At 71.3% G+C, this 57,671-nt stretch carries 45 protein-coding genes (1 of these 45 only partly in view); 21 read left to right on the plus strand and 24 right to left on the minus strand.

All coding sequences use genetic code 11. The features are described from left to right. From ACPT94_RS10305 to betA, 3 genes are all read right to left on the minus strand, one after another. On the minus strand, positions 1–716 hold the 5' end (the start) of the coding sequence (locus tag ACPT94_RS10305) for an aldehyde dehydrogenase family protein (RefSeq protein WP_360331782.1). It extends 754 nt beyond the left edge of the window; 716 of the gene's 1,470 nt are visible here — the first part of the coding sequence; its start codon is at positions 714–716; its stop codon lies off the left edge, out of view. Positions 717–913: 197 nt separating this feature from the next. Beyond that, on the minus strand, positions 914–1,747 hold the full coding sequence (locus ACPT94_RS10310; protein ID WP_360331785.1) for a methylenetetrahydrofolate reductase: 834 nt from the start codon (positions 1,745–1,747) through the stop codon (positions 914–916). A 3-nt stretch (positions 1,748–1,750) separates the two neighbouring features. Then, the gene (gene betA, locus ACPT94_RS10315) at positions 1,751–3,421 is read right to left on the minus strand and encodes a choline dehydrogenase (RefSeq protein ID WP_360331789.1); all 1,671 of its coding nucleotides are present in this window, start codon (positions 3,419–3,421) and stop codon (positions 1,751–1,753) included. A gap of 153 nt (positions 3,422–3,574) precedes the next feature. Here betA and ACPT94_RS10320 point away from each other — a divergent pair, with 153 nt between their 5' ends. Further along, positions 3,575–4,372, plus strand: coding sequence for an IclR family transcriptional regulator (locus ACPT94_RS10320; protein ID WP_360331792.1), 798 nt, complete (start codon positions 3,575–3,577; stop codon positions 4,370–4,372). Between the two features lie 62 nt (positions 4,373–4,434). On the opposite strand, the gene ACPT94_RS10325 is transcribed toward ACPT94_RS10320, so the two are convergent. The 4 genes from ACPT94_RS10325 to ACPT94_RS10340 all read right to left on the minus strand — a co-directional run bounded on the left by ACPT94_RS10325 (position 4,435) and on the right by ACPT94_RS10340 (position 8,543). After that, positions 4,435–5,565, minus strand: coding sequence for an aromatic ring-hydroxylating oxygenase subunit alpha (locus ACPT94_RS10325; protein ID WP_360331795.1), 1,131 nt, complete (start codon positions 5,563–5,565; stop codon positions 4,435–4,437). Positions 5,566–5,693: 128 nt separating this feature from the next. After that, positions 5,694–6,896 (minus strand): NAD(P)/FAD-dependent oxidoreductase, encoded by a 1,203-nt coding sequence (locus tag ACPT94_RS10330; RefSeq protein ID WP_425245687.1) that lies wholly within the window; start codon positions 6,894–6,896, stop codon positions 5,694–5,696. Next, on the minus strand, positions 6,893–7,255 hold the full coding sequence (locus ACPT94_RS10335; protein WP_360331801.1) for a bifunctional 3-phenylpropionate/cinnamic acid dioxygenase ferredoxin subunit: 363 nt from the start codon (positions 7,253–7,255) through the stop codon (positions 6,893–6,895). The genes ACPT94_RS10330 and ACPT94_RS10335 overlap by 4 nt, the downstream gene beginning before the upstream one ends. Before the next feature lie 202 nt (positions 7,256–7,457). Beyond that, complete coding sequence (locus tag ACPT94_RS10340; RefSeq protein WP_360331804.1) at positions 7,458–8,543, minus strand: S-(hydroxymethyl)mycothiol dehydrogenase; 1,086 nt, start codon at positions 8,541–8,543, stop codon at positions 7,458–7,460. 225 nt (positions 8,544–8,768) lie between these two features. Between ACPT94_RS10340 and ACPT94_RS10345 the strand changes: the two genes are divergently transcribed. Beyond that, a complete protein-coding gene (locus ACPT94_RS10345; RefSeq protein WP_425245688.1) occupies positions 8,769–9,056 on the plus strand; it encodes a hypothetical protein in 288 nt (95 codons plus the stop codon). Positions 9,057–9,102: 46 nt separating this feature from the next. Here the strand turns inward: ACPT94_RS10345 and ACPT94_RS10350 are convergent, their stop codons facing one another. Further along, entirely contained in the window at positions 9,103–10,092 is a 990-nt protein-coding gene (locus tag ACPT94_RS10350; RefSeq protein WP_425245689.1) for an SDR family oxidoreductase, read from the minus strand. 217 nt (positions 10,093–10,309) lie between these two features. Between ACPT94_RS10350 and ACPT94_RS10355 the strand changes: the two genes are divergently transcribed. The 4 genes from ACPT94_RS10355 to ACPT94_RS10370 all read left to right on the plus strand — a co-directional run bounded on the left by ACPT94_RS10355 (position 10,310) and on the right by ACPT94_RS10370 (position 13,971). Beyond that, positions 10,310–11,035, plus strand: coding sequence for a YqjF family protein (locus ACPT94_RS10355; RefSeq protein WP_425245690.1), 726 nt, complete (start codon positions 10,310–10,312; stop codon positions 11,033–11,035). Between the two features lie 130 nt (positions 11,036–11,165). Then, positions 11,166–11,744: a hypothetical protein gene (locus ACPT94_RS10360; RefSeq protein ID WP_360331955.1), complete on the plus strand. Its 579-nt coding sequence runs from the start codon at positions 11,166–11,168 to the stop codon at positions 11,742–11,744. A 143-nt stretch (positions 11,745–11,887) separates the two neighbouring features. Beyond that, complete coding sequence (gene ctaD / locus ACPT94_RS10365; protein WP_360331815.1) at positions 11,888–13,600, plus strand: aa3-type cytochrome oxidase subunit I; 1,713 nt, start codon at positions 11,888–11,890, stop codon at positions 13,598–13,600. Then, a complete protein-coding gene (locus tag ACPT94_RS10370) occupies positions 13,597–13,971 on the plus strand; it encodes a hypothetical protein (RefSeq protein ID WP_360331818.1) in 375 nt (124 codons plus the stop codon). Before ctaD ends, ACPT94_RS10370 begins: the two co-directional genes overlap by 4 nt. A gap of 174 nt (positions 13,972–14,145) precedes the next feature. On the opposite strand, the gene ACPT94_RS10375 is transcribed toward ACPT94_RS10370, so the two are convergent. Beyond that, the gene (locus tag ACPT94_RS10375; protein ID WP_425245691.1) at positions 14,146–15,096 is read right to left on the minus strand and encodes a Rieske (2Fe-2S) protein; all 951 of its coding nucleotides are present in this window, start codon (positions 15,094–15,096) and stop codon (positions 14,146–14,148) included. Between the two features lie 193 nt (positions 15,097–15,289). Here ACPT94_RS10375 and ACPT94_RS10380 point away from each other — a divergent pair, with 193 nt between their 5' ends. Continuing rightward, the gene (locus tag ACPT94_RS10380; RefSeq protein WP_425245692.1) at positions 15,290–15,958 is read left to right on the plus strand and encodes a four-helix bundle copper-binding protein; all 669 of its coding nucleotides are present in this window, start codon (positions 15,290–15,292) and stop codon (positions 15,956–15,958) included. Between the two features lie 138 nt (positions 15,959–16,096). Here the strand turns inward: ACPT94_RS10380 and ACPT94_RS10385 are convergent, their stop codons facing one another. The 3 genes from ACPT94_RS10385 to ACPT94_RS10395 form a co-directional block, all read right to left on the minus strand. After that, positions 16,097–16,687: a hemerythrin domain-containing protein gene (locus ACPT94_RS10385; protein ID WP_425245693.1), complete on the minus strand. Its 591-nt coding sequence runs from the start codon at positions 16,685–16,687 to the stop codon at positions 16,097–16,099. Positions 16,688–16,702: 15 nt separating this feature from the next. Continuing rightward, entirely contained in the window at positions 16,703–17,902 is a 1,200-nt protein-coding gene (locus ACPT94_RS10390) for a hypothetical protein (protein WP_425245694.1), read from the minus strand. A 365-nt stretch (positions 17,903–18,267) separates the two neighbouring features. Next, the gene (locus ACPT94_RS10395; protein ID WP_425245695.1) at positions 18,268–18,609 is read right to left on the minus strand and encodes a winged helix-turn-helix transcriptional regulator; all 342 of its coding nucleotides are present in this window, start codon (positions 18,607–18,609) and stop codon (positions 18,268–18,270) included. Between the two features lie 178 nt (positions 18,610–18,787). Here ACPT94_RS10395 and ACPT94_RS10400 point away from each other — a divergent pair, with 178 nt between their 5' ends. From ACPT94_RS10400 to ACPT94_RS10410, 3 genes are all read left to right on the plus strand, one after another. Then, complete coding sequence (locus ACPT94_RS10400; protein WP_360331836.1) at positions 18,788–19,438, plus strand: FMN-dependent NADH-azoreductase; 651 nt, start codon at positions 18,788–18,790, stop codon at positions 19,436–19,438. Positions 19,439–19,804: 366 nt separating this feature from the next. Next, positions 19,805–24,463, plus strand: a complete 4,659-nt coding sequence (locus ACPT94_RS10405; RefSeq protein WP_425245696.1) for a DUF5663 domain-containing protein — start codon at positions 19,805–19,807, stop codon at positions 24,461–24,463. 47 nt (positions 24,464–24,510) lie between these two features. Beyond that, positions 24,511–25,404 carry a TIR domain-containing protein gene (locus tag ACPT94_RS10410; protein WP_360331841.1) on the plus strand — a complete coding sequence of 298 codons (894 nt, stop codon included), beginning with the start codon at positions 24,511–24,513 and terminating at the stop codon, positions 25,402–25,404. Between the two features lie 38 nt (positions 25,405–25,442). Here ACPT94_RS10410 and ACPT94_RS10415 read toward each other — a convergent pair whose 3' ends face one another. The 6 genes from ACPT94_RS10415 to ACPT94_RS10440 all read right to left on the minus strand — a co-directional run bounded on the left by ACPT94_RS10415 (position 25,443) and on the right by ACPT94_RS10440 (position 37,055). Further along, positions 25,443–27,623, minus strand: a complete 2,181-nt coding sequence (locus tag ACPT94_RS10415) for a glycoside hydrolase family 127 protein (RefSeq protein ID WP_425245697.1) — start codon at positions 27,621–27,623, stop codon at positions 25,443–25,445. Positions 27,624–27,682: 59 nt separating this feature from the next. Further along, positions 27,683–31,870 carry an Ig-like domain-containing protein gene (locus tag ACPT94_RS10420; RefSeq protein ID WP_425245698.1) on the minus strand — a complete coding sequence of 1,396 codons (4,188 nt, stop codon included), beginning with the start codon at positions 31,868–31,870 and terminating at the stop codon, positions 27,683–27,685. Next, positions 31,831–33,771 carry a glycoside hydrolase family 127 protein gene (locus ACPT94_RS10425; RefSeq protein ID WP_425245699.1) on the minus strand — a complete coding sequence of 647 codons (1,941 nt, stop codon included), beginning with the start codon at positions 33,769–33,771 and terminating at the stop codon, positions 31,831–31,833. Before ACPT94_RS10425 ends, ACPT94_RS10420 begins: the two co-directional genes overlap by 40 nt. A gap of 48 nt (positions 33,772–33,819) precedes the next feature. After that, entirely contained in the window at positions 33,820–34,641 is an 822-nt protein-coding gene (locus ACPT94_RS10430; RefSeq protein ID WP_360331958.1) for a carbohydrate ABC transporter permease, read from the minus strand. Between the two features lie 44 nt (positions 34,642–34,685). After that, on the minus strand, positions 34,686–35,648 hold the full coding sequence (locus ACPT94_RS10435) for a carbohydrate ABC transporter permease (RefSeq protein WP_360331851.1): 963 nt from the start codon (positions 35,646–35,648) through the stop codon (positions 34,686–34,688). 90 nt (positions 35,649–35,738) lie between these two features. Then, complete coding sequence (locus tag ACPT94_RS10440; RefSeq protein WP_425245700.1) at positions 35,739–37,055, minus strand: ABC transporter substrate-binding protein; 1,317 nt, start codon at positions 37,053–37,055, stop codon at positions 35,739–35,741. Positions 37,056–37,274: 219 nt separating this feature from the next. On the opposite strand from ACPT94_RS10440, the gene ACPT94_RS10445 reads away from it, so the two are divergent. The 3 genes from ACPT94_RS10445 (at position 37,275) to ACPT94_RS10455 (ending at position 43,285) form a co-directional block, all read left to right on the plus strand. Then, positions 37,275–38,303: a LacI family DNA-binding transcriptional regulator gene (locus ACPT94_RS10445; protein WP_360331856.1), complete on the plus strand. Its 1,029-nt coding sequence runs from the start codon at positions 37,275–37,277 to the stop codon at positions 38,301–38,303. 198 nt (positions 38,304–38,501) lie between these two features. Next, positions 38,502–41,792, plus strand: a complete 3,291-nt coding sequence (locus tag ACPT94_RS10450) for a discoidin domain-containing protein (protein WP_425245701.1) — start codon at positions 38,502–38,504, stop codon at positions 41,790–41,792. Continuing rightward, entirely contained in the window at positions 41,789–43,285 is a 1,497-nt protein-coding gene (locus tag ACPT94_RS10455) for a family 43 glycosylhydrolase (RefSeq protein WP_425245702.1), read from the plus strand. The genes ACPT94_RS10450 and ACPT94_RS10455 overlap by 4 nt, the downstream gene beginning before the upstream one ends. Here the strand turns inward: ACPT94_RS10455 and ACPT94_RS10460 are convergent. The 6 genes from ACPT94_RS10460 to ACPT94_RS10485 form a co-directional block, all read right to left on the minus strand. Next, positions 43,274–44,647 (minus strand): alpha/beta hydrolase, encoded by a 1,374-nt coding sequence (locus ACPT94_RS10460; RefSeq protein WP_425245703.1) that lies wholly within the window; start codon positions 44,645–44,647, stop codon positions 43,274–43,276. The two genes, ACPT94_RS10455 and ACPT94_RS10460, sit on opposite strands and share 12 nt — an antisense overlap. Continuing rightward, positions 44,644–45,420, minus strand: coding sequence for a hypothetical protein (locus ACPT94_RS10465; RefSeq protein ID WP_360331868.1), 777 nt, complete (start codon positions 45,418–45,420; stop codon positions 44,644–44,646). Before ACPT94_RS10465 ends, ACPT94_RS10460 begins: the two co-directional genes overlap by 4 nt. A gap of 90 nt (positions 45,421–45,510) precedes the next feature. Then, the gene (locus ACPT94_RS10470) at positions 45,511–46,659 is read right to left on the minus strand and encodes a PP2C family protein-serine/threonine phosphatase (RefSeq protein WP_425245704.1); all 1,149 of its coding nucleotides are present in this window, start codon (positions 46,657–46,659) and stop codon (positions 45,511–45,513) included. 100 nt (positions 46,660–46,759) lie between these two features. Continuing rightward, positions 46,760–47,518, minus strand: coding sequence for an IclR family transcriptional regulator (locus tag ACPT94_RS10475; protein ID WP_360331874.1), 759 nt, complete (start codon positions 47,516–47,518; stop codon positions 46,760–46,762). Between the two features lie 449 nt (positions 47,519–47,967). After that, a complete protein-coding gene (gene paaZ, locus ACPT94_RS10480; protein WP_425245705.1) occupies positions 47,968–49,521 on the minus strand; it encodes a phenylacetic acid degradation bifunctional protein PaaZ in 1,554 nt (517 codons plus the stop codon). A 64-nt stretch (positions 49,522–49,585) separates the two neighbouring features. Next, positions 49,586–50,470 carry a VOC family protein gene (locus ACPT94_RS10485; protein WP_425245706.1) on the minus strand — a complete coding sequence of 295 codons (885 nt, stop codon included), beginning with the start codon at positions 50,468–50,470 and terminating at the stop codon, positions 49,586–49,588. A gap of 81 nt (positions 50,471–50,551) precedes the next feature. Here ACPT94_RS10485 and ACPT94_RS10490 point away from each other — a divergent pair, with 81 nt between their 5' ends. From ACPT94_RS10490 to ACPT94_RS10525, 8 genes are all read left to right on the plus strand, one after another. After that, complete coding sequence (locus ACPT94_RS10490; RefSeq protein WP_360331883.1) at positions 50,552–51,148, plus strand: carboxymuconolactone decarboxylase family protein; 597 nt, start codon at positions 50,552–50,554, stop codon at positions 51,146–51,148. Then, the gene (locus tag ACPT94_RS10495) at positions 51,145–51,993 is read left to right on the plus strand and encodes a fumarylacetoacetate hydrolase family protein (protein WP_360331886.1); all 849 of its coding nucleotides are present in this window, start codon (positions 51,145–51,147) and stop codon (positions 51,991–51,993) included. The genes ACPT94_RS10490 and ACPT94_RS10495 overlap by 4 nt, the downstream gene beginning before the upstream one ends. A 35-nt stretch (positions 51,994–52,028) precedes the next feature. Beyond that, positions 52,029–52,571: a MarR family winged helix-turn-helix transcriptional regulator gene (locus ACPT94_RS10500; RefSeq protein WP_360331889.1), complete on the plus strand. Its 543-nt coding sequence runs from the start codon at positions 52,029–52,031 to the stop codon at positions 52,569–52,571. Between the two features lie 205 nt (positions 52,572–52,776). Continuing rightward, positions 52,777–53,307, plus strand: coding sequence for a cupin domain-containing protein (locus ACPT94_RS10505; protein WP_360331892.1), 531 nt, complete (start codon positions 52,777–52,779; stop codon positions 53,305–53,307). Further along, on the plus strand, positions 53,304–54,527 hold the full coding sequence (locus ACPT94_RS10510; protein ID WP_360331895.1) for a cytochrome P450: 1,224 nt from the start codon (positions 53,304–53,306) through the stop codon (positions 54,525–54,527). Before ACPT94_RS10505 ends, ACPT94_RS10510 begins: the two co-directional genes overlap by 4 nt. 23 nt (positions 54,528–54,550) lie before the next feature. Beyond that, the gene (locus tag ACPT94_RS10515) at positions 54,551–54,874 is read left to right on the plus strand and encodes a 2Fe-2S iron-sulfur cluster-binding protein (protein WP_360331898.1); all 324 of its coding nucleotides are present in this window, start codon (positions 54,551–54,553) and stop codon (positions 54,872–54,874) included. Beyond that, a complete protein-coding gene (locus tag ACPT94_RS10520) occupies positions 54,871–56,115 on the plus strand; it encodes an NAD(P)/FAD-dependent oxidoreductase (protein WP_360331901.1) in 1,245 nt (414 codons plus the stop codon). Before ACPT94_RS10515 ends, ACPT94_RS10520 begins: the two co-directional genes overlap by 4 nt. Beyond that, on the plus strand, positions 56,112–57,572 hold the full coding sequence (locus tag ACPT94_RS10525; RefSeq protein ID WP_360331904.1) for a class I adenylate-forming enzyme family protein: 1,461 nt from the start codon (positions 56,112–56,114) through the stop codon (positions 57,570–57,572). The genes ACPT94_RS10520 and ACPT94_RS10525 overlap by 4 nt, the downstream gene beginning before the upstream one ends. The last annotated feature ends 99 nt before the right edge of the window (positions 57,573–57,671 follow it).

The following is a 57,671-nucleotide window of genomic DNA, read 5'->3' on the forward strand; positions in this document are numbered from 1 at the left end:
GCGGCGGTGGCCATGATCCGCCTGCCGGTGTCCAGGCCGCCGGTGAAGGAGACCATGTCGACGCCGGGATCCTCGGCGAGCGGTGCGCCGGCCTCGGGACCGGTTCCCAGGACGAGGTTGGCGGCGCCGGCCGGGAGCCCGGCCTCCTGCAGTGCCCTCATCAGCAGGACCGAGGAGGAGGGGGTGAGCTCGCTGGGCTTGAGGACGATCGTGTTGCCCGCGAGGAGGGCGGGGGCGACCTTCCAACTCGCCTGGAGCAGCGGGTAGTTCCAGGGGGTGATCAGGCCGCACACGCCGACCGGTTCGTACACGACGCGGCTGACGGCGTCGTCGCGGCCGGTGTCGATCACACGGCCGGCGTCGGTGCCGCCGAGCCCGCCGTAGTGGCGGAAGCAGGAGACGACGTCGGCGATGTCGTACTCGCTCTCCACCAGTCGCTTGCCGGTGTCCAGCGATTCGGCGCGGGCGAACTCCTTGGCGTCGCGCTCGAGAATGTCGGCCGTGCGCAGCAGGAGCGCGCCGCGCTCGCGCTCGGGGGTGCGCGGCCAGGGCCCTTCGTCGAAGGCGCGGCGGGCCGCGGCGATGGCGGCCTCGGTGTCGGGACGTGTCCCTTCGGACACGGTCGCGCAGAGCGTGCCGTCAGCGGGACAGCGGATGTCCCGGTGGCCTCCGGCCACCGGTTCCCGCCATTCTCCGTCCACATACAGGTCTGCCACGTCGGGAGCCCTTCGAGCGAACTTCGTTGCGCATCGCGCACCGGATTGCTTGTGGTGGAACACTCTGGAGAATGCGGGAACGCACGTCAAGGGGTTGGGGGATGACGGTTCGGCCAAGCGTGCGACCACGAGGGCGCCTTGTTCACCGGCCGGATACAGCCGGTTTCCGCTCCAAGCCGGGAACGGAAAAGTCTGCGTTACGGCAGTCGGTCGAGCAGCGCGCGGCGCCACCGTTCGGTCTCGGCGATCTGGTTGAAGGTGAAGAGGTGCAGACCGGCGACGCCCGCCGCGGGCGCGGTGAGCGCCTCGGCACTGCGGGCGAGCAGCCGCTCGGGCGCGTAGCCGCCGGGGGCCGCGAAGCGCAGGAACCAGGAGGGGTGCCTGGTCAGGAAGCGGGTCGACTCCCCCACGCCGATCCTCGTCGCCATGGACAGCAGCTTCGCCCGCTGCACCGGCCCGGCGACGCCCACATGGAGGGGCAGGTCGATGTTCCGGCGGCGTATCCGGCCCACCCAGTCGCCCAGCACGCGCGGGTCGAAGCAGAGATTGCTGACGATGTAGGTGGCGTGCGCCCGCTTGTCCCACATGGCCTGGACGGTGAGGTCGTCGTGGAGGAGCGGATGGCTCTCGGGATAGCCGGTGATGCCGACCTCGGCGAAGGGGCTGCCCAGCTCGCCCAGCCTGCGCAGCACCGGCAGCGCCCCGTCGTAGACCCCGGCCGGTGGGTCGGCGTCGCCCGCCGGGACGAAGACGTCGTCGACGCCCGCGCCGCGGAGCCGGTCGACGACGTCCTTGAGGTGCGTGTCGTCCCGCAGCAGCCGTGCGGGCACGTGCGGGACGACGCGGTAGCCGTGCGCCGCGAGCCGGGTGGCGAGGTCGAGGGTCGGCTCCAGCCCTTTGACCGGCGACGCCGTCACGGTGACGACGACGTCGCGCGGGACATGGGCGAGAACCTTGTCCTCGGTCGCCTTCGCGGGCAGCACCTCGTAACGGACGCTGTCCAGCAGCGTGCGGAGGCCTTCGGCGCCCAACGCTTACCCGGCCTGCTTCTGGGCGTCGCGGTGGCGGTAGTACGCGGCCTGGGAGGGCGGCAGCGGTTCCTTGCCGAGAATGAGGTCCGCCGCCTTCTCCGCGATCATCATCACCGGCGCGTAGATGTTGCCGTTGGTGACGTAGGGCATCACCGACGCGTCCACCACGCGCAGGCCTTCGAGGCCGTGCACCCGCATGCTCGCCGGGTCGACGACGGCCATCTCGTCGGTGCCCATCTTGCAGGTGCAGGACGGGTGCAGGGCGGTCTCGCCCTCCTTGGCGACCCAGGCGAGGATCTCCTCGTCCGTCTCCACGGACGGTCCGGGTGAGATCTCCCCGTCGTTGTACGGGGCGAGGGCGGGCCGGCCGAGGATCCTGCGGGCCACGCGGATCGCCTCGACCCACTCGCGGCGGTCCTGCTCGGTGGACAGGTAGTTGAAGCGCAGTGCCGGGTGCTCGCGCGGGTCCCTGCTCCTGATCTTCACCGAGCCGATGGCGTCGGAGTACATGGGGCCCACGTGTACCTGGTAGCCGTGGCCGCCGGCCGGCGAGGAGCCGTCGTAACGGACCGCGACGGGCAGGAAGTGGAACATCAGGTTGGGGTAGTCCACGTCCTCGTTGCTGCGGGCGAAGCCGCCGGCCTCGAAGTGGTTGGTCGCCGCCGGCCCCTTCCTGAACAGCCACTGCAGCCCGATGAGGGGGGCACGCCACTTCGCCATGTACGGCTGCATGGAGACCGGCTGGCTGCAGGCGTACTGGACGTAGACCTCCAGGTGGTCCTGCATGTTCTCGCCGACGCCCGGGAGGTCGTGGACGACGTCGACGCCGAGGGCGCTCAGTTCCCCGGCGTTGCCGACGCCGGAGAGCTGCAGCAGCTGCGGGGAGTTGATCGCGCCGCCGCAGAGGATGACCTCCCCCGCGCGGACCTGCTGCGGGGCGCCGCGGCCGCGCCGGTACTCGACGCCGACGGCGCGCTTTCCCTCGAAGAGGACGCGGGTGACGAGGGCGCGGGTCCTGACCGTGAGGTTCGGCCGTTTCATCGCGGGCTTGAGGTACGCCTTCGAGGCGGACAGGCGCCGTCCGCGGTGGACGTTCCGGTCGAACTTGGCGAAGCCTTCCTGCCGGTAGCCGTTGACGTCGTCGGTGGGAGCGTAACCGGCTTCCTCGGTGGCCTTGAGGAAGGCGCCGAACAGCGGGTTGGTCGCCGGACCGCGTTCGAGGACGAGGGGGCCGTCGTGGCCGCGGAACTCGTCGTCCGGATCGGCCGCCAGGCAGTTCTCCATCCGCCGGAAGTACGGCAGACAGTGGGCGTAGTCCCAGGTCTCCATACCGGGGTCGGCCGCCCAGCGCTCGTAGTCCATGGGGTTGCCGCGCTGGAAGATCATGCCGTTGATGCTGCTGGAGCCGCCCAGCACCTTGCCGCGCGCGTGGTAGATGCGCCGGCCGCCCATGTGGGGCTCGGGCTCGGACTCGTACTTCCAGTCGTAGAAGCGGCTGCCGATCGGGTAGGTCAGCGCCGCGGGCATGTGGATGAAGACGTCCCACGGGTAGTCGGACCGGCCGGCCTCCAGGACCAGTACCCGGTTCGCCGGGTCCGCGGAGAGTCTGTTCGCCAGTGCGCTGCCGGCCGATCCGCCGCCGACGATGACGAAGTCGTACTGCAGGGGAGCCATGGTGCCTCGTCTCGCTCGCGCCGTCGATACGCGCGGCATGCTAGTACGGGTAGCGCCATACGCACCAGGTTGCGTGCCACGCAACTTGCCGTGCGGGTCGGCTCTGTGACGCGCGCCGCTGGTGTGGATTTTCGCTGCCCGTATAGTTGCGTTGTGAGCAACTACAGTCCAGATAACGAAACGACGGGTTCGCAGACCGGTGGGGTTCAGTCCGTCGACCGCGCCATCACCGTGCTGGAGATCCTGGCTCAGCGTGGCGACGCCGGCGTCAGCGAGGTGGCCGCCGAGATCGATGTGCACAAGTCCACCGCGTTCCGGCTGCTCGGCGCCCTGGAGGCGCGCGGCCTGGTGGAGCAGGCGGGCGAGCGCGGCAAGTACCGCCTCGGTTTCGGCATCGTGCGCCTCGCCGGCGCGGTCACTGGACGCATCGACATCACCCAGCAGAGCCGCCCGGTCTGCGAGCGTCTCGCCGAGGAGATCGGCGAGACGGTGAACCTCGCCGTGATGCAGGAGCACTACGCGATCAACCTGTACCAGGTGCGCGGCCCGGGTGCCGTCGCCGCGCACAACTGGGTCGGTCAGCTGACCCCGCTGCACGCCACCTCCAGCGGCAAGATCCTGCTGGCCCACATGCCCGCCAAGGAGCGTGCCGCGCTGCTGGCCGAGGCCGGCCTCAAGAAGATCACCCCCCGGACGCTGACCGCGAGGACGAAGCTCGAGAAGAATCTCGCCGACGCTCTCGAGCGTGGTTACGCCTGGACCCTGGAGGAGCTGGAGCTGGGGCTCCACGCCATGGCCGCACCGGTCCGCAACCGGGACGGAGAGGTCGTCGCGGCCATCAGCGCCTCCGGACCGGCGTACCGGTTCACCGAGGAGCGGATGCACGAACTCGCCCCGGTGCTGGTGAAGGGCGCGGACGAGATCAGCCATCGCATGGGCTACCTGGGCTGAGACCGTGCGCCGCCGTCGACGCCCCCGTCGGGCGCCGGGAGCCGGCCCGCCGCGAGCCGCCGCTACCGCGGCTGCCCCGTCCCCAGACGCTCCTGGACGAAGGCGTGGAACTCGGCGATGTGGTGTTCGCTGGGCACCAGGACGCCGCCCTTGGCGTACATGCGGGAGCTCATGCCCGGCTGCGTGCGCTCGCACGCGTCGAAGTCCTGCCGGTTGACGCGGTCGAAGAGCTCCACCGAGCGGCTGACGTCCTTGCCGCTCTCGACGACGTGCCTGAGGTAGAGCCAGTCGCACTCGACGATCGTGCGGTCCGCGGCGACCGGGTACATCCGGTGGAAGATCACATGGTCGGGCACGAGGTTGATGAACACCTGCGGCCTGACGGTGATCGCGTAGTAGCGGCGGTCCTGGTCCTCGGTGACCCCCGGAATGCGGTCCAGCCCCTCGGAGCCGTCGACGGTGAAGCCCCTGATCCCGGTGCCGAACTCCGCGCCGTGTCCCACGTAGTACTGGGCGGCGTAGCCGTCGGCGAACTCCGGGAGCACCTCGGTGAGTTCGGGGTGGATCGTCGCGCAGTGGTAGCACTCCATGAAGTTCTCGACGATGAGCTTCCAGTTCGCCCTGACGTCGTAGACGATCCGCCTGCCGACCTCGAGGTGGTCGATGTCGTAGTGCTCGATCGACTCGGTGTCGCCGAGACGGGCGACCACGTCCCGCACGACCTCGTCGAAGGGGGGCGGGTTCTCCGCGAGGCACACCCACACGTAGCCGAGCCATTCCCGCGTCGCCACGCCCGCCAGACCGTACTCCGTGCGGCTGACGTCGGGCATCTTGGTGAGGTTGGGCGCCGCGACGAGCTTGCCCGTCAGGTCGTACGTCCAGGCGTGGTAGGGGCACTGGAAGGCGCGCTTGACCTCGCCGGTCTCCTCCGTGCAGAGCTTGGCCCCGCGGTGCCGGCAGACGTTGAAGAAGGCGCGTACGGAGTTGTCCCGTGCGCGTGTGATCAGGATGCTCTCGCGGCCCACCTCGACGGTCTTGAAGGCGCCCGGCCTGGCCAGGTCGGCGGAGCGCACGGCGCAGAACCACATCCTTTCGAAGATGTGTTCCTGCTCCTGGGCGAAGACGCCCGGATCCGTGTAGGCGGAGCCGGGGAGGGTGGCGATCAGGCTTTCCGGAAGGCCGGTGGAGGTCACAGTCACTCCTCGCGAAACGTCGTGGATCGGTCATTCACGCGCCGGGAAGAGCGACACCGGCCGTCGTTGTGATGGAGCAACGCTGCCTGTCGGACGCGACAGCGGCACGAGATGCGGCGTCGGCGCCGTCAGGACGCCGCGGCGGCGAGCTGCTTGCGCCAGCGCGTGAACAGCCGCGGCTGGTTCATCCCGAGCACGGCGACCGGGTGCCCGGCGCGCCGGTAGACGGCCAGGACGTCGCGGTCGTCCGGGGCGCCTTCCTCGATCGTCACGCTGTCGGCGCCGGCCGCGTGACCGGCGAACTGGATCTTCACGCCGTACTGGTCCGACCAGAAGTACGGCGGCCGGGGCACGGCCGGTTCCACCGCGCCGCCCGCGAGCAGCGCGGCCACGGCCGCGTCGGGGCGCTCCCGCGCGCCGGTCCAGTGCTCGACGCGGCGGTGGACGCCCGAGCGGGGGTCGTACCAGTTGGCGCAGTCGCCGACCGCGACCACTCCGGCCAGGCCGGTGCGGCCGTCGGCGCCGCACTTGACGCCGTTGTCGAGGGCGACACCGGAGCCTTCCAGCCAGTCCACGCACGGGCGTGCGCCGACGCCCACGACGACGATGTCGGCGGGGACGGTCCGGCCGTCCTCGAGCTGGACGGCGTCCACCCTCCCCCGGACTCCGTCCCGGGGGACCCCCGTCTCGCTTCGCTCCTCGCCGCTCAGCCCCTTGACGCCCACGCCGCACAACAGACGTACGCCGTGGTCCGCGTGGAGGGCGGAGACGATGCCGCCCATGGTCTCGCCGAGCGGTCCGGCCAGCGGTGTGGGCGCCGCCTCGACGACCGTCACGTCGAGGCCGAGGGCGTAGGCGGTGGAGGCGACCTCGGCGCCGATGAATCCGCCGCCGATCACCACCAGCCGTCCGCCCAGGGCCAGTTCGTCCCGCAAGGCGCGGGCGTCGTCCAGGGTGCGCAGGGTGTGCACGCCGGCCAGGCCGTCCGTGCCCGGCAGCGGCCGCGCGGCCGCGCCGGTCGCGATGACGATGCCGTCGGCCCTCACCTCCCGGCCGTCGGCGAGCCGCACGGCGCGGCGCCCCGGGTCGAGGCCGGCGGCGCGGGTTCCGAGCAGCCACTCCGCCCGCAGATCCTCGTCGTCCGACTCCAACGCGAGGTCGGCTTCGCCGAGGTCGCCGGCCAGGAACTCCTTGGACAGGGGCGGCCTGTCGTACGGGCGGTGGAGTTCGTCGCCGATGACGACGAGCCGCCCGTCGTAGCCCTGCTTCCGCAGTGAGCGCGCCGCCGACAGACCGGCCAGCGAGGCACCCACCACGGCCACTGTCCTCACGCGGGACCCCCGGTGAGCCGGGCGGCCACGCAGGGCGGCAGGTTGGGGGCATCCGTGGACAGCCGGACGTAGATCATGCCGTCCTCGACGTGGACCTCGTGCGTGCGCACCGGGCGCTTGGCCGGCGGAGCGTCGACGGCTCCGGTCCGCAGGTCGAACTTCGAGGCGTGCAGCGGGCATTCCACCTCGCAGCCCTCCAGCCAGCCGTCGGCGAGCGAGGCGTCCTGATGGGTGCAGGTGTCGTCGATGGCGAAGACCTCGCCGTCATCGGTGTGGAACACCGAAACCGGCGGATCGATGTCGAGCCGGTAGGCCTCGCCTCGGGGCAGGTCCACGAGACGGCACGCGGGAATCATCATGACACCTCGGTGCGTATAGCGAAACGGATTGCGTTGAACGCAACGTCAGTTTGGGGGCGGCCGCAAACCCTTGTCAAGGAGTCCACAGGACGGGCCGACACCCGCTTGGATGTTGCTTTTTGCGCAACAGATTGCGAAACATGCAACGAACGGCACGGCGTAACCCTCTCCGGGCAGGGGCGTCCGCGCGGTGCGCCGGCCCTCACAGCACCACCACGGAGCGCAGCACGTCACCGCGGTGCATCTTCTCGAAGGCCTCCTCCACGTCTCCGAGGCCGATCGTCTCGGAGACGAAGGCGTCCAGGTCGAAACGCCCTCCCAGGTACAGGTCGATGAGCGCCGGGAAGTCGCGCGAGGGCAGGCAGTCGCCGTACCAGCTGGACTTCAGGGCGCCGCCACGCCCGAAGACGTCGAGCAACGGCAGCTCCACCTTCGTCTCCGGGGTGGGCACGCCGACGAGCACGACCGTGCCGGCGAGGTCGCGGGCGTAGAAGGCCTGCCGGTACGTCTCGGGGCGGCCGACCGCCTCGACGACCACGTCCGCGCCGAAGCCGCCGGTCAGCTCGCGCACGGCCGCCACGACATCGCCCTCGGCGCCGTCGACCGTGTGGGTGGCCCCCATGCCCATGGCCCGGTCCAGCTTTCGCCGGTCGATGTCGACGGCGATGACCTTGGTCGCGCCGGCGAGCCTCGCACCGGCGACGGCGGCCATTCCGACCCCGCCGCAGCCGATGACGGCGACGGTGTCCCCGCGTCCGACGGCGCCGGTGTTCACGGCCGCGCCGAAGCCCGCCATGACACCGCATCCGAGCAGGCCCGCGGCGGTCGCCGGGGCCGTCGGGTCCACCTTGGTGCACTGTCCCGCCGCGACCAGCGTCTTCTCCGCGAAGGCGCCGATGCCGAGTGCGGGTGAGAGCGGAGTGCCGTCGAGCAGCGTCATCGGCTGCGTCGCGTTGTGGGTGGCGAAGCAGTACCAGGGCTTGCCCTTGCTGCAGGCCCGGCACTGACCGCAGACCGCACGCCAGTTGAGGATGACGAAGTCACCCGGCTCGATGCCGGTGACCCCCTCCCCGACGGCCTCGACGCGGCCCGCCGCCTCGTGCCCCAGAAGGAAGGGGAAGTCGTCGTTGATGCCGCCCTCCCGGTAGTGGAGATCGGTATGGCAGACACCGCACGCCTCGATCCTCACCAGCGCCTCGCCCGGTCCCGGGTCGGGGACGACGATCGTTTCGACGGAGACCGGGGCGCCCTTCTTCCGGGCGACGACGGCACGCACCTCGTGGGCCATGGGTTACTCCTCGCGCGGGAACTCGCGGATACGCGTTGCCTCATTCGATACACGCACCGCTATACGCAACTGAGCATCGAGGAGGGCAGGACGAGGGTCAAGAGGTCGGCCGGGCCGTTTCCGCCGGGGCGGACCGTGACCGGCGAGTCCGGCGCAGACGAGGAGGAGCCGCATCCCTGTGGACGCGGCTCCTCACATGCGCCCGCGTGCGGGCGGGTGGGCGCGGTGGCCTCCTCGGCCCGGACGGCCGTGGCCGTCATGGCCGGCCGCTTCGCCCCGGTGTTCTCCCGCGGGCGGGGGAACTCGTACTGCTTCTCCGAGGCCGTGCCGCAGCGCATCCGCGCGCGACTCCCGGAACAGGGCGGGAACCCGGGGTCGTCGGTGCTCGTGCCGTCGAGGCGGTTCAACTTCTCCTCGGCCGCCCTCTCTCCGCCGGCCGGCCGTCGACGCCCCGCTCCCCCTCCTCAAGGCGCGTCGGACGGCGAGATGGACCACCTCCCCGGCGTGGGCTGACGCGGAGCGGATCCCGTCCGCGTCCTGGTCCTGCTCGACCCGCGCGTCACACGCGTGACAGTCCCCGGCTCACCCGGCGCCCCGCGGTCACGGCCGCTCCCGTCAGCGCGGCGGCGACGGCCGTCCTGCGCATGGCGGTGCGTCGCCGTCCGTGCCAGCCGCCGTGCACCGCGCCCTCGCCGGGGGCGGGGACGTGCAGCGCTCCGTGGGTGGCCGGAGCCTCCTCGTGGTGGTCGAGGTGGCTCCTGTCCGTCTGCCATGCCATGGTCCGCTCCGCGATCCCGGGTGCCATCCGGGACTCTCGCACCAGGGCGCGGCCCGTGGGGCCGACCACGCGTTCGCGACGCGGGTGGCCGACGAGGTCCACGACGGCCCGGGCGACCCGCTCGGGACTGTAGACGGGGGGCATGGCGACCACCTTGCGTCCGGTGAAGTTCGCCGCCTGCTCGAAGTGCGGCGTGTCGATGGTCGCGGGCATCACCGTGCACACGTGAATGCCCTTCACCCCCTCCACCCGAAGCTGCTGCCGCAGGCTCGAACCGAGCCCTTGGACAGCGTGCTTCGACATGCTGTACGGGTGGCTGTACGGCTGGGACACGGCACCCGCGACGGACGAGATGTTGATCAGCGTGCCGGAACCCTGTTGTCTCATCACCCGCAGAGCCGCTCGGGCCCCGTGGACGTACCCCATCACGTTGACGTCCAGGACCTTGCGGAAGTCCTCCAACGGCACGTCCTCGAAACGGCCATAGGCGTTGACGGCCGCGTTGTTGACCCAGACGTCGATTCTGCCGAACTCCGCCACCGCACGCCGCGCCAGGTCCTCGACCGCCCTGACGTCCGTGGTGTCGGTCGGCACGACCAGCGTCCGCGCCCCGCGATGCTTGCGGCACTCCTGGGCGGCCGCCTCCAGCGCCTCCTCGCGGCGCGAGGCCAGCACCACGGCGCAGCCCTTGCGTGCGAAGGCCTCGGCCGTGGCCCGTCCGATCCCGCTGGACGCCCCGGTCACCACCACCACGTGATTGCGCAGTCCCATTCCGTACCTCCTCGGATCGGCCCGAGCCGAACGCTCGTGTCCGGCTCACCGCCCGCCCGAGTACCCGTAATCCCTCCGGTCGCTGCGGCCCCCGTCACCCCAGCGGCCCCGCCCATGCCACCGCGCACCGGCCCAGCGGCCCACCCGTCGCGCTTCCTCGCGCGCCCGCGGCGGCGTCGATGTTTCCGTGGACCCGTGCGGGGGGACTCGCGCGTCCGTGGTGGCGTACGCGGCGGAGCAGCGGGTGGGCTTGCCCGCGCTGCGGGCGGGCTGGGTGACGCAGACGTTCGTCCACTGGCCCTTCGGGCCGGACGACGTCCAGGCGCTGCTCCCCGACGAACTGACCGTCGACGTGTACGACGGCGCCGCCTGGGTGAGTCTCACGCCTTTCGTCATGGCGGACGTGCGCCCCGCGGTCGTACCCGCCACGGCGCCCGGACTGCCGTCGTTCGCGGAGACCAACCTGCGGACCTACGTCCGCCGCCGGACCGGGCGGGACGGGCTGTGGTTCCTGTCCATCGAGGTCGCCTTCCCCCTGATGGTGGCGGCTCGCGTGATCGGCGCGCCGTACCACCCGGGCACCCTGGGCGTCTCCTCGGCCGGGGACTCCGTCGCGTACGCGGGTTCGCGATGGGTCGGCGGGGCCTCCTACCGTCTGGTCGTCCGCCCCGGCGACCCGATCACGCCGACGGAGCGGGACGTGTGGCTGACCTCGCGCTGGCGGGCGTACACACGCGGGATCGGCGTGCTCTGGGAGACGCCCGTCGAGCACGAGCCGTGGCCGCTTGCCGACGCCGCCCTCGAGGTGCTGGAGGAGACGCTGACCGCCGCCGCGGGCCTCCCCGCCCCCATCGGCGAACCCGTGGTGCACTTCTCGGAGGGAGTCAGGCATGTACGCCTGGGGGTCTCCCGGCCCTGCGCCCCGGAGCCGGCCCCTTCCTGATCCCGGGACGGTGCGGCCCGCTGCTGCCGACGCCCTCACGAGTCCTCCGGGGTGCGGGGACGGGCGCGTGACGCGGATCCTCCGCGGGGCCGCACGGCGGCGGCTTCGGTTCGACGGCTGGATCGCCGGCATGGGCACGTCCTCCGGGACGCGGATCGTGCTGGGGCACTGGCCAAAGTCGCCGTTCGGGCCGTTCAGCGACGTAATGCTCGAACGGGCCGACGGTGAGCGGCTGCTGCTGGCCCCCACCCGGGAGACCGCGGACTTCGTCGGCGACACCTATGCCTTCGACACCGTACGCGTCGTCCCGGTCCAGGTGCGTGCCGGCGACGGCGTGTGGACCGTCACCGCGGGGCCACTCGACCTGAGCTTCGTTCCCGGGCGCCGGGGGCTCCTGGGGCTCCTGCTGCGCGCGGTTCCCGGCGCGCTCGCCCGGCGTCCGGCGTGGAGCGCGCTGACGGACCGGCCCGCGCGCGTACTGCTGCCCGGCGTGCGCACCCGCGGGAGTGCCGGTGGGGGCCGACGCGAGTGGTACGGCGCCCGGGACCTGCGTCCGATCCGCGCGGTGTCCGCGGTCCTCGACGGTGACGACCTCGGGGCGTTGGCGCCCGTCGAACCGGCCGTGCGCTTCGGCTTCGGCTCGGTGCCACGCACACCCGCCGTCACACGGGTCACGACGACGGTGGAGCTGTGCCCCGGGCACTCCTGAGGCTCACCCGCGCGAATGGATCAAGCGGTCATTCGGCCCATAAACCCCCCATTCCGGTCGCCGGTGCCAAATCGCCAGGGCTACTTTCCGCAGGGCTGCTCACACGCTGCCCCACTCCGCCCTGCTGCCGACCGAGGGACCTGATGGCGACACATACCGAACCGGTTGCTCCCGTACCGGCGGCGGAGCGCCGCACCCGCGGCCAGGTGATCGTCACCTGGCTGACCACGACCGATCACAAGAAGATCGGTCACCTCTACCTGATCACGTCGTTCGGGTTCTTCCTGATCGGCGGGGTGCTGGCGATGCTGATCCGGGCGGAACTGGCCCGGCCCGGGCTGCAGATCCTGTCCCAGGAGCAGTACAACCAGTCGTTCACGCTGCACGGCACGATCATGCTGCTGCTGTTCGCGACACCGACGTTCGCCGGGTTCGCCAACGCGATCATGCCGCTGCAGATCGGCTCACCGGACGTCGCCTTCCCGCGGCTGAACATGTTCTCGTACTGGCTGTTCCTCTTCGGCGGCCTGATCGTGGTCAGCAGCCCGATGGTGCCCGAGGGCGCCGCCGACTTCGGCTGGACCGCCTACACCCCCCTCAGCGGCGGCGAGCGCACCACTCAGCTGGGCGGTGACCTGTGGATCATGGGGCTGGCGCTGGCCGGATTCGGGACGATCCTCGGCGCGGTCAACTTCATCACCACCATCATCTGCATGCGCGCCCCCGGCATGACCATGTTCCGGATGCCGATCTTCACCTGGAACGTGCTGCTCACCTCGGTCCTGGTCCTGTTCGCCTTCCCCGTCCTGGCGGCCGCCCTGTTCGCGCTGGAGGCGGACCGGAAGTTCGGCGCGCACATCTTCGACCCGGAGAACGGCGGAGCGATCCTCTGGCAGCACCTGTTCTGGTTCTTCGGACATCCCGAGGTCTACATCCTCGCCCTGCCGTTCTTCGGCGTGGTCACCGAGATCATCCCGGTCTTCGCCCGCAAACCGATCTTCGGCTACATGGGCCTGATCGGCGCCACCATCTCCATCGCGGGGCTGTCGGTCACCGTCTGGGCCCACCACATGTTCGCCACCGGGGCGGTCCTGCTGCCGTTCTTCTCCTTCATGACCTACCTCATCGCCGTACCGACCGGGGTGAAGTTCTTCAACTGGATCGGCACCATGTGGAAGGGCTCGCTGTCCTTCGAACCGCCGATGCTGTGGGCCATCGGCTTCCTCGTCACCTTCCTCTTCGGCGGGCTGACGGGCGTGATCCTCGGCTCCCCGCCGATGGACTGGCACGTGACGGACTCGTACTTCGTCGTCGCGCACTTCCACTACGTCCTGTTCGGCACGATCGTCTTCGCGATGTTCGGCGGGTTCAGTTTCTGGTGGCCGAAGATGACCGGCACGATGCTCGACCACCGCCTGGAGAAGATCCACTTCTGGACGCTGTTCGTCGGCTTCCACACCACCTTCCTCGTCCAGCACTGGCTCGGCGCCGAGGGCATGCCCCGCCGCTACGCCGACTACCTCGCCGCCGACGGCTTCACCACCCTCAACACGATCTCCTCCATCGGCTCCTTCCTCCTCGGCCTGTCCACGCTGCCCTTCCTCTACAACGTCTGGAAGACCGCCAAGCTGGGCAGGCGGGTCGAGGTCGACGACCCCTGGGGGTACGGGCGTTCCCTGGAGTGGGCGACCTCCTGCCCGCCGCCCCGCCACAACTTCGTCACCCTGCCGCGCATCCGCTCCGAATCCCCCGCGTTCGACCTGCACCACCCGGACCTGGCCGAGATCGAGTACGGCGAGCACGCCGGCAGGCGCGACGCGGTGGACACCGACAGCCACTGGGGCGAACCGCAGTGAGACGGCTCGGGCGTCAGGCATCCCACGGCGAGGGCGACGGCGAGCCGGCCAACACGGTCGAGGGCTACCTCCTCGCCCTCAGCCACCACGACCAGGCACGCCTCGAAGCCGAACAGCTCTGCGCCCGGATGCCGTGGCTGACCACCGCCCAGGCCGAGGACGTCGCCCACCACTACGTCCGTCAGCGCATCGACCTCACCCGCCAGATGCTGCAGAGCACCGTCGAACGGGCCGCACAACTGCGCGAGGAGTACGAGACCCGCTACCGGGCCCTCCGCCGCGACCTGCTCAGACGCCACGCGGCATGGGCCTGCGCGCTCGTCGTCTCTGTCGGCGGGGTGAGCACACTGGTGAGCCTGTTCACCCGCTGAGACAAGGACGGCCTTGTGCGGGAGGTCAACGGCGAGTTCCCTGCGGGGCCGGGTCGAAGGCGGGGTGCCCACACCGGTCGCGTTCTCGTACCGGCGACCAGACCGTGCCGGAGCGCGCGCCCGACCGTGCCGGCCGAGTACTCGCTGCCCACGTCCGCACCGGCGAGGCGGCTGTCAGCCGACGTGGTGACGGACCTCTTCGGTGCCCGCCTCGCCCCGTTGTCCGTCCGCCTCCGGGCCGTCGCGGCGCAGACGCACGTCGACGTGTCCGTCGAGGATCCGGGCGTCGAAGGCGGGCTGCGGTGCGGTGGCCGGGCCGCGGACGTTCCAGCCGTCGGAGAGCCGGAAGACGCTGCCGTGCCACGGGCACCGGACACACCCGTCGGCGATCGTGCCCTCGGACAGCGGACCCGCCAGGTGACTGCACCGTTCGGCGAGTGCGTGGACGGTTCCGCCGGCTTCGCGGACCACCAGGACCGGCACGTCGTCCACGAGGCGCCGTACGGGCCGCCCGACCGGGAACTCGGCCACGCTGCCGATCCGGTGCCAGCCCGTGCGGATGACGTGCGGGACCTCCTCCGCGTGGTTGGCGCCGGACGCCTGGCGGTAGGCCAGGTGACCGCCCAGCATGCCGCCGAGCCCCACCGCGGTCAGGCCGAGGAAGCCGTAGGCCCGGCCGGCTGCCGTACGTCCCTTGAGGCGGCAGGCGAGCGAGGTCGCGTACAGTCCCACGGCCGCCCAGTTCGCCATGGCGTGCACCAGCCCCACGCGCGCCTGCTCACGGTGCAGTTCCGCCCAGTCGACCGCGCCCGCCAGCGCGGAGGGCGCGGCCGCGGCCAGGCCGACGCCGACCAGCAGGCCCGCCTCGCGCGAGCGGCCCGGCCGGGTGTCCAGCACGGCGGCGGAGAGCCAGCTTCCGATCGGCACCTGCACCATCAGCGGATGGACCGGGTGCCCCAGCCACCTCCCGTGCAGCATGTCCCGTCCAGGCCCCAGCGGAAGGGACCGTATCCCTTTCTGAAGGGCGTCGATCACCGGGTCGGCCACGGGCGTCCGTTCCAGACGGTCCAGGAGCCACAGCATCCGGTTCTGCTGTATCCGACGGCGACGCGGCGTTGCACTCATGGCCGCCGAGTCCCCCTCCTGCGGACCCGACAAACGGCGGCGCGCACGCCTCCGGGGCACGGTCAGACCCCTGTCGGCGCGCAGTTCGCCTCGGGTGGCAGGTGCCCCGGCCCGGTGGGAGCGTGGAGTGGCGGGGGCAGCCTGTACGCGGCCGGACGTGTCCGGCTTTCCACCGTGCGGTACGGAGGACACCATGTCGCTGGTCGAGAAGCTGCTCGATGCCTACCCCGCCGAGACGGGGATGCCGCCCCGGCTGCTGGGTGAGGCGGTGGACAAGTTGTACGAGTGCGCCGGGGTCTGTCTCACCTGTGCCGACGCGGCCGCCGCCGAGCAGGACCCGGAGAAGATCGTGATGTCCATCAAGTGCGTGCGCCTGGACAACGACGCAGCCGACCTGTGCACGGTCGCCGCCCGGATCCTGGCCCGGCAGACGGGCTATGACGCACCCACGACGATGGCGATCATCGAGGCGACCCGCACCGTCCTGCGCGCGAGCGCGGACGCCGCCGAGGAGTTCAGGGAGACGACGTACTTCGAGCTGTCCGCGAAGGCCTGTCGTGAGACGGAGCGGCTGCTCGAACAGCTCGTCCAGCAGATGAACGAGAGCGGGGCGGCGGAGGGCTACCCCACCTCACCGCCCAGCGCGACGACTCCCGCCGGTGCCGCCATGGGCGGCGGAACGGAAGCAGCGGAGGAGGTCGGCGCGCCCGAGGAGGAGCCCGCGGAACAGTCCACGGAGGAACTCCAGCAGATGAACGTGGACGAGCTGCGTGACATGGCCCGGGAGCGGGGCATCACCGGTGTGCACGACATGCGCAAGGACGAGCTCGTCGAAGCGCTCAGCGGCAAGTCCGGCTCGTGAGACGGTGATCGGCTCCGGCCGCCCCGTAGGTGTCGCCCGCCGACCCGCCGGTCGCCCGGAGAGGCGTGCGGGGCCCGGCGGGTCGCGACCCTCCTGCCGGCGGGGCGCGGTCGGCCGGGCACCCGCCCCCGCGGCTGGTCAGCTGTCCTTCATCGCCTTGCGTACGGCGTCCTTGGTGCGGTCCATGAGGGCCGCGACGGGCCCGAGGGCGATGTTCGCCGTCGCGGACTCCACTCCCGGGTGCGGACGGGTGGGCGCCATGGCCTCGGCCGCCTTGATGCCCTTGGCCATGGTGGCCAGCGTGCCGGCGTCGGCGCTGCGCCGGATGTGGGTGAACTCGTAGCGCTCCTCGGCCCGGGCGTGCCGCTGGACGTCCTGGCGCAGGGCGAGCAGCCGGGTCATGAACTCGGGGTCGTCGGTGTCCATGTCCTCCAGCGCCGCGAGCGTCTCCTTGGCCTCCTTCTCCTCCTCCAGGCGTTCGGCCACCACCTGGTCGCCACCGGTGACGTTGCGGCGGGCGAAGGGATGGACCACCTCCTCCTCCGCGGTCTCGTGCACGGCGAGGAGCCGTACCAGCCGACGGAAGGCGTCCCGGCGCTCCTCCCCCGTGCTGTGCTCGACCTCGTCGAAGAGGTTGCGGATGTCGCCGTGCTGGCGCATCAGGAGGGAGACGGCGTCGGTGTCCGGAGCCCGGTCGTCTCCGGCGTGGGGGGTGTGCTGCTGGCTCATCCGGTCCTCCGTCGCTCAGTGGGCTCGCAACTCGCGGACGGGGTGTTCGCCCTCGGTCTCCTGGCGGAACTCCCGTCCGAACGTGGCGTCGTGCTCGGCCATGACGCGCTCGCTCGGCGGCTCCTCGCCGCCGTGGATCTGCTCCTGCATCCGCTCGAACCGCTCGTGCGCGTCCCGCACGTATCCCGCTCCCAGGGTCGTGAGGTCGATCTGGGTGTCCAGGAGTTCACGCAGGTACGCCTTGTTCGGCTCGAAGGTGAGCACGTCGGGCAGTTGCGGGGCCAGGATCTCCTCGGGTTGGCGACCGTCGATGCGCCGCATCAGGTCGCAGGCGACGTGCAGGTGCTCCAGCTCCATGTTCAGGTGGAGTTCCCAGATCGCCTTCACCTTCGGGTCGGTCTCCTGCTCCATGAAGGAGTGGTAGAGGTAGCACTCGTTGTACTCGTGGTTGACGAGCTGCTCCCACCATGTCTCGCCGGGGTCGACCAGTGACTCGTAGTGGGTGACGTGCTCCTCCTCGATGAGCCCGATCTCCTGGTAGAGCTGGCGGGCGATCGGCTCCATGTACTGGGGGCCGACGTTCATGTAGAAGTTCATGGTCTGCTGCTCGGCCGACATGATCGTCAGCGCGTGCAGCTTGGACAGCGGGTCGGTGCGGGTGCGGTCGTAGGGGTCGCGCACGTTGTCCGCCGGGTGGCGGTGGTGGAACCTGGTCGGGCGGCCGGGCATGACCTCGGTGAGCTGCTCGACGATGGCGTCCGCCTTGCGGTGCTCGATCATCTCGTAGAGGTTGGCGTACCGGTACAGGTGGTCGAAGTCCTCCAGCACGCCGAACTGGTACGCCTGCTCGAGGTAGGGATCCGGCTCCATCCGGGCGACCCAGGCGGTGAGGTCCACGGCGACCTGCTCGTAGGCGATGGTCGTCTCCAGCACGGAGGAGACGCCGGGCAGCAGCCAGTTCACCGCCTTCTGCTGCTGGGCCTCGATGTACCGGGTCTGCGCGAGCTGCCGCTTGACCTCGGGGTCGACGGTGTTCCGGGCCAGCATGTGGCTGAACATGATCGCCTCGACCTCGATGCCGTTCATGGTGATGATGCGGCAACGGGTGTACGGGTCGCAGTGGTCGGGGTCGATGGGTGCCACGTTCAGCTCGCGCCAGTTCCTGAGCTGGCGGTCCAGCGGGATACCACGTTGTTCGAGGGGATTGAACGTCACCGGGGGCCTCCTGGAGAGAGAGGTTGGGGTACCCGCCGGGGTGGGGCGAAACCGGGTGGGCCGACGGGCGTCGGCCATGCTGCGGTGTTTCGGCCACGGAATGGGGTAGGCGCTTCCGGGCTTCCCTCCGCCGGCCGGAAATCGGGACGCACAGTCGCCCGAGTGGGTTACCGAGCCGCGGACACGGCCGGCTCGGTGCGCAGGCGGCGGGCGTGGAGGCGGCCGGTGGCGCGGTACCACTTGTCGTGCTTCGTCATGGTGCGACGGGTTACCAGGCGGGTCGGCGACATGGGGTGGCTCGGCACTCTTCACGCCGTCACCGGCCACCGTCGCTCGCGTTCGCCAGGGGGAGAGAGGCCCCGGACCTACCGCTCGGACGCGGCAGGCGTCCCGCCGAGGCAGGGCAGCGAGGCGTCCCGCGCCTCGGGAAGATGCCGCTCCGCCCAGCCGTGCAGTTCCCTCAGCGCCGGTTCCAGGGCCGCGCCGGCGTCGGTCAGCCGGTACGAGACACGCAACGGCGGGCCCTCGTCCACCTCACGCAGCACGAGCCCCGCCGCACCGAGCTCGGTCAAACGGTCCGACAGCATGCGCTCACTGATCCCCGGGATGGCGCGACGCAGATCGGAGAAGTGCACCGGACGCTCCATCAGCACGGCCACGATCAGACCGGTCCAGCGCTTTCCCAGCAGCGCGAAGACCCTCGACATCGCGCCGTCCACCGTCTTACAGGGCCCAGCGACCACATCCTCCATACCTGGAGTGTACTGCAACCCCCTACGTAGGTGAGAAAAAGTAAGCAGCTGTGTTATCAATAGGTACACACGGAACGGCAGCGCTTTGCCGCGTCCTCACTCGTGCCGTTCCCGACCTTTCTGGAGATTCCTCGTGGCAACGCTGCTTCACCTCGACTCGTCCGTCTTCCCCGAGTCCGCCTCCGCCTCCCGGTCGGTCACGGCGGCCTTCCGTCAGGCATGGGAGGAACAGCACCCCGACGGCACCGTGATCTACCGGGACCTGGCCATCGACCCGGTGCCGCACCTGGACGCCCTCTCCGCGTCCGCCGGCTTCACCGCCCCGGCCGACCGCACCCCCGAGCAGGCGGCGGCCTTCGCCCCCCGGCAGGAGCTGATCGAGCAGCTGGAGAGCGCGGACGCCGTGCTCATCGGAGCGCCGATGTACAACTTCACGGTCCCGTCCACGCTGAAGGCCTGGCTCGACCAGGTGATCCTCGTGGGCCGCACCGCCATGGTCGAGGAGTCGCCGATCAAGGGCACCCCGGTCTACGTCGTGGCCAGCCGCGGCGGTTCCTACGCCCCCGGCACCCCCCGCGAGGGCTACGAGTACGTGCAGAACTTCCTGCAGGCGGTCCTGGGCGACATGCTCGGCATGACGGTCGACTTCATCGTCCCCGAGCTCACCATGGCCCACTCCAACCCCGCCATGGCCGAGCTGATCCCGCTCGCCGAGGCCTCGAAGGCCAAGGCGCACGAGGACGCCGTCAGCAAGGGCAAGGCGGCCGCGCTGAACGCCGCCTGACACGACGAACGAGGCCGGGTCGCGGGCCGGCACCGAGGACCCGGCGCTCGTCGACGCCGAACAGTGCGACCTGGCGGGCCCCCCGACGGACGCCATGTGGCTGTCCCCGGCGCGGTGTTGGGCGAGGATCCCGCGCGACGAACGCCGCCCGGCCGGTGCTCGCCCGGCCGACGACGCATTCTGCGCTCGCCCGAGACGCAGGCGAAGGTTGTGCAGTATAGGTAAATCATCACGAAGAACAGCGAGATGATGCCGGGGGGACTGCGGGTGGGCGACGACCTCGAATCGCTCTTGCGCCGAAGCGTCGTCTGTCTTGAGGACGGAACAGGGCAACAGCACGGCAGCGGTTTCTTCATCGCACCCGGCGTGGTGCTGACGTCGGCGTCCGTGATCAACCGCTTCGGCGATGCGGACATCCTCGTGCGCCGGGACGGCGAGCCGCCGTCGTCCGCCGGTGTCAGGTGGCTGGAGCCCCGCGCCCCCGTCCCGGGCCTCGACGCGCTGCCGCTGCCCGATCTGGCCGTGCTCCAGATCCCCGGGGCCACCGCCGTCGGGCATCCCTGCGTCTGGCTGGGTGAGACGCCGACCGGCGGCCCGGTGATGGCGGCCGCGTTCGTGCCGGGGCGGCTGCCCGTGGAAACCGTGGACGGCGACATCGCCCGGGTCCGCTCCGAGCCCGACGGCAAGCTGGTGGTGTACCGGAGCGAGGAGCCGGGAGCCGGCCTCGGTGGTGGTCCCTTGCTGAGTCTGGACTCCGGACGGGTGGTGGGAGTCGTCAAGGCCGACCGTTTCGACCCGGACGGCTCCCAGGTCGCCTCCGTGGTGGAGGCGCTGCGGATGTGGCGGCCCGACATCTGGGCCATGAACCAGGCGTTCCACCGGTCCGACAAGCGCTGGCAGCAGGCCCTGCGCCCGGAGTCCGCCGTCCGGGACCCCCTCGGTGCGACGCGGCGCCTGCTCAAGGACACGCTGCAGGCGGTGGCCCGTCGTACATGGAGCCTGCCGCCCCTGAAGGACCGTTCCGCACTCCACCAGACCGTGTGGGTCCGCCGGGTGCCGCAGTCCAGCACGCACCGCGTCGCGCGGGGCCCGTCGGAGTTCGCGGCGGCCGAGCGCTTCCACTGGCAACCCACACGGGCCGGCGGACGGGTCACCGTGGTCCGCGGCCTCCCCGGCTACGGCAAGTCCTGGTTGCTCGCCTTCCACGCGGAGACCCTCGCGCAGGAAGGGCTCATGTCCCTCGAGGCGGGCACGGATCCGGAACGGCTGCGGATCCCCCTGCTGGCGGACTGCGCCACGTTCGGGTACCACCTTCCCGCCAACCCGTCCATGGACCAGGTGGCCACCGCGCTCCTGCGCTCGACGCGCGCCACGGATCCGCACTCCGACCCCGCCGACGACGCGGCGCTCCTGGCGTGCGAAGTCCTGGACCAGGGGCGGGCGGTGATCTGTCTGGACGCGGTGGACGAGGTCCCCAAGCTGTTCCGGCGGCGGGTGCAGACCGCCCTGCGCCTCCTGGCCGCCGGAACCAACACCCTGGTGATCTCCACGCGGCACTCGTCCCTCGCTCTGCTGGAGGAGATCTCCGCCTCGGACCGGGTGGACGTCGAGACCCTCGGCTTCACCCACCGGGAGGCCTCCCGGTTCATCGGGGTCTGGCTGGACCACGACCCGGAGCGACGACGGCCGCTGGACCGTGCCCTGGCGAACAGCGCGTCGCTGACCGCTGTCGCCTCCGTGCCGTTGCTCCTGTCCTTCCTGTGCCGGCTCGCCGACGTACCGGGCGGGACGACGGCGTTTCCCACGTCCAAGGCGCAGTTGTGCGAGGAGGTTGTCAAGAGCCTGTTGTCGGGGCGGTGGCGCAGTCTGGAGCGCAACGCGTACGACCCCGACGATCCACCCGACCCCGTCCGCCGCCTCAAGGCCCTCTCGCACGCCTTCGGAACGATGCTGGACGGCTGGCGGTCCTCGATGGAGAGCGTTCCCCGGGCCCGGCTGAGCCGGCTGCTCGCCGACCACCCGGACGCGGAACGGTTGCGTGCCTCGGCCGTGGCGCGGTGGGAGACCTGGCAGCGGGCGAGCGAGGCCGAGCCGACGCAGCCGCCGCCCGACCCCGTGGTCTGGGAGTTCACCTTCGACGGACTGCTCGTCGACGACGGGCCGGGGGGAAGCGAACCCGCCGTCAAGGCCCTGCACTCGGCGCTGCGCGACTTCCTGCTGGCCACGTATGTCGCCGGCCTCGACCAGTCCGCCCGGCGCGACGTGCTGGAACGGCATCGCTACTTCGACGCCGACTGGCAGGAGGTCTTCGTCCTGGCCGCCTCCCTGCTGGACTCGCCGGACGCGCTGGTCCGGGACATCCTGGACCTGCCCAAGGACCCCTGGTTCTCCCAGGCCTACTTCGCCGCCCGGTGCGTCGCGGAGTGCGGTGACCGCGTCTCCGAGGACACCGCGAACCGTCTCCTCGGCGTCCTCGTGGACGAGGGGACGAGCCCACGGCTCTCCGACAGTCGGCGGAGGCTGGCCGCCTTCGGGCAACTCGTCAGAGCGGGCGTGGCGCCGGCGGTGGCACGGGCCGTCGCGGCCTCCGCGGAGGAGGAGCCCGCCCCCGCGGAAGAAAACTCTGTCTCCGCGGCGGAGGACTCTGTCTCCGCGGCGGAGGACGTCGCCACGGCGGACGCCGAGCCCGGCGACAGGACGACCGCGGCGGCCGTGGCGGAACAGGGCACCGTGCGGGAGCGGCGCCTCGAAGCGATCACCGCGCTGGCGGAACTCGGCCATCCCGAAGGCATCGGCCGGGCGGAGCGTCTGCTGTCGCCCTCCGTCCCCCAGCAGACACGGCAGCGGCTCATCACCGCGCTCGCCGCGACGGACTCCCCCCGGGCGATCGACCGGGCGGTGGACTTCCTGCTCACCGCGGGCAGGAACACCGACGTGGAGGCCTTCGTCGCGGCCCTGCGCCCGAGTTCGACGCCCCTGCTGGAAGCCGCGGAACGGCTGCTGCGCGCACGCTCACTCCAGAAGGAGGCGCGCGTGGCCCTCGCCGCCGCTCTCATGGAGTGCGGGAACACGGGCACCGGAATCGTCCGGGCCGTCGCCCATGACGTGACCTCCGACTGGGCCCTGCGGAGCAGGCTGTACACACTGCTCATCAACGCCGGCGTGCCGAACGCCGTGGAAGAGGCCATGGACGGCCTCGCGCACCCGACGCTGCGTCCGGCCGACAAGTCGTACGTGATCGAGGCGTTGATCCGCCAGGGGATCGACGAGGCCCTCACCTCGGCGGCGTCCCTGATGGTGGACACCGTCATCCCCTGGGCGCGCAGGCGGGAGCTGGCGGCCGCTGTCTGCACGTCGGGGCCGGCCGGCCTGGAACTGGTCCGCAGCCAGTGCACCCGGCACGCACCCCTCGACATGGTCTTCCCCCACCTGCTCGCCCTCGTCGCCGCCGGTGACCCGGCGGGGTGTGCCGTCGCCAGGGACTTCTGCAACGACCCCGCGGTCGTGCCCGGTGCCCGGGGCTTCCTGTGTCACGCGCTGCTGGAGGCGGCTCCGGGGCGTGCGGAGACCGACGCGGCCCTCAGCATGGCCGGGAGCGACGAGCTCACCGCCGGACACCGGTTCCGGCTCGTGACCGCGCTCGCCCGGGCCGCAGCCGCTGAGACGACGCAGGCCCTGCACGCGGCCCTGGCACGGGGTCTCGACGACGTGTCCTGGCCCCTGGTGAGCCGTCAGCTGGCGGCCGCGAGTGAGCCGGGCCGGCAGGCGTTGCTCTCCGTGGTGGGCACCGACACCCACTCCTGGCGGATCCGTGTGGAGAGCGTCCTGGCTCTGGCCACCACGCACGAGGACACGGTGCGCCGGGCCGTCGCCGAGCTGAACGTCCCCGGCATGCCCGCGCTGTGGCGGAGCCGGCTCGTGTTCGGGCTCAGCCTGGCCGGCAGCGCGATGTTCGTCCCGGAGCTGGCCGCCTCCCTGAGGACCACGCGCGGGGCGTACGAGGTCTTCTACCGCTTCATGCAGGGGCCCAATGCCTCCCTGGACGAGCACTTCCACCGCTACTACGCGGATCTGGCCGAGGCGATGGAGCAGCTGCCGCAGCGGGGTGCCGCCATCGCCTGGAACGACGATCTCCTGTCCTCCTGCGGGATCACCTGGGAATCCGACGAGGAGCGGCGGGCCCTGCTCGCCTGGAGCTACGAGCAGATCCAGGAACGGGTCGGCAAGGCCCTGCACGACGTCATGCTCCCCGACCAGCTCAACGCCTTCTCCGCGGCGATCGACGACTCCGACGAAGGGGGAGCCTTCGACTGGATGATCTCCAACTTCCCCGAGTACCAGGAGTTCGTGCAGGAGGAACTCAAGAACCTCAAGGAGGATCTCCAGTCGGGTCGTCTCGTACCGCCGGACTCGCTGCGCAACGACCACTCATCGGTGCCGACCATGCGCGCCCTGCAGCATGTGGCGAAGGCGCTCGCCGGCCTTCCCGTGATCGGACCGGGGAGGAGCTGGGCCCCGTACTTCGACCACATCCGGTCCCATCGGCATGCGCTGTTGACCGATCACCACGCCTCCTCGCTGCTGGAGCTGGCGTACCGACTCGATCCTCGCTGGCCGCTCCATCACGGGCAGTTGTTCACCATCCTCCACTGCAGGGCCGAGGGCGTCGACGCGACCGAGGCACTGTCGCGCGACAGCTCGCTCCACATCGACCTGCTCAACAATCTCTACGGGCAGGGCGACTTCTGGATGCTCTATCTGTGTGGTTCCTTCGGCGCCCAGTGCTTCCCCCGAGACGCCCCGACCCATTTCTACGCTGCCCTGGGTGCGGAAGGTCTCGCCCACCATGACCTGGCGGTGCGGCTGATGGGCATCTCGGGCGAGTACGCCGAGGACTGGCAGGTGGCGCAGGGTACGCAGACCATCCGGGAGTGCGGGGAGCGGCACCGCTGGGAGCCGAGTGCCTCGCAGGACCTCATCGACGCGCTCGCGGGGAGGGGACCGGGGTCGTCCACCTCGGCATGACCCCTTTCCCGCCCGGCCCGACACCACCACCACAGAACGGGGTACGCATGCCGTTTCACGTCCGGGTGACCAGGAAGCACTCGATCCGGGACGAGGTCCGCCTCAACCTGACCGGCGAGGAACTCGAACGCCTCTTTCTGGCGCCCTACCGTCAGGGGCGTCCGCTGGTCATCGGAGGGACATCCGTCGCTCCGCAGGATCTCGACAAGATACGGATCAACTGGACCGAGCAGAGTGCGGAGATGCTGCTGCCCGGCGTCCGTTCCCGACGCGCCAGGTCGGGGGACGACGTCACCACCTCGGACGAATGGCTCATCGCGGCTTCCGGGCAGGACGTCACGGACGAGTTCATCACCGAGCCCCCCGGAACGAGCGGAATTCCCATGACCGACACCCACCCGAACCCGGGCGCGCAGGCCGACAACTCCCGCCGGGTGTTCGTCGTGCACGGCCGCAATCTCGACGCGCGCGACGCCATGTTCAGTTTCCTGCGTTCCCTCTCGCTCGATCCCATCGAATGGAACGAGGCCCGCTCCGCCACGGGAAAGGCCACCCCCTACATCGGCGACATCCTCAACGCCGCCTTCCGCGAGGCGGCGGCCATCGTGGTGTTGATGACGCCGGACGACGAGGCCCGCCTCCAGCCGAAGTGGCACGAGGCGCACGATCCCGCGCACGAGACGGAGTTCACCGGACAGGCCAGACCCAACGTGATCTTCGAGGCGGGCATGGCCATGGGACGGGACGAGCACCGGACCGTCCTCGTGGAGATGGGACGCCTGCGCCCCTTCAGCGACATCTTCGGCCGCCACGTCCTGCGCATGAACAACTCGTCCGAGCGCCGGCAGGAGTTGGCACACCGACTGCTCGACGCCGGGTGCGCGGTCAGCATGAGGGGCGTCGACTGGCACAAGGCCGGAGACTTCGACGCCTGTCTGTGAACCGCCCGGATCCCGGACGCCGTGCAGTCGGCGGGTCCTCAGCGCCTCAGGTCCGCGCCGACCGCGGCCGCCACGACGCGGTCCCGTTCGGCACGGGTGAACAGCCCCGCGGACAGCCAGTCGTCCGCTAGGGCTCGCACCGCCCCCACGAAACGGCCGGAGTTGACGAAGGGCGCCTGCGCCCAGAGCACGTCGAGGAAGGTCAGGCCGTCGGCACGGGCGCGGTTCGGTACGCCCGAGTCGGTCGCGCCGAACACGACGACGGGTTCCGAGCGCTTGAAGTAGGCGTGGTAGCGGGTGTCGTCCGCGATGTGGAACGGGGCGAGGGTCAGGCCGTGCGTGGTGAAGTGCAGCGGGCGGCCCTCGGGCCGGATCACGTCGGCGAGATCGCCCCGGAGCGTGAAGTCCTTGTAGAAGGAGAAGGTGCGGAAGCCCTGCTGTGGGCTCTGCGCGACCAGGAGGACCGGCCCGCAGAACACCGACTGGACCGTGGGGTCGTCCAGGGCCCTTTCGACGCGCAGGCGGTACGGCGTCGAGACCCGTACCCGGTCGCCGCGCCGCCAGTTCCTGCTGAGGGTGACGTAGCTGCCGGGCGCCGCCGCCACTTGCTGCCGGACCCCGTTGACGGTGACGGTGAAGCCTCCCGTGGCCCAGGACGGAACCCGCAGTCGCAGGTCGAGCCGGCCACCGCCCTCCCGGAACGTCAGGGTGCGCACGCCCTCGGCCGGGTAGTCGCTGGTCTGGTCGATGACGAGACCTCGCTCCGGCCATCGCAGGGTCGAGGCGAGGTAGAGGTTGACGTACACGGCGTTGCCGTCGGCGGAGCGGAAGTAGACCGAGTCCTGGTACTTGGTGTGGTTCTCCATGCCGGTGCCGCCGCAGCAGGTCCCGGTGTTGTCGTACTCGCGCACGACCCCGGGGCCCATGCCGACGAAGTAGGTGACCTCCGGGCTGCTGGTGCTCGGGGCGTCGCGGCGGGAGGCGAGGATGTGGTTGGTCAGGCCCCGCTCGTAGTAGTCCATGTACGCGGGGTCCGGCGCGCGGAAGAACAGCTGACGGCTCAGCTTGAGCATGTTGTACGTCGCGCAGGTCTCGGCGTTGTTGTCGCCCAGGGTGGCCGCGATAGCCCCCCGGGCGCGGAACATCTCGCCCTGGCCCGTGCCGCCCAGGCTGTACATGCGGGGATCGACGACCATGCCCCAGAAGTTGCGGGCCGCGGCGGCGTACCGCTCCTCGCCCGTGTGGTCGAACAGCCGCACATAGCCGGTGAACTGCGGGATGTGCTGGTTGGCGTGGCGTCCGTCGAGGACGTCGCGGTCCTCGGCGCAGGCGTCCAGCAGCGCGGTGTTGTCGAAGCAGCGGGCGGCGGCGAGGTGTTCCGCACGGCCGGTGAGGGCGTACAGGTCCGCCATCACCTCGTTCATCCCGCCGTACTCACCGGCGATGTAGATCGACCACATGCGTTCCAGCTGCGCCTTCGGCAGGCGCCCGAGCCGGCTGTGCACCCAGTCGCCCATCTTCGCGGCGATCTCCAGGGCCTGCGCGTTCCCGGCCAGCGTGTGCGCGTCGAGCAGACCGCGCATGATCTTGTGGCAGGTGTAGTACGGCGCCCAGATGGTGGGGTACGTCGTGTAGCTCTCCAGCAGGATGAACTGTGTCTCCGGGTACGCCGCCAGATAGCCGGGGTGGCTGGGCCTGGGCGAGCCGTGGTCCGCCAGGGCCCGCTGGCACTCGCCGAGCGCGCCGATCATGTAGTCGAGCTTGGCCTTGAGCGCGGCCTCGCGCGTGTCGGCGTACGCCTGCGCGACGAGGGTGAGGAAGTGGCCGGCGTAGTGGCCGCGCAGGTTGCCGTCGGAGGTCTCCCAGCCGCCGGGCGGCCGGGCGCCGCGGGTGTCGAGCCCGGCGTTGGCGCGGAAGACGGCCAGGATGCGGTCGGCCGGGTAGGACCTGGCGTAGTCGAGCATCAGGTCCCGCTTGCGGCGGAAGACGCCGTCGCCGAGGGTCACCTGGTCCAGGGGGAAGGGGCGTACGGCCCAGGTGGGCGGGGTGGGCGGCGCGGCCGCGGTGGTGGGGGCGGCAGGCGCGGCCGCGGTCGGTGCGGCCTGTGCCGCGGTGGTGGGGGCGGCGTGCGCGGGAGTCGCCGCGTGCGTGAGGGGGACGGCGGCCGCCGTGGCGGCGGCGAGTCTCATCACGCGTCGGCGGGAGGGGGGTTGGGACATGCTCGGACTCCGATCGTCGGTCGTCGGCGGGCATGGGCGATGGAACGGGGGCTGCGCGGTCATGGAGCGGCGGTCACGGTGACGGTGGCCGTGGCGCGGTACGTGGTGCCCGCCACGGTCCCCTTCACCTCGAAGGACCCCGGCCCGGCGTACCGGTCCGGATCCACCGGGTCCCAGGTCACGGGGACCCGGCTGTCCTTGGAGCCGTCGTTGTAGGTGGCGACGACGGTCGCCGGGAGCGTGGGCGCCCGGCCGGCGCGGGTGGTGGCCCGCTCCTCCGCGAGGCTGGTGATCTCGACCGCGTCGGTCTGGCGCACCCACACGGTGGCGGTGACCGGCTGTGCCGTCCGGTCGGCGAGGCCGGTGATCCGTACGCTGGTGCCTCCCTCGGCGACCTGGTCCTCGGTGAGGGCGGGCCAGGCCACGGGTGAGCGCGCCGTGGAGCCGTCGGAGTAGACCAGCGTCACCTCACCGGGCAGTTCGGGGATCCTGCCGCGCGGGGTCGGGACGTGGACCTCGCGCACGGACTCCGGTGTCTGCGCGTACACCTTCCACTCCTGGACGCCGAGGGCGAGGTCGGGGTGTCCGGTCAGCCGGGCGCGCAGGGCCGTGGTGGTGACCGGGGTGAAGGTGGTCCGGTTGTAGCGGTCCTCGGCGGTGCCGTAGCCGCTGGGCGAGTCGACCTCGCGCCAGGTGTCGCCGTCGCGGTACTCGATGACCCAGGAGGCCGGCACTCCGACGCCGTCGGCCGCGCCCGGCTGCGCGTCCCGGAAGAAGTACAGGTCGGAGCCGTCCACGCGGACCGGGTCGGCCCAGGTGTACTGGACCCACTGGGTGCCCTTCTCGGGCCAGCTGCCCCAGCGCGGGGCGTCGGAGGACGAGGCGGGTTCCCGGCCGTCGTTGATCGCGGCGACCGACTCCCAGCCCGAGGTGTAGGACGCGGTGGGGGTCGCGGACGGCGCCACGTTCACCTGTCCGTCCGAGAGGCCCGCCACCTTCACCACGACCTTCTTCGACGACCTCGACGTGCCGTCGTCGGCGGTGAGTTCGAGGGTGTAGGTGCCCGCCTTCGTGAAGCGGGCGACCGTCGTGGAGGCTCGGGGGGTGTCGAAGATGACGGTGCCGCCGTCGGGGCCGTCCGCCGCCTGCCACGACGCGGAGAGCTTCCGCTCCGGGAGCCCGTCGTCCTCCACGATCCCCGTCACTCTGACCTGGCCCGGACGGCTGTACGTCGTGTCGCGCCACGCCTCGACGTACGGGGGCTGGTTGTGTGCCGCCGGGGGTCTGACGCCGGTGGCGTACGCCTGGATCTCCTTGAGGCCGCTGGTGTGGCCGTCCCGGTGGCGCAGCAGCACCCGCAGCTTCTGCGTGGTCACCTTCTGGAAGCGCACCTGGTTGAGGTTGGCTCTCGGATGGACGGGTGACTTGGCGGGGCGGCTCACGTCCTTCCACCGGCCCTGGCCGTCCTGGTACTGCACGGTGTAGAAGGCCGGTTCTGCGTATCCGCCCGGCCGTTTGTCGCTGTAGAAGTGAAGCCGGACGTCGTCGACCGCGCGCCTGCGCCCGAAGTCGAGCTCGTACCAGTCCTCCGTGTTGCCCGAGCCGCGGGCGCCCCAGAAGGGCTCGTTGATCGTGAAGCCGTCCACGGCGCCGGCCACTCCGTGTCCCTGGGCCTCGTGGGAGGCGCGGGCGGTCGCGCCGGCGGCGAGGTTCTCCTTCGCCCTGCCGGTCAGGTCCCGGCCCGCCTTGGCGAAGAGGTCGGTGACCCGGTCCTTCGGGCCGTACGCGACGTCCTGCGGTTCGGCGACGGCCGTACGCAGTCCGGTGGTTCGCGCCTTGGCGCCGCCGCCGTCGGGGAAGGTCACCTTGCGGGTGGCGGGGTCGTAGACGAGGTGGGTGAGACGGTCGGCGGTGAGGGCGAGCTTCCCGTCGAGGTACACGGAGTAGCCCTCGGGGACCCGCTTGCCGTACGGCCGTTTCCCGTCGCCGGGTGCGTCCCACAGCACGGCCACGTCGGTGCCGCGGTAGTTGATGTCGGTGACGGCGAAGTGGGGCCAGTCGACGTCGATCGGCCACAGCTCGATCTTCCGGTCGTCGCGCGGCCGGAAGCCCATCGCGTCCTCGATCACGGTCCAGTTGGTGGTGCCGAGGATGGTGTGGTGGATCCAGGAGCGGTATCCGATCTTCTGCGGGTCGGCGCTGCCGTCGGCCCAGAACTCGTTCTGGTCGGGCCACCGGTTGTCGCCGTCGACGTAGTGGGACCAGGCGTTCCAGGACAGCAGCTTCTTGTACCAGGTGCGGTCGATGTACTTGTTCGGGTACTTCCGCAGCACCGAGGAGAGGAAGCGGAAGGTGACGGTGGAGTTGATGACGGAGAAGTTGTTGCTCCCCGGGTGGCCCTGCTCCGCCGCCTCCGCCTTGTCGGCCTGGTTCGCCGTGAAGAACGGGAAGACGGGGTACTGCTTGTCGTCCGCCCACAGCCGCAGCGCTTCGAGGTACTGGGGGTCCTGGTCCGCCGTGGGCATCAGGCCCACGCTGTACGGGTAGTAGTTGTTGATCTCCTTCCAGGGCACCAGGGTGTCGCCGGCCACGTGCCGGTGCTTGATCAGCTTGTCCTTCGGGTCCCAGAGGTACTTCAGGACTCCGTCCTTGACGTGCCGCGCGACCCCGCGCATCTCGTCGGCCTTGCCCTTCTCACCGAGCAGGTCGTAGGCGCGGGCGGCCGCGCCGGCATTGCTGTAGACGTACGCCGACTCGGCGCGGTCCAGGTTGCCCGGCTTCCAGTCGAACGACACCGCGTCGGCGTCGTTGCCGGTCATCGCGCCCCAGTCGTACTCGATCAGTCCGTTGCCGTCGTGGTCGTAGTTCTCCAGCTGGCCACGGACGTCCTGCTCGGCGTACCGCGCGAGGTTGCGCACGATCCCGTCGGGGCCGCCGTGCACCTGGTAGGAGCGCCAGGCGGCCTCGGAGATGTACTGGGTGTAGCTGTTGGACCAGTTCTCCGGGTCGCCCGGGTTGTCGGTGTACTTGCCGTTCTTCGAGACCTCGCCGGCCGACACCCAGGGGCCGTAGGAGTAGCTGGGGTCGCGCAGGTACTTGAGGTCGTCGACGAACATGCCGACGGTCAGGGCGATGGCGTTGTTGTAGCCGAGGACGCCCTCCATGGAGGTCGGGAACTGGTAGTCGTTGCCCGGGATGTCCGCGTCGAGGTAGTTGTAACGCAGCAGCCACCAGCGGTAGTAGAGCGTCTTCTCGATGTTGTCGTCGGGGATGTCGAGGTAGGGCAGGTTCTCGGCCCACCAGCGGTTGTACGTCTGCACATGGGTGCGGAAGGCGGCGGCCGGGTGCGCGGCGCGCACCGCGTCGTACTCCGTGCGCGAGCGGGCGATCTCCTCGGTGACGAAGCCGAGTTGGACCTTGGTGGTGAGGGTGCGGCCGGCGGGCAGCGTGAGGGTACGCGTCAGCGACTCGCCCTCGGGGCCGTCGGGGGCGAAGCCGTCGCCGCTGAGCCGGGGGAAGACCGTGGTGAGGTTGTTCTTCGCGGGCACCGCGCCGGTGAGTTCACGGCCTTCGGCGGTCGTGGTGTAGGGCGACGAGGCGCGCAGCGTGACCTCGCGGCGCGCGGAACCGGTGTTCGTGACGGCCAGGTTCGTCACGGCCACGTCCGCGTCGGTGATGAACTTGGTCTGGGTGACCTTGAGACCGGTGGCCTCGTGGGTGAACTCGCTGCGCCAGTGGCTGGGGGTCTGCGTACGGGCGCCGGTGTCCTCGTGGAGGGTCAGGTCCTCGCCGTCCACGGACAGGTTCACGGTGTACGCGGACCGGTTGTCGATGCTCTCCCAGTACGCGACCTTGCCGGCGAACCCGAGCCGTGCGGGGTCGTGTTCCTTCATGAACACCGCCCGGCCCCGCGTGAACAGCCAGTCCCCCGACGGGTCCTGGCCCTTGCGGGCCAGCATGCGGTCCATCCAGAAGTCGGTTCCGTCGCCCGCCTTCCGGTCGGCCTCGTACTGGGCGCGCAGGGTGCGGTGGGTGGTGAAGCCGGCCGGCAACTCCGGTACGGGGTGGGCGGATCCGGAGTAGACCGGGTAGCCGATGTCCGCGTTGTCCGCCGCGGCGGGCAGGGCCGCGGCGAGCGTGGCCAGCAGCCCCAGGGCCAGCGCTCCGGCCAGGGCGGTGCGGGGGTGGCGTCTTCTCCACGGTCCGTTCATGACGACCTTCCGGGAGGCGTGGTGGTCGGCAGCCACACCCGCATGGTGGAGGGGCCGCGGTTCGCCCAGGAGTGGTAGGGCACCAGGACGATCCCCGAGCCGCGTTCGGCGGCGGGAGCGGGGGCTTCGTCGAGCGGCCGGTACGGCCACGCGGCGCCGTCCGGTCGACCCGGTACGGCGAGGTCACCAGGCGCGACAACGGTGTCGTCCGGCCCGTCCTCCGGCTGGGCGGACGGGTCCACCCGTACGGCGTCGACCTCGCGTCCGTCCGGCAGGTCCACGGACTCCGCGCAGTACACCAGGGGCCCCCGCTGGACGGCCACCGTGCCGCGCACCGCGTCGACGCGCGGGTCGGCGCCGATCCAGCGCGGGGCCACGGGGAGTTCGAGACGGACCTCGTCGCCGGAGCGGAAGGCCCGGGTGACCTCGGCCGTGCCCGGCGCGACGGCGCGGCGTACTCCGTCCGGGTCGACCAGCCACGCCGTGGCGCCCCGCGTCCAGGCGGGGACGCGCAGCGAGAGGGTCCACGGGTGGTCGGAGGACCGTCCGACCCGCACGGTCACGCTGCCGCCGGACGGGTAGTCGGTGCGGACCCGCAGCGCGACGTCCCGGTCCCCGGCGAGGGTGGTGGCGATCTCGGCGTCGGCGTACTGGTGCAGCTGGATGCCGTGGTCGTCCGCCGTCGCGAGGTACGCGGGCAGCTGGGCCAGGGTCCGGGCCACGTTGGTGGGGCAGCAGGACACGGCGAACCAGGGGGCGCGCAGGCTCGACTCGGCGCGCGGGCTCACGGCGTCGGCGGGGGGCACGGTGCCGCGGTGGCGCCGGTGCAGGGTGTTGGCGTAGAAGAAGGCGCGGCCGTCCTCGGACGGGGAGGTCGCGACCACGTTGAACAGGGTGCGTTCGGCGAGGTCGGCGTAGCGCGGGTCGCCGGTGGCGAGGAGCAGCCGCCAGCTGAGCATCACGGAGGCGACGCCGGCGCAGGTCTCCGAGTAGGCGCGGTCGGGGGGCAGCACGAAGTCGTCGCCGAAGGACTCGTCGCGGTGGTGGGAGCCCATGCCGCCGGTGAGGTAGGTACGGCGGGCGACCGTGGCCTCCCACTGCCGTACGACCGCGGCGAGCAGCTCCTCGTCGCCGGTCTCCACGGCCACGTCGACGGCGCCGGCCGCGAGGTAGAGGGCGCGGACGGCGTGCCCGCGCAGCACGCCGGCCTCGCGGACGGGCATGTCGTCCTGGAAGTAGGCGCGGCCGAACTCGATGTCGGCGAGCGTGCCGTGTCCGCGCCGCTCGACGAAGAGCGCGGCCTGGTCGAGGTAGCGCTGCTCCCCCGTCGCCCTGGCCAGTTCCACGAGGGCCGTCTCGATCTCCGGGTGGCCGCAGACGCCCTCGATGCCGCCTGGGCCGAAGGTGGCGCAGACGTGGTCGGCGGCGCGGCGGGCGATCTTCGCCAGCTCGCCCTCGCCGTGGGCCCGGGTCTGCGCCACGCCCGCCTGGATCAGATGCCCGTAGCAGTACAGCTCGTGGCCCCATTCGAGGTCGCTGTAGCGGGGCTGCTGACCGGGGCGGCCGAAGGCGGTGTTGAGGTAGCCGTCGGGTTCCTGCGCGGGGGCGACGACGTCGGTGGACGCCGCGATCTCCGCGTCGTGCGCGGCGCCGTCCCAGGCCATGGCTTCGAGCAGCTTGTACATCTCGGAATCGGCGAACTCGCGGCCTCGTCGGTCCCGGTGGATCCGCCCCTCGGCGGCGGCGCGGAAGTTGCCGGTCCAGCCGACGCGTTCCATCCAGTCGAGGCAGTGGCCGATGGTGGCGGTGGCGTTGGTGTGCCGGCGCCGGCCCCAGAAGCCGCCGGTGATCCTGACCTCGTCGAGACCGAGCGGGCGCAGCCGTCCCCGGCTCGGCGCCACCGGCAGGACGGACGAGCGCGCCGTGTTCTCCCTCACCAGTTCATGCCTTCGGTACGTCCTTTCGGGTGTCCGTGTGTGGAGGTTTCAGCCCTTGAGCGCGCCCGACATGAAGCCCCGTACGTAGTGCCGTTGCAGCAGCAGGAAGAGCAGGAGGCAGGGCACGGCGAGGACCACCACGCCCGCCTCGGTCGCCCCGTAGTCGACGGCGCCCATGCTCTGCTGCCGCAGGTTCGCGACGGCCAGCGGCAGGGGGGCCTTCTCGCTGTCGGAGATGAGGATCAGGGGTGCGATGAAGTCGTTCCAGGCCGCGAGGAAGGCGAAGAGGCCCACGGTGATCAGGCCCGGCCGTACCGCGGGGAGGAGGACCCGGCGCAGTGCGCCCGCCGTGCCGCAGCCGTCGACGAGCGCCGACTCCTCCAGTTCGCGCGGCACCGCCTCGAAGGCGATCCGCATCATGAAGGTGGCGAACGGCAGTTGGAACATGGCGAGCACCAGGCTCAGCCCGATCAGCGAGTTCTGCAGGTGGAGCCTGCCGAGCAGCACGTAGAGCGGGATGAGGAGCGTGGCGTACGGGACCATGAGGATGGCCAGGGTGAGCAGGAAGAGCAGGTTCTTGCCGGGGAAGGTGAAGCGGGCGAAGGCGTAGCCGCCGAGCAGTGACACCCCGAGGGTCAGGGCCACGGTGAGCGCCGAGACGACGGTGCTGTTGAGGAGGTACCGCCACAGGCCGGCGTCGTACTCGAGGAGCGTCCGGTAGTTGCCGAGGCCGTAGCCGGATTCCTGCGCGGTGCCGGGCTGTCCGCTGACCGAGGCCCAGGCGTTCCACAGCAGGGGGAAGAGGAAGATGACGGCCAGGCCTGCGGCGACGACGTAGTGGGGCGTCCGGCCGAGGGCGCGGGTGAGCACCGTGGTGTCCCTTCTCCAGAGGCGGGTGTCGGGTGCGGGGCGGGTCATGACTCGTCGGCGTGCCGCAGTCCGCGGAACTGCAGGACGTTGAGCAGGAGCAGCGCGGCCAGCACGAGGATCGACAGGGCCGCCGCGGTGCCGAGGTTCAGCCGCTGGAAGGCCTCGCGGTAGATCAACTGCACGACGGTGACGGTGCTGTTGTCCGGTCCCCCCTTGGTGAGGACGAAGAACTGGTCGAACGCGAGCAGGGATCCGGTCACGCACAGCAGCAGGGACAGGGCGAGCGACGGCCGTAGCAGCGGCAGGGTGATGCCGCGGAAGATCTGGGCGCGGCTCGCGCCGTCCATGCGTGCCGCCTCATACACCTCGTGGGGGATGCGCTGGAGGCCCACGAGCAGGATCAGCATGTAGAAGCCGGCGAACTTCCAGACGACGAGGAACACCGTCGAGAGCAGGGCGGAGGTCGGCGTGCCGAGGAAGGACACCGGCTCGTCGACGAGGCCCAGCTTTTCCAGGGTGCGGCTGAGGGGGCCGGTGGTGGGGCTGTACAGGCCCCAGAAGAGCAGGGAGGCGGAGGCCAGTCCGAGGGCGCCGGGCAGGAAGTAGACCGTGCGAAAGAAGCCGGCGCCGGGGCGGGACTCCTGCACCAGGAGGGCGAGCAGGAGCGCCAGGCCGAGGAGGACGACCGTGACGATCACGGTGTAGAGGAGGGTGAAGCGGACGGCGGGCCAGAACAGGGGGCTGTCGGTGACGTCGGTGTAGTTCTCGGGGGCGTTGCCGCCCCGGTCTCCCGCGAGCAGGGGCCAGTCGCTGAGCGACATCTGCCCGACGAGCAGCAGGGGCAGCAGGAAGAAGACGGTGACGAACAGGGCCGTGGGGGCCGCGTAGGCGAGCCCCTGGACCTTGCGGGACCGCCACAGGGGCGTGGACGTACGGGATCGGCGGGGCTGGTGTTCCGGTGGGGCCCGGTGTTCGGCGGGCGCTCGGTCGGGCGCCTTCACCTGCATGGCTCTCCTCTGCCGGGTGACGTGGGATCTGCCGGGTGACGTGCCGTGTCGCGTGGAGCTGCCGTGGGCCGAGTCACGGGTGGACGCCGCTCAGTCGGCCAGCGACGCGGTGACCGCGTTGTTGTCCTTCTCGACGGACGTCCCGTCACCGAAGACGGCGTTGCGCATCATGGTCAGCCAGGGCCCGTTGGGGTCGTTGAAGGTCTGGCCGAACTTCAGCGCGTACGGCGTGCGGCCGTCCGCCACGAGCTGGTTGATCGTGACCAGGCGCGGGTCCGCGGCGGAGTGCTTGTTGGACGCGAGGTCGGTGCGCGCCACCACGTCCTTGTGCGCGGCGACCACGTCGACCTGGGCCTTGTCGCCCAGGGACCAGGCGAGGAAGTTCCAGGCCTGGTCGGCGGACTTGCTGGTGGCGGCGATGCCGATGGCGTCACCGCCGACGAAGGTGGACTTGCCGCCGCCGGGGCCGGGGATGGGGGCGACGCCGAGGTCGAGGTCCTTGGGCATCAGCCCGAGGGTGGTCGACGGCATGGGCATCACCCCGACCTTCCCCTTCGGGAAGACCCCGGTCCAGGTCGTGCCGGTCTCGTCGCGTGCGCCGGGTGCCACGATGTCGTCCTTCACCCATCCGCGGTAGGTCCCGTAGACCTTCTGCGCGGTGGCGGAGTCGAGTTTCGCCTCGGTGCCGTCCTTGTTCAGTACGTCGTCGCCCGCCGCCCAGATGGACGGCCACCAGGTGAAGACGCCGCAGCCGCCGCAGCCGCCGCCGAAGAAGGTGCCGTCGACTCCGCCGCCCAGCGCGTCCACGGCCCGTGCCTGCCGGTCCCACTCCTCCAGGGTGGTGGGCGGCTTCGCGGGGTCGAGCTTGGCCCGCCGGTAGAGCTCCTTGTTGTAGAAGAGCACCGACAGATCGAGGGTGTGCGGCACGACGTACTTCTTGCCCTCGTACGTACCGGCCTTGATGTGCGACTGGGCGAGGTGTTCGGCGAAGGGCAGGGCGTCGAGGCGTTCGGTGAGGTCGGCGAAGAGCCCGCTGGTGGTGTAGTTCGGGACGAACACCACGTCGGAGGCGAAGAGGTCGGGCAGGTCCCGGGATCCGGCGGCCGCGCCGACCTTGGCCTGGTAGTCGTCGGTGGGGATGACAGTGAGTTCGATCTTGTTCTTGTGGCTCGCGTTGTACGCCTTGACCAGTGCCTCGCTCTGCGGCCGGGTCGCCGCCCGCGTCCACATGGTCAGCTTGGCGCCGTCGTCGACCCCGTTGGCGTCCGCCGCCCTGCCGCCCGCGCCGCCGTCCGATCCGCCGTCCCCCGACCCGCAGGCCGTGACCAGGCTCGCTGCGGCGAGGAGCGCGACAGCACCGGTGACGAGCCGGTGTACGCGTCCACGTGGTCCGGTCGTGCTCCTCATGACGATCCCCCTCGACAGAAATGAACCGAAAAGGCTTTCTGAAAGCTAGGGCGCGACCAACACGCCGTCAATCCCCTTGCACGGAGGGGTTGTCGGACCTCACCGAAACCTGCGGAGACGCCCTGGACTCACCGCTGCCGAAACATCTCGCGTACCGTTTTACGCGCGACGTGCCACCCTCGACGGCCTCGGCACGCGACGCGAGACAGGAGAACACCCATGACACAGGCCGCCGGCCCCTCTCGTTCGCATCCCGCCACGCTCGGCGACGTCGCCCGGCTGGCGGGCGTGTCCATCGCCACCGCGTCCAAGGCCCTCAACGGCCGCAGCCAGGTGCGCGCCGAGACACGCCAGCGGGTGATCGAAGCCGCCGAGCGGCTGTCGTTCCGGCCCAACCAGCTGGCCCGCGGTCTGCTCGCCGGGCGGACGGGGACCGTCGGTCTGCTCACCAGCGACCTGGAGGGCCGGTTCAGCATCCCGATCCTCATGGGCGCGGAGGACGCCTTCGGGGCGGGCGAGGTGGCGGTCTTCCTGTGCGACGCCCGCGGCGACGCCATCCGCGAGCAGCACCACGTCCGCGCGCTGCTCGGACGCCGCGTCGACGGTCTCATCGTGGTGGGCAGCCGGACCGACCCCCGCCCTTCCCTGGGCCGCGAGCTGCCCGTCCCCGTGGTGTACGCGTACGCGCCGTCGGACGACCCCGACGATCTGTCGATCGTGCCCGACAACGTCGACGCGGGCCGGATCGCGGTGGAGCATCTGCTGGCCTGCGGCCGGACCCGGATCGCGCACATCACCGGCGATCCCGGGTACCTCGCGGCGCGGGACCGGGCCGAGGGCACGCGGGCCGCGCTCGCCCGAGCCGGTCTGGCCCTGGTCGGCGAACCGCGGTTCGGGGCCTGGTCGGAGGGCTGGGGGCGGGCGGCCACCGCGCTGCTGCTCGACCAGCACCCGGAGGTGGACGCCGTCCTGTGCGGCAGCGACCAGATAGCGCGGGGCGTGATGGACGTGCTGCGCGAGCGCGGTCACCGGGTGCCGGAGGACGTGGCGGTGATGGGCTTCGACAACTGGCAGGTCATGACGTCCGCTTCGCGCCCGCCGCTGACGAGCGTCGACATGAACCTGGAACAGGTCGGGCGCGCGGCCGCGCACGCCCTGTTCACCGCGATCGGCGGGGTGCGGCGGTCGGGTGTCGAGACCCTGCCGTGCCGGGTGGTGATCAGGGGATCCACGGCGCCGTTGTCCTGAACCACGCCGTTGCCCTGGAACACGTACTCGCCCTGAACGACCCGTCGGTGAACACGGGTGTCGTCCCTCTCTCTTGACACTCCATCAGCTCCCTCCTACGTTGCGAAAACCTTTTAGGTCGTTTCAGCACTCCCCGGGTCATGCACGTAGGCGCCATCGCGGGCGAACGCTTGTCGTCAGCCGGACAGGGAGCATCCGATGAGAAGACCGCACGTCCTCCTGGTACGACGCCGGCGCACGAGGTGCCTCCTCGTCGCCCTGGTGCTCAGCGTCTGTTCCGTCGTGACCGCGACCCCGGCCGCGGCGGCGCAGACGATCGGTTTCCCCACCTTCAGCGGCCCCGCGATCCCGGCCCCGCCGGTCGCCCACACATCGGGCGACATGATGCGGAGCATCTACGACGCGGAGAGTTCGGGGACCGACTTCTGGATGGACCGCATGCTGGCCCGTTCCGGAGACGACCCGGCCGGCCCCTGGCTGATGAGCCGGGGGCGGGCGGTCTTCATGAAGACGCACAACCCGGCGGTGTTCGGCTTCGGCGGCCAGGTCGCCTACTGGGAGAGCATCAGCAACGACAACGCCTACACCGTCGCGATCAGTCCGGGCACCTTCACCGAGCAGGTCGCCCAGCGCCGGCAGACGCCCAGCCACTGGAAGAGCGTGCACACCAGCGGCTCGATCACGGTCGACCAGACGAAGTTCATCACCGACAACAACGTCGCGGTGACCAACCTGTCGATCAGGAACAACGGGACCGGCTCGACCACCCTGCAGTTGCGGGCGACCTCCCCGTACGCCACCACGGGCACCGGCAGCGAGCTGACGGGCCAGGTCAACGCCTACAACAACCTCACCACCATCCGGCCACGGCTCACCGGCGACGGTTTCACCGCCTCGGGCGGCGCGCTCAGCCGGTCCGTGACGGTCCCGGCCGGGGCCACGGTCACCGCGAAGGTGGTGATGGGCTTCGTCACCGACGAGATCCCCGCATCGCTCACCGACTACAACGCCTACGCGGGCTACTCGAACGCGACCGCGTTCGCCACCCACGTCAAGGCCTACAACCTGTGGTGGGCGCAGAACGTGCCCTACATCGACGTGCCCGAGCCCGCGATCAAGAAGAACATCTACTACCGCTGGTGGCTGATGCGCTTCAACAACCTCGACGCCGACATCCCGGGGCAGACCTACCAGTTCCCGACCTCGACCGAGGGCGTCCTCGGCTACAACAACGCGATCGCGCTCACCCAGCCGATGCACATCGACGACCTCAAGTACCTCCGCAATCCGGCCTACGCCTACGGGGACTGGCTGAGCGTCGGCCAGACCTCCAAGGGCGGCCGGTTCCTCGACAACCCGGGTGACCCGGAGAACTGGTCCAACAGTTACACCCAGTACATCGCCGAGGCGGCGTGGAAGAGCTACCAGATCCACGGCGGCCAGCCGGCCATCGCCGCCAGCCTGGCCAAGTACGCGGAGGGCGACGTCAAGGGCCAGCTCGCCCACTACGACCACGACAACAACAAGCTCATCGAGTACGACTGGGGCGCCCTGACCGGCAACGACGCCGACGCGGTGTCCTTCCACTGGAAGCCCGGGAACATGGACCGCGCCGAGTCCGCCTACCAGTACAGCGGCGCGCTCGCCGCGGCCCAGGCCTACGAGACGGTCGGCAACACGGCGAAGGCCACGGAGATGCGCACGCTGGCGACGCAGATCAAGGACGCCATCGTCAACGTCCTCTGGAATCCCGGCCGGCAGCTGTTCGAGCACCGGCTGAAGTCGACCAACGAGTGGGTGCCCTGGAAGGAGATCAACAACTACTACCCGTTCTCGGTGGGAGCCGTCCCCAACACCGCCACCTACCGGCAGGCCCTGCGCCTGTACGACGACCCGGCCCAGTACCCCGTCTTCCCCTTCTACACGGCGAACCAGGCCGACAAGAAGGCGGCGGCCGACGCCGGGAACCCGGGCTCGAACAACTTCTCCACCATCAACTCCACGGTCCAGTTCCGGCTCTACTCCTCGGTGCTGCGCAACTACCCCAACTCCTGGATGAGCGCGACCGACTACAAGAAGCTCCTGTACTGGAACGCCTGGGCGCAGTACGTCGGCGGCAACACCCAGTGGCCCGACGCCAACGAGTTCTGGGCCGACTGGAACGGCAGCTCGATCACCTACCGCTCCTGGATCCACCACAACATCCTGGGCAGCAGCAACTGGACGGTGATCGAGGACGTCGCGGGGCTCCGGCCGCGCAACGACGCCAAGGTCGAGCTCTCCCCCATCGACATCGGGTGGTCCCACTTCACCGTCAACAACCTCCGCTACCGGGGCGCCGACCTGTCCGTCGTCTGGGACGACCCGGCCGACGGCGTGGTGCGCTACCCCGGCATCCCGGAGGGCTACTCGATCTACGTCAACGGCAACCGGGTCGCCACCGTCGCCTCACTGGTGCCCTTCACCTGGGACCCGGCCACCGGCGAGGTCACCACCAGCGGCACGGTCACCCACCACACGGCCGTCCCCGGCCTCAAGGCGCCCCAGCAAGTCGTGCAGAACAGCCCGCAGATGGTCGACATGCTCGCCAAGGCCGGCGTCGACCTGACCGCCGACCTGACCAACCTCGCCTCCGGGGCGAGCGTGACCGCCTCCCACACCGGGTCCGGCAGCAGTGTCTCCGGCGCGGTCGACGGATACCCCACCAACGAGCCCTTCTGGGGCGCCGGCGGCTCCGCCAACAGCCAGGACTGGTACGAGCTGAACTTCGGCACCGCCCGCACCCTCAACGAGGTGCGCCTGTACTTCAAGGACAGCCGCCCGGCCAGTACCACCTACCGGGCGCCGTCCGCGTACACCATCCAGTACCTCAACGGGAGTTCGTGGGTGAACGTGCCCGGCCAGACCAAGAGCCCGGCCGCACCGCGCGCCAACTACAACCTGGTGCAGTTCCCCGCGATCAGCGCCCAGCGGATACGGGTCCTGGCCACCAACGCCTCCGGCGCCAAGACCGGCCTCACCGAGGTCAAGGTCTTCAACCGGGGCGGTGTCCAGCCTCCGGCCAACCTGGCGACCTCCGCGACGGCCTCCGCGTCGTACACCTCCCCCTGGGAGAGCGTCACCGCGGTCAACGACGGGATCGATCCGCCGTCGTCCAACGACACCGTGAACCCGCGCTGGGGGACCTGGCCGGAGACCGGTCAGCAGTGGGCCGAGCTGACCTGGCCGTCGGCGAGGACGCTCGACAGGGCCGAGGTGTACTTCTTCGACGACGACCAGGGCATCGACATGCCCGCCTCATGGAAGCTGCAGTACTGGAACGGCAGCGCCTACGTCGACGTGCCCGGCGCCGGCGGCTATCCGCTGGCCAGGAACCAGTACAACACCGTCACGTTCACCGCCACGAGCACCACACGACTCCGAGTGCTGCTCACCGGCAACGGCACCAGCTCTGTCGGCCTCCTCGAAGCAAAGGTGTACGGCCCGTGACCCGTTCCAGATGCCTGTCCGCGCTCCTCGCCCTCCTCGCCCTGGCGGTCGCCTTCCTGGTGGCGCCACCGCCCGCTGCCGCCGCCGTCGGCTTCACCTCGACGGGGGTGAACCAGAACGGCGGCAACTGCCTCGACCTGCCGGGCGGTTCGCCGGCCAACGGGACGCAGCTGCGTGCCTTCACGTGCGGCTCCGGCGCGAACCAGAACTTCGGCTTCGCCCCGGTCTCGGGGACGAGCGACACGTACACGATCACCACGCCGTCCGGTCAGTGCGTCGACGTGTACGGCGCGTCCACGGCTGACAACGCGGCGATCATCCAGTGGCCCTGCCACGGCGGGACCAACCAGCAGTGGCGGCTCGCCGCGGTGTCGGTGAGCGGCACCGACAAGACCTTCAACCTGGTCTCCGTCGGCTCCGGCAAGTGCGTCACGCCCAGCGGCGGCTCGTCGGCCTCCAACACCGACCTGGTGCAGCTTCCGTGCGCCACCGCGAACGGCAGGGTGTGGCGGCTGCCCGCCTTCACCGGCGGCGGAACGGGCGCGAAGACCTACACCAACCCGCTGTCGCAGCACGGGCCGGACCCCTGGCTGACGTACTACGACGGGTACTACTACCTCGCCACCACCACCTGGAACTCGACGGTCACCATGCGCAAGGCCGCCACCCTGGCGGGGCTCGCCACGGCCACCGACCAGGTGATCTTCAACCTCAGCCGGCCCAACGGGGCGGGCACCATGTGGGCCCCGGAGTTCCATCTGCTGGACGGCCCCAACGGGAAGCGCTGGTACTTCTACTACACGGCCGGGCGGGAGCCCTACGACCTGGGCACCCAGCGCATCCATGTGCTGGAGAGCGCCGGACTCGACCCGATGGGCCCCTACACCTTCAAGGCCGACCTGCTCGACCCGACCCAGGACAACACCTGGGAGCTGGACCCGAGCATTCTCCAGCTGAACGGGAAGCTCTACCTGCTCGGCACCTTCTACAACGGCTCGCAGCCGATGTTCATCCGGCCGCTGTCCAACCCGTGGACCGCGAGCGGCACCCGCCGGGTGCTGTCCACCCCGACCTACAGCTGGGAGACGGTGGGCGGCGCGGTCAACGAGGGCGCCGAGGTCCTGCAGCGGAACGGCAAGACCTTCATCGTCTACTCCGCCAGCCACTGCTCCACGCCCGACTACAAGCTGGGCATGCTGACGTACAACGGCGGTGACCCGCTGAGCTCCTCGTCCTGGGTCAAGTCGCCGAACCCCGTCTTCCAGCGGTCCAACGCCAACGGTGTGTACGGGCCCGGGCACAACGGCTTCTTCAAGTCGCCCGACGGGACGGAGGACTGGATCGTGTACCACGCCAACAACTCCGCGAGCGGTGGCTGCGACATGAACCGCACCACCAGGGCGCAGAAGTTCACCTGGAACGCCGACGGCACTCCGAACTTCGGCACCCCGGTGGCGCTCGGCGTCACCCTGCCCGCGCCGTCAGGCGAGTAGCCGCGCGAGGAACGGCGCCAGGGTGCCGGTCAGGGTGTTGTGGGACGCGGCGGCGAACAGCGGGTCGAGGTGGTTCATCCCGCTGTCCGTCTCGTACACCGCGTACGGGACACGGGAGGCGGCCACGACCTCGCGGGCGGCCGACGCGATCGTCCCCCTGGCGTAGCTCGTCTGGAAGACGTAGAGCGGAACGTCCAGGTCCGCGGTGTGGAGCAGCCGCAGACCCAGCGAGCGCGCCAGGCGGGTGTCCGCGTAGGGATCGGCGACATCGAGGTCCACCGACGCCCGGGCCGGCCAGTACCACTCCCACACGGCCGGCTCGGGGCCGCCCGCGTACGCCGCCGCGACGCGGCTGATCGGGGTGATGCCGGTGTCGACCCAGCCGCGCACCTCGCCGCTGTCGGCGAGGTGCCCGGAGTGCACGCTGATGTCGTTCGGCCAGCCGAACCCGGCGTCCACCAGCGTGCCCAGCAGACCGGCGTTGGTGACGGGGTACGGCGGCCGCAGGGCGTCGGGCAGCCGGGGCTGCAGGACCGAGCGGCCGTCCGGGTCGCTGTGCGCGTACCAGCCGGCGAGCTGGTACCAGATCTGGGTGCTCTCGGCCCGGCCGCCCAGCCCGACGCCGCTGAGGGTCAGGTCGAAGACGGCGCCGCGGTCGATCGCCGCCAGCCGCTCGCGCACCTCCTCCGGGGAGTTGTGGACCGGCTGCCCGGTCCCCTCGAACGCCCCGCGCACCCCGCCGTCGATCAGCACCAGGGCCGTGAGATCGCGGTGTCCGGGGCGGCCGTCGAAGTCCCAGGCGGCGTAGGTCATCGCGGTGGTGGCGCCCCAGGAGTGGCCGCCGAGCACCACCCGGCGCCGACCGCCGTGTGCGGCGGCCCGGACGACCGTGCGCAGGTCCTCCAGGGTGCGGGTCAGGCCCCATCGGGCGGCGAAGGCGGAGGCGGCCGGGTCCTGGGAGCGGTAGTGGCCGTCCAGGTAGTACCCGGCCGGGTCGGCGGTGGCGAAGCCGGAGCGGTCGGCCAGGTTCTCCTCGCGCCGGTCGAACGCCCACACCTGCACGCCGGGCACGGCCCGCACGAGATCTCGGGCCAGTAGCCGGAAGTCGTTCGCGGCCCCGAACATCCCCGGGACCAGCACCAGGGCCGTGTGCGCCGAGTCGGGACCGACCTTGAGCACGTGCACCCGGTCGGTTCCGGCCGGACCGCCCCCGGCGCCCACCGCCAGCGGGACGTACGGCTCGCGGGCCGCCGCCCGGTCCCGCCGCCCGGCCGCGGAGGCCGGGCCGGCCATGGCGGCCGTCAGGGCGAGGCCGCCGACGATCCCGCCGAGCACGGCTCTGCGGGGCGGTTCCCTTCTCATGAGGCGCACCCGCCCACCCGCTTGCTGCTCAGCGCCACGTCGTCCATGCGGAGGTCGTACGACGAGGGGGTGGGGTCGGACTGGTACAGCTGCCAGCCCAGCTTGAGCCTGTCGAAGCGCGGGAAGACGAAGTCGTCCGCCGTGCCGCCGTGTTCCTTGGTGGACACGGTCAGCTCGGGCTTCTCCACGCCGTCCAGATAGACGGTGACGCGGTTGTCGGTGGCGTCGAGGTGGAACTCGACGCAACTCCAGGTCCCGGCCGTGGCGGGAGCGGACGTCTTCCAGGCGGTCCAGTCCCCGGTGGGGCCCAGGTCGGAGCCGACTCCCCAGAAGTTGCCCTGATCGGTGGGCGCGTACTGGCCGCCCAGCGGGCGTACCAGGGTGGGGGCGTCGGAGCCGGAGGCCTCCGCGACGGTCCAGTGCGCCCAGGCGGGGGCTATGGGGAACCGGTCGACGCGCAGTCGCAGCCGGGCCCAGAAGCTGTTGCCGGAGGGCGCGAGGTCGGAGAGGACGAGGAAGGCACGACCGTTGCCTTCCGTGTGCAGCCGGAGTTGGCGGCCGTGTCCGGTGGTGCTCCGTTCGACGGTCAGCGAACCGTTGGAGGTGTCACTGGTCCAGCCGCGCCCCGAGGTCACGGGGCCGAGGGGCAGGCGGTCGAAGTTCTCCCGGACGAAGGTTCCGTGCGGGGCGGGAGTGGCGGAGGCGGTGGGGGGTGTCGCAAGCAGCGTGGCCGCCACCGCTGCCGCGGTGGCGAGCTTCCTCATGCGTGTCATGGGGGCCAGTCTGCAACATTGAAAGCTCAAGCAACATAAGGGACTTGAGTTCCGCGCAGCCGCACTCCCCGGCGGTCCCGCAGAGCCGTCCTACACGGCCACCCGGGAAAAGGCCGGCGCGGGAACGGACGCTCCGCGATCGGCCGGCTTGCGGATCAGCAGCAGCGCCGCGTCGTCGTGCAGCCGGCCGCCCACATGCGCCAGCAACTCGTCGTGGAGCCCGGTGAGGGTGCGGGCCGGCTCGTCGCACACATGGCGCTCCAGTCCTTCGACGAGCGGATAGAAGGCGCGGTCGCGGTCGCGGGCCTCGATGACCCCGTCGGTGTAGAGCAGCAGCTGGTCGCCGTCGGCGAAGGGCAGCACCTGGAGGCTGGGGATCTGGTCCGTGAGGGCCCGCAGGCCGAGCGGCGGTGCCGGATGCGTGGGCTCGACCGACTCGACCCCGCCGGTCGCGCGGACCAGCAGCGGAGGCGCGTGACCGCAGTTGACCACCTCCAGCTGGCCGTCCCGGGGATACCCGGCGACCACGGCCGTGACGAAGTCGTCGCCGCCGAGGTTGCGCGCCAGGCTCCGCTCGATCCTGTCGACGACGGCGAGCAGGTCGGGCTCGTCGTAGGCGGCCTCGCGGAAGACACCGAGCACGAGTGCGGCGGTACCGACGGCCGGCAGTCCCTTGCCGCGGACGTCGCCGACGATCAGCCGCACCCCGTACGGGGTGGGGATCAGCGCGTAGAGGTCTCCGCCGATACGGGCCTCGGCCGCCGCGGCGCTGTAGCGGACCGCCGCCTGGAACGGGCCGACGGTGGCGGGCACGGGCTTGAGCAGCGCGTGCTGGGCGGTCTCGGCGACCGAGCGGACGGCCGCGAGCACTCGTTCCCGGCGTCCGCGCAGCGCGCTGGCCAGGCCGCTCGCCAGGGTGACGGCCACCAGGGCGGACAGGACGGCCGCGAGCTCGCCGCCGGGAACGCCGTCCCGGATGCCGAGCGTCACGCCGAGCCCCGTGGCGAGGAGGCCGACGCACAGGACACCGCGCGGCCCGTTGGTGGTGGCGGCCAGCGCCGGCCCGGCCGCGAGCAGGGGCAACCAGATCATGCCGGCTCCGCCCAGGAGATCGGCGAGCACGACGGCGGAGACGAGCAGCACGGGGAGTACGGGCAGTACGGGTGTCCCGGTGGCCGCTCGATTCCTGAACAGCCGTGCCGGCCAGTGGTCGTCACCATGGTCTCGGGCCTGACTCATGTCTTGTCCGCAGTCCTCACCTGGGTAGGGGGCAGAATCCCGGAATGCCTGTTTCATCCAGGAAAAGGGGTTCTGCCCGATCGCCACAAGGAGCGGATTTTCAGATAGTGAGCGAAAGGTTCCTGGTCACACGGCTCGCGGTGGGGATCAGCCGGGCCCGGATCTCCTCGAGGCGGGCGAGCCGCTCCGTCGGCAGGGAGACGCCGAGCGAACCGAGCGTGCCCCCGCTGTAGACGGGCACGGCGACGCAGACGGTACCGAGGGAGTACTCCTCGAGGTCCGTGACGGCCGGGGCCGCGGGTGAGGTGTCGAGCTGCCGGAGCAGTTCCGGAGGGCTGGTGATCGTCCGGGGGGTGAGATCGACCAGCGGGTGCCGGGAAAGGTAGTCCTTGCGGGAGTCGTCGTCCAGCTCGCGCAGCACGGACTTGCCCAGCGCGGTGGCGTGTCCCGCGTCCTCGAACCCCACCCACAGGTCGACGCGGGGCGCCCGGGGCCCGTCGACGATCTCGGCGACCCGGATCTCGCCCTCCTCGTAGAAGGTGAGGTAGGCGGCGGTCGCGAGCTCGTCCCGCAGCGCGGCGAGGGTGGGGCGGACCCGGCTGAGCAGCGCCTGTCCACGGCCGGTGGTGTGCAGCGTCTCCAGCTTGTCCCCGAGGACGAAACCGCCGTCGTCCAGCTTTCGCAGATATCCGTCGTGGACCAGCGTGCGCAGCAGGTGGTAGGCGGTGGCCAGGGGCAGCTCCGTCTCACGCGCCAGCTGCTTGGCCGGTGCGCCGTTCGCGTGCGCGCTCACCGCCTCCAGCAGACGGAAGGCGCGCTGGACGGAGGTGATGAGCGTGGGGCCGGCGTGCTCACCCATACGACCAGCGTGCGCCAGGCGCGCGGCGCGGGCAAGGCACACGGTCCACGGCACCGTGCCGCACACGGTCCCGCGCCCGCCGGGCACACCCGCGGGCGAGGCAAGCGACCCTGCACACCGCGCCACACCCACTTCCACGCCCGCCGGGCACACCCGCGGGCAAGGCACGCAGCCGCGCACGCCGCACCGCACACGCTCCCACCCGCTCCGGGCACACCCGCAGGCAAGGCGCGCAGCCCTGCACATCGCACCGCACACATTTCCACGCGCGCCAGGCGCGCGGCACGGGCAGGACCGCGACCCTGCACGCCTTGCCGCACACGGTTCCGCGCGCCTCGCGCACCGGCGCGTGTGCCGCGCCCTCGGCGCGCCGGGCGCATCCGTCGCGCCGGGCGCATCGGTTGCCGCAGGGCGCGGCCGTCGCGTCCCTCGCTGGAGCAGGGACCGGCTCAGGAACCTCCGGTGAGGGAGTCCAGCAGCCTCGGTGATGCCTGGAGCGCCGTTCGTTGCATCAGGTCGAGGACGCCGCGGATCCCCGCCATCTCCGAGCCGCCGCCGGCCCGGCCGGGACCGCCGTGCCTCAGGGCGGGAAGGGGGGAGCCGTGTCCGGTCGTCCGGTCCATGTTCGCCGAGTCCAGCAGGTGCAGCCGTCCGTGCCAGGCGGCCGTCTCCCGGACGAAGGCGGTCGTCCAGGCGAGGTCGTCGCCGACCGCCGACGCGGCGAGGCTGCCCCGGCCGCGGGCGAGCAGGTCGAGGGCGTGCGCGGTGTCGCGGTAGGCCAGTACGGACGCGGCCGGTCCGAAGGGCTCGACCTCGTGGGGTGCCGAGGCGTCCGGGTCGGCCGAGATGAGGAGGGTGTCGAGGAAGGCCCCCCGCTCCGGATCGGCGTCGACCACCCGCACCTTGTCGGGGTCGCCGTGGACGAAGCGGCCGGACTCGGCGATCCTGCGCGCCGCCCGGCGTACGTCGTCGCGCTGTTCCAGGCTGACGACGGCGCCCATCCGCACACCGTCCGCCGCCGGGTGGCCGACGGTCACGGCGTCCAGCGCGGACGAGAGGGCGTCCAGGACGGCGGGTTCGTGCTCGCGCGGGACGAGGACGCGGCGGATCGCGGTGCACTTCTGGCCCGCCTTGACCGTCATCTCGGTCACGACCTCCCGCACGAACGCCTCGAACAGCGGGGATCCGGGCGTCACGTCCGGCGCCAGGACGATGGCGTTGACGGAGTCGGCCTCCGCGTTGAACCGGACCGAGCGGGCCACCAGGTTGGGGTGGGTGCGCAGGGTCGCCGCCGTGGCGGCCGAGCCGGTGAAGGACAGCACGTCCTGCTCACCGAGCAGGCCGAGGGCCGGTCGCACGGATCCGGCGACCATCTGCAGGGCCCCGGGCGGCAGGACACCGGCCTCGGTGACGATCCGCACGAGGTGGGCGGTGAGGTACGCGGTCGGGGTGGCCGGCTTCACCACGCTCGGCATCCCCGCGAGCACCGCCTGGGCGAGCTTCTCCAGGGGTGCCCAGACGGGAAAGTTGAAGGCGTTGACCTGGAGCATCAGACCCGGGGAGGGGGTGCACAGGTGGACGCCGAGGAAGTCGTCACCGCGCGCGAGGCGCTCGGCCGGCCCCTCGACCAGGTGGGGCGCGTCGGGGAGTTCGGCGCGGGCGCGGGTGGCGTAGTCGCGCAGGACGCGGATGCCGCCGTCGACGTCGTAGCGGGCGTCCGTCAGAGTGGCTCCGGCGCGGGCGGACAGGGCGTAGAGCTCCTCGCGGCGGGTGCGGACGGCCGCGGCCAGCGCGTCGAGGAGGCCGGCCCGCTGGTGGAAGGTCAGGGCGCGCAGGGCCGGCCCGCCCGTGCGCCGGGCGTGGCCGAACGCGCCGGCGAGGTCGAGGCCTTCGGAGGAGACACGGCAGACGGTCTCCCCGGTGACCGCGTCGCGTACGTCGGCCGCCGCGTCGTCGGTGGCCGCCGGGGTGACCCAGGTGTCCTGCAGGTAGCTGTCGAGCATGGGATACGACCACTTTCGTCGGAAGGGCGACTCGGGACGTCGGCGGGAAGCGGGAGCGGGACGGTCAGTCGACCGGGTGGTGGCCCCACACGTCGGCGGTGTGGACGCGGCTGACCCAGGTGCTCTCGTCGACCTGCACGCCGCCCGCGCCGATCTCGATGCCGAAGCCGGCCGGCGAGGTCATGTAGAAGGAGAACATCCCGTCGTTGGAGTGCTTGCCGAGCGTCGCCATCAGCTTGACGTCGTGCTCACGCGTGCGGTCCAGGGCGCGGCCGACCTCCTCCGGGGTGGTCACCTCGCACAGGATGTGGTGGGTGCCCTCGTTCTTGTAGGAGCGGACGAAGGCGATGCTGTGGTGCCTCGGGTTGCAGCCGAGGAAGTGGAAGGTGCCCCAGGGGAAGTCGGCGGTGTCGCTGAGCCGGAAGCCGAGGACGTCGCAGTAGAAGTCGACCGCCTCCTGGACGTGCGGTGTCTTCATCACGACGTGCCCGAGGCCCTGGTCGCCCGTGACGAAGTCGACGCCGAGCGGGGACACGAACTGGCTCGCCGCGAGACGCCGGCCGCAGAACAGTTCGGTGCGGATGCCGACGGGGCCGGTGAAGTGCACCATCCGGGCCACCTGGCGCTCCAGGCACTCCTCCTCGGTGCCGACGGTGACGTCGACCCCGGCCTCCTTGAGCCGGACCGTCGTCTCGTCGATCGCCGCCGCGTCCCGCACCTCCCAGCCGATGACCGTGACGCCACCCTTCGGGGCCTCCGTCAGCCATATGCGGAACGGGTGCTGGTCCATCCGCAGGCGGTGGCGCACCGGCTGGCCCGCCGCGGCGGAGCCGCTGTCGGACGCTGCGGCGGGCTCGACGGCGAGGCCGATCACTTTGCGGGCGTATTCCGCCCATGCATCCGGGTCGGGCGTACCGATGCCCACGTACCCAAGGCTCTGGATCGTCATGGCGAAGACGGTATTTGTTAGACCCTTGACGGTCAAGGGTCATACGAATACGTTGACGCCATCGAGCCGAGGAGGTCCCCGATGCCGGGAGATGTGCCCGAGAGGGCCCGCCTGCAGCCCGTCGACGAGAGCGAGCTGCACGAGAGGACACTGGCGTCGCTGGCGCCGTACCGCGACCAGGACGGCCGGATCTACACGATCTGGGCGACCCTCGCCCACCACGAGGACGCGCTGCGCCGCTTCATCGTCTTCGGCAACCACGTGCTGGGGAAGAACACCCTGCCGCTGCCGTCGAGGGAGCTGATGATCCTCCGGATCGCCGCCCGGGCGCGGGCCGCGTACGAGTGGGACCAGCACGTACGGATCGCCCGCCGCGCCGGGCTCGCCGACGCCACGATCCTGGCCGCGGTGAACGGCGAGTGGGACGGGCTGGACGAGCCGGACCGGGTGCTGCTCACCGCCACCGACTCGCTCCTGGACCGCCAGGGCGTCGACGACGAGCTGTGGGGCCGGCTGACGGACCACCTGAGCACCGAGCAGATCATCGACGTCCTCTACACCGTCGGCCAGTACCTCACCATCGCCACCGTCGTCAACACCCTCGGGGTGCGGGTCGAGGGCGAGCTCGCACTCCCCCTGCCGCTCCCCGCCGACCAGCAGAAGGAAGAAGCCGCATGAAGCTCGCCAACCTCGCCGGCCGCCCCGTCCTCGTGCGCGACGACCGCGCCCTCGACATCGCCGACGCCGGCAAGGGAGCGATCGAGCCGCGCCTGGAGGTCCTGTCCGACCTCTCCCTCCACGACGAGCTGCGCGCCCTCGCCGAGCGGGCCGCGGACTCGGACTGGAAGGCGTTCGACCCCCGTGACCTGGGCCGCGTGGCCAAGCCGTACAAGGCCATCGGCGTGGCGCTGAACTACCGGGCGCACGCCGAGGAGTCCAACCTGCCCGTCCCGGACGAGCCGTCGGTGTTCGCCAAGTTCGCCTCGTCCGTCGTGGGGCCGTACGACTCCATCGTGGTGGAGGCGCAGTACGACAAGGTCGACTACGAGGCGGAGCTCGTGGTGGTGATGGGCCGGGTCGGCAAGAACATCCCCGAGGCCGAGGCCTGGTCGTATGTGGCGGGCGTCACCGCGGGTCAGGACATCAGCGACCGCAAGGAGCAGTGGCGCAAGCCGATCAACCAGTTCACGCTGCCGAAGTCGTACGACACCTTCAGCCCGATCGGCCCGTACCTGGTGACGGTCGACGAGTTCGAGGACCCGGACGACATCGAGGTGGCCGGCTGGGTCGACGACCTGGAGGTGCAGCGGGGCCGCACCTCGGACCTCATCTTCAGCGTGCCGGAGCTGATCGCCTGGCTGTCGAAGCGGGTGACGTTCGAGCCGGGCGACCTGATCTTCACCGGTACCCCGGCCGGCTGCGGGGTCCGCCGCACCCCCCGGCTGTACCTCGGCGAGGGTAAGGTCCTGCGGACCGAGGTCACGGGCGTGGGGACTATGGTCAATCCGGTCGTGGCCGGCTGACACCGGCCGGGCCGGACGAGGAAGGGTGGGACACCGTGACGGACACCGTGCGTGAGGCGGGGACCGCGGGCGCGAGCCGGACCCGGGAGTTCTCGGAGCTGCTGCGCCACCACCATCGTGAGCTGGGCACGACCGATCCCCGGGACCTCGACGCGATCGAGATGGTCACCGACCTCACCCGCCTCGAAGCGCGGCTGACCAAGGACTTCGAGAAACACGTCCACCGGCCGCTGGGTCTGACCTGGGCGGGCTTCCGGATCCTGAACGCCCTGTGGGTGTACGGGCCGCTCGCCCAGCAGGACATCGGGCGGGTCTCCGGGTCGACCCGGGCCAGCATCTCGAGCGCGCTGGCGACCCTGGAGAGCCGCGGGCTCGTGACACGGCGGCGCGTGGAGTCCGACCGCCGTCAGCTGGTCGTCGAGCTCACCCCGGAGGGCAGCGGGACGCTGCGCGCGGCCATCGCGGCCCAGACGCGCCGCGAGCGGGCGTGGACGGCCGTCCTGCGCGACGACCAGCTCAGCGAGCTGGTGCATCTGTTGCGTACTCTGGTCAACCAGGAGACCCCGGCCGAGGACTGACCGCCGGCAGGTCCCACGGCGTGTGCCCGGTGCGCTCCGGGCACCCCTAGCCTTTCGCGCGCCCGAAGCCCGTGGCTGCTCGACACCCCAGAGATCGTCAGAACTTTTACTGTCATAACTCTAACGATTTTCCGCATCGTGCTTTAACGTTCAGCCACCCTCACCATCTGACGCCCCCGTCGTCGGTTTCTCAAGGGAGAGAATCATGGTCCGTCGTGTCGTCACCGGTGTCAGTTCCAGCGGCAAGCCCGTGATCGTGAGCGACGGCGAGCCGCCGCGCACCCGTCACTACACCCACACCCCCGGCTTCGCCCGCTCCCTGGTGTGGAACACGGCGGCGCCCGCCGTCCCGTCGGCCGACCCGACGGATTCCCTGCAGTCCTTCGTCCCCGCCCCCGGCGAGACGATCGCGCTGACCGTCACCTTCCCGCCGGCCAGTGTCTACGCCGACCCGAGCTGGGACCCCGCCGCCGCGGGCGCCGAGCAGCTGGCGGCCACCCCGGGTCTCGCCGAGCTCTTCGAGCCCGACGCGCCGGGCATGCACACCACCCCGACCGTCGACTACGGCGTCGTCCTCAGCGGCGAGATCGTCCTCGACCTCGACGGCGGGGAGATCGCGGTCCTCCGGCCCGGTGACCTCGTCGTCCAGAACGGCACCCGGCACGCCTGGCGCAACAACGGCACCGAGCCCGCCACGATGTTCTTCGTGCTGATCGGCGCGGACGGCACCGCGTGAACGCCCTGACGACCGCGGCGCCCGGAGCACCCGTCGTCGACCTGGACCTCGCCGACCTGCGCCGCGACCCGTACCCCGCCTACGCCGAGCTGCGCCGCACCGCCCCGCTCGCCTGGGTGCCCTCGGTCGGCCGGCACCTGCTGACCCGCTACGACGACATCGTCCACGCGGAGAAGCTGCCCGAGGTGTTCAGCTCCCGCGAGGAGGGCTCGCTGCTGCTGCGGACGGTCGGCCCGAACATGCTCCGCGAGGACGACCCCCAGCACCGGCGGCTGCGGGCCGCGGCCGAGCCGCCCACCCGCCCCCGCCAGGTCCGCGACCTGTGGGCGGGCGCCTTCGAACGCACCGCGCACCAGCTGCTCGACCGCGTCGCCGGCCGCGGCGAGGCCGACCTGATCGCCGACTTCGCCGAGCCGCTCGTCGCGGCCAACCTCGCCCTGGTCCTCGGCCTGCGCGGGACGAGCGCCGGGGACGTCGCCGCCTGGTCGCGGGCGATGATGGACGGCAACAGCAACTACGCGAACGACCCCGACCTGTGGCTGCGCGCCGAGCAGGCGACCCGGGCCATCGAGGAGGCGGTGGCCGAGGCGGCCGAGGCCGCCCGGCGCGAGCCCGACGGCTCGGTGATCTCCTCGATGGTCAACGCCCCGGAACCGGTGACACTCGCCGAGATCCAGAACAACATCAAGGTCATCATCGGCGGAGGAGTCAACGAGCCGCGCGACGTCTTCGGCGTCGGCGCCTGGGCCCTGCTGCGCCGCCCCGAGGTGCTGGACCGGGTGTCCGGGGACCCGGCGCTGTGGAAGCGGGTCTTCGAGGAGACGGCCCGCTGGGTCTCACCGATCGGGATGTACCCGCGCCAGCTCACCCAGGACCACGAGATCGCCGGGGTCACCCTGCCCGCCGGCAGCCGCGTGGCGCTGGTGATCGCCTCGGGGAACCGCGACGAGTCGGTGTTCGAGCGGGCCGAGGACTTCGACATCGACCGCCCGCACCGCCCGCACCTCGCCTTCGGCGGCGGCCCGCACTTCTGCATGGGCGCGTGGGTCGCGCGCCACGAGGTCAGCGCGATCGCCTGGCCCCTCGTCTTCAGCCGCCTCAAGGGACTCCGCCTCGTCGAGGGCGCGACAGCATCCGACGGCGACTGCGCCGCGGACCGCCTGGAGGGCTGGGTGTTCCGAGGACTCACCTCGCTGCACGTCACCTGGCAAGCAGCCTGAGCCGCTCCCCCCGGGAGGACTTCATGCCAACCGTCATCTTCCAGTTGCCCGACGGCACCGAACGCAAGGTCACCGCGGCGTCGGGCACGGTGCTCATGCAGGCGGCCGTCTCCCACGCCGTCGAGGGCATCGTCGCCGAGTGCGGGGGCAACGCCTCCTGCGCCACCTGCCATGTCTACGTCGACGCGACACAGGCCGACCTGGTCGGGCCGCCCAACGACGTGGAGGACGAGATGCTGGACTTCACCGCCGCCGAGCGCCGGCCGACCAGCCGGCTCAGCTGCCAGGTCCAGCTCTCCGACGCAACCGACGGACTGGTCGTGCACGTGCCCGAGGAGCAGGTATGACGTCCACCGCGGGCGTGGTCGTGGTCGGCGGCGGGCAGGCCGGCTTCAGCGTCGTCTCGGCCCTGCGCGGCGCCGGGTACGACGGCCCGGTCACCGTCCTCGCCGACGAGCGCCACCTGCCGTACCAGCGGCCGCCGCTGTCCAAGAAGGCCCACACCGAGCCGGAGGGCCTGCGCGTCGGCCTGGTACCGGAGTCCTTCTACCGCGAGCGGGACATCGACCTGCGTCTCGGTGACGACGTGGTCGCCCTCGACCGGACCGCCCGCACGGTGGTCACCCGCGCGGGCGCCCGTGTCCCCTACGACCACCTGGTGCTGGCGACCGGCGCCCGCAACCGGCCGCTGCCCGTCCCGGGCGCCGAGCTGGACGGCGTCCACGCCCTGCGCTCCCTCGACGACGCCCTGGCGATCGGCCGGGCCCTGTCGACGGCCCGTGACGTGGTCGTCGTCGGCGGAGGCTTCATCGGTCTCGAACTGGCCCAGGTCGCCGCGGCGCGCGGCGCGCGGGTCACCGTCGTCGAGCTGGCCGACCGGCTGCTCAGCCGGGCCGTCTCCCCGCAACTCCAGCGGCACCTGCGGGAACGGCACGAGCGCAGCGGCGTCCGCGTCCTCACCGGGACGGCCGTGCGCGCCGTCGAGGGCGCGGAGGGCCGGGTGCGGCAAGTCGTCACCGACCGCGGCACGCTCCCCGCCGACCTCGTCGTCTACGGCATCGGAGCCGTCCCCAGGGACGAGCTCGCGCGGGACGCCGGCCTGGCCGTGGACGACGGCGTGATCGTGGACGAGCTGCTGCGCTCGGTCACCGACCCGCGGATCTCCGCCGTCGGGGACTGCGCCCGCCATCCGCATCCGCACACGGACGGCCTGGTCCGGCTGGAGTCCGTGCAGAACGCCACCGACCAGGGGGCCCTGGTGGGCCGCCGCATCGCCGGCGCGTCGGAGCCGTACGCGAGTCTGCCGTGGTTCTGGAGCGACCAGGGGGACATCAGGCTGCAGATCGCCGGGCTGCGCGCACCCGACGACGCCGTGCACCTGGTCGCGGGCGACTCGCCGGGACGACTGGCCGCGTACGCCTTCCGCGACGACCGGCTGGTGGCCGTGGAGACGCTGAACTGGCCCGCCGAGCATCTGGCCGCGCGGCGTCTGCTGGGGCGGGACACGCCCGTGCGGGCCGCCGACCTGGCGGGCTCGACGCTCGGTGCGCTCGCCCGCGCCAGACGTGCGACGGAGGTGCGGACATGAGGGGAGCCACCTGGTTCGGCGCTCACCTCGTGGCCGGCGCGGCCGAGGCGGGCCCCCGCACCGCGCTCGTCTTCGGTGACCGGTCCTGGACCTACGCCGAGCTGGACCTGGCGGTCCGGCGCACCGTGGCCCGCCTCGACAAGGCCGGGGTGAGCCGGGGCGACCGCCTCGTGATGCAGGGGACCGCCCGGCCCGAGGCCCTCATCACCCTCTTCGCGGTGACGCGCATGGGGGCGGTGCTCGTGCCGCTCCACCCGCAGGTGACCGGCGCCGAGCTCACGGTCGTGTGCGAGGAGACCGAACCGCGGGCCGTGCTCGCCGACGAGGGCTTCCCGCAGGGGTCGGGCATCCGTCTGGCCTGGGAGGACCTGCACTGCGAGGACGAGTCAGGACCCGAGGCGCCGGCGTCCGCTCCCCCGGCCGGCTCCGACATCGCGGTCATCGCCTTCACCTCCGGCACCTCCGGCCGGCCCAAGGGCGTGGCCCTCACCCACGACAACCTGTACTGGAGCATGGTCAACGGGCTGTCCCGGCTGCCCGTCGGGGAGGACGACACCGCGCTCGTCTCCACGCCGCTGGCCCATGTCGCCGTCCTGGGCGGGCTTCCGCAGTACACCTGGGCCCGGCGCGGGACCGTGGTCCTGGCGCCCAGGTTCGACCCGGACCTGTTCGTCGACCTGGTCCGCGACCACCGGGTGACCTGCGCCTTCTCCGTCCCGGCCATGTCCGCCCTGCTGGCCCGGCACCCCCGCTTCACCAGCGCCGACCTGGACACGCTCCGGTGGATCCTCTCCGGCGGATCGCCGGCCCAGTCGGCGACCCGCGAGCAGTTCCGGGCCCGCGGGATCGGCGTGGTCAACTCCTACGGACTCACGGAGACCAGCGCCGGCGTCACCTACTCCGCGCCGACGGAGCCGGCCACCTCGGCGGGGGCGCCCGCTCCGCACGTCGAGATCGCGGTCGTCGACGGTACGGGCTCCCCCGTGCCGGCGGACGCGGCCGGTGAGATCTGGGTGCGCGGACCGTCGGTCGCGTCCGCGTACCGGACCGCCGCCGGACCGCTGCCCGTGACCGACGCCGAGGGCTGGTTCCACACCGGGGACCGTGGACGGTTCGACGCCGGGGGCCGGCTGGAGGTCGTCGGCCGGCTGAAGGACACGATCATCACCGGCGGGGAGAACGTCGACCCCGCCGAGGTCGAGAACGCCCTCGCCGACTTCCCCGGTGTCGTCGAGGTCGCGGTCTGCGGTGCTCCCGACCCGGTCTGGGGCGAGGTCGTGACCGCCTTCCTCGTCACCGAGTCCGGCACCCCGACCCTGGACGACGTCCGAGGTCACCTCGACGGCAGGCTCGCCCGGCACAAGTGGCCCCGGCGACTGTGCGTGGTCCGCGCACTGCCCCGCGGGGCGACCGGGAAGCTCCAGCGGGCCCGGCTGACGAGCCTGCTCGACGACTGACCCCACCCTCCGAGTCCCTTCAGAGCCGCACCGTCACCGCACCTCCCCCACACCCCCGCACACCCGAGATGGGGGCCGGCGCCACCGGCGACGTCTCCC

It is taken from the genome of Streptomyces aurantiaciflavus, assembly GCF_049808595.1.
Lineage (GTDB): Bacteria > Actinomycetota > Actinomycetes > Streptomycetales > Streptomycetaceae > Streptomyces.

Excerpts from the sequence above, each read along its gene's own strand:
- betA (WP_360331789.1), bottom strand. The coding sequence starts at position 3,421 with ATGGCTCCCCTGCAGTACGACTTCGTCATCGTCGGCGGCGGATCGGCC.
- ACPT94_RS10335 (WP_360331801.1), bottom strand. The coding sequence starts at position 7,255 with ATGATGATTCCCGCGTGCCGTCTCGTGGACCTGCCCCGAGGCGAGGCC.
- ACPT94_RS10340 (WP_360331804.1), bottom strand. The coding sequence starts at position 8,543 with ATGGCCCACGAGGTGCGTGCCGTCGTCGCCCGGAAGAAGGGCGCCCCG.
- ACPT94_RS10350 (WP_425245689.1), bottom strand. The coding sequence starts at position 10,092 with ATGGGACTGCGCAATCACGTGGTGGTGGTGACCGGGGCGTCCAGCGGG.
- ACPT94_RS10360 (WP_360331955.1), top strand. The coding sequence starts at position 11,166 with ATGGGCACGTCCTCCGGGACGCGGATCGTGCTGGGGCACTGGCCAAAG.
- ctaD (WP_360331815.1), top strand. The coding sequence starts at position 11,888 with ATGGCGACACATACCGAACCGGTTGCTCCCGTACCGGCGGCGGAGCGC.
- ACPT94_RS10375 (WP_425245691.1), bottom strand. The coding sequence starts at position 15,096 with ATGAGTGCAACGCCGCGTCGCCGTCGGATACAGCAGAACCGGATGCTG.
- ACPT94_RS10380 (WP_425245692.1), top strand. The coding sequence starts at position 15,290 with ATGTCGCTGGTCGAGAAGCTGCTCGATGCCTACCCCGCCGAGACGGGG.
- ACPT94_RS10385 (WP_425245693.1), bottom strand. The coding sequence starts at position 16,687 with ATGAGCCAGCAGCACACCCCCCACGCCGGAGACGACCGGGCTCCGGAC.
- ACPT94_RS10395 (WP_425245695.1), bottom strand. The coding sequence starts at position 18,609 with ATGTCGAGGGTCTTCGCGCTGCTGGGAAAGCGCTGGACCGGTCTGATC.
- ACPT94_RS10410 (WP_360331841.1), top strand. The coding sequence starts at position 24,511 with ATGCCGTTTCACGTCCGGGTGACCAGGAAGCACTCGATCCGGGACGAG.
- ACPT94_RS10415 (WP_425245697.1), bottom strand. The coding sequence starts at position 27,623 with ATGTCCCAACCCCCCTCCCGCCGACGCGTGATGAGACTCGCCGCCGCC.
- ACPT94_RS10435 (WP_360331851.1), bottom strand. The coding sequence starts at position 35,648 with ATGCAGGTGAAGGCGCCCGACCGAGCGCCCGCCGAACACCGGGCCCCA.
- ACPT94_RS10440 (WP_425245700.1), bottom strand. The coding sequence starts at position 37,055 with ATGAGGAGCACGACCGGACCACGTGGACGCGTACACCGGCTCGTCACC.
- ACPT94_RS10445 (WP_360331856.1), top strand. The coding sequence starts at position 37,275 with ATGACACAGGCCGCCGGCCCCTCTCGTTCGCATCCCGCCACGCTCGGC.
- ACPT94_RS10450 (WP_425245701.1), top strand. The coding sequence starts at position 38,502 with ATGAGAAGACCGCACGTCCTCCTGGTACGACGCCGGCGCACGAGGTGC.
- ACPT94_RS10460 (WP_425245703.1), bottom strand. The coding sequence starts at position 44,647 with ATGAGAAGGGAACCGCCCCGCAGAGCCGTGCTCGGCGGGATCGTCGGC.
- ACPT94_RS10465 (WP_360331868.1), bottom strand. The coding sequence starts at position 45,420 with ATGACACGCATGAGGAAGCTCGCCACCGCGGCAGCGGTGGCGGCCACG.
- ACPT94_RS10470 (WP_425245704.1), bottom strand. The coding sequence starts at position 46,659 with ATGAGTCAGGCCCGAGACCATGGTGACGACCACTGGCCGGCACGGCTG.
- ACPT94_RS10475 (WP_360331874.1), bottom strand. The coding sequence starts at position 47,518 with ATGGGTGAGCACGCCGGCCCCACGCTCATCACCTCCGTCCAGCGCGCC.
- paaZ (WP_425245705.1), bottom strand. The coding sequence starts at position 49,521 with ATGCTCGACAGCTACCTGCAGGACACCTGGGTCACCCCGGCGGCCACC.
- ACPT94_RS10485 (WP_425245706.1), bottom strand. The coding sequence starts at position 50,470 with ATGACGATCCAGAGCCTTGGGTACGTGGGCATCGGTACGCCCGACCCG.
- ACPT94_RS10490 (WP_360331883.1), top strand. The coding sequence starts at position 50,552 with ATGCCGGGAGATGTGCCCGAGAGGGCCCGCCTGCAGCCCGTCGACGAG.
- ACPT94_RS10495 (WP_360331886.1), top strand. The coding sequence starts at position 51,145 with ATGAAGCTCGCCAACCTCGCCGGCCGCCCCGTCCTCGTGCGCGACGAC.
- ACPT94_RS10505 (WP_360331892.1), top strand. The coding sequence starts at position 52,777 with ATGGTCCGTCGTGTCGTCACCGGTGTCAGTTCCAGCGGCAAGCCCGTG.
- ACPT94_RS10515 (WP_360331898.1), top strand. The coding sequence starts at position 54,551 with ATGCCAACCGTCATCTTCCAGTTGCCCGACGGCACCGAACGCAAGGTC.
- ACPT94_RS10520 (WP_360331901.1), top strand. The coding sequence starts at position 54,871 with ATGACGTCCACCGCGGGCGTGGTCGTGGTCGGCGGCGGGCAGGCCGGC.
- ACPT94_RS10525 (WP_360331904.1), top strand. The coding sequence starts at position 56,112 with ATGAGGGGAGCCACCTGGTTCGGCGCTCACCTCGTGGCCGGCGCGGCC.